49 protein-coding genes and 1 pseudogene are annotated in these 45,377 nt (G+C 60.7%); 23 read left to right on the top strand and 27 right to left on the bottom strand.

The window, feature by feature from the left end:
* Window positions 1–274: pseudogene (locus ACFC20_RS10275) on the top strand (23S rRNA pseudouridine(2604) synthase RluF); the annotation flags it as partial.
* 14 nt (window positions 275–288) lie between these two features.
* Here ACFC20_RS10275 and ACFC20_RS10280 read toward each other — a convergent pair.
* From ACFC20_RS10280 to ACFC20_RS10315, 8 genes are all read right to left on the bottom strand, one after another.
* Window positions 289–633, bottom strand: coding sequence for a YdbL family protein (locus ACFC20_RS10280; protein ID WP_375192929.1), 345 nt, complete (start codon window positions 631–633; stop codon window positions 289–291).
* A gap of 29 nt (window positions 634–662) precedes the next feature.
* Complete coding sequence (locus ACFC20_RS10285) at window positions 663–887, bottom strand: YnbE family lipoprotein (RefSeq protein ID WP_375192930.1); 225 nt, start codon at window positions 885–887, stop codon at window positions 663–665.
* Complete coding sequence (locus ACFC20_RS10290; protein WP_375192931.1) at window positions 884–2,407, bottom strand: YdbH domain-containing protein; 1,524 nt, start codon at window positions 2,405–2,407, stop codon at window positions 884–886. Before ACFC20_RS10290 ends, ACFC20_RS10285 begins: the two co-directional genes overlap by 4 nt.
* Window positions 2,408–2,431: 24 nt before the next feature.
* Window positions 2,432–4,000 (bottom strand): GNAT family N-acetyltransferase, encoded by a 1,569-nt coding sequence (locus ACFC20_RS10295; RefSeq protein ID WP_375192932.1) that lies wholly within the window; start codon window positions 3,998–4,000, stop codon window positions 2,432–2,434.
* Between the two features lie 72 nt (window positions 4,001–4,072).
* The gene (thpR, locus tag ACFC20_RS10300; protein WP_375192933.1) at window positions 4,073–4,615 is read right to left on the bottom strand and encodes an RNA 2',3'-cyclic phosphodiesterase; all 543 of its coding nucleotides are present in this window, start codon (window positions 4,613–4,615) and stop codon (window positions 4,073–4,075) included.
* Window positions 4,616–4,619: 4 nt separating this feature from the next.
* Window positions 4,620–5,390: an SDR family oxidoreductase gene (locus ACFC20_RS10305; RefSeq protein ID WP_375192934.1), complete on the bottom strand. Its 771-nt coding sequence runs from the start codon at window positions 5,388–5,390 to the stop codon at window positions 4,620–4,622.
* Window positions 5,391–5,407: 17 nt separating this feature from the next.
* A complete protein-coding gene (locus ACFC20_RS10310) occupies window positions 5,408–6,100 on the bottom strand; it encodes an SDR family oxidoreductase (protein WP_375192935.1) in 693 nt (230 codons plus the stop codon).
* 65 nt (window positions 6,101–6,165) lie between these two features.
* On the bottom strand, window positions 6,166–6,489 hold the full coding sequence (locus tag ACFC20_RS10315; protein WP_375192936.1) for a DUF2007 domain-containing protein: 324 nt from the start codon (window positions 6,487–6,489) through the stop codon (window positions 6,166–6,168).
* Between the two features lie 142 nt (window positions 6,490–6,631).
* On the opposite strand from ACFC20_RS10315, the gene ACFC20_RS10320 reads away from it, so the two are divergent.
* Window positions 6,632–7,684 carry an alpha/beta hydrolase gene (locus tag ACFC20_RS10320; protein WP_375192937.1) on the top strand — a complete coding sequence of 351 codons (1,053 nt, stop codon included), beginning with the start codon at window positions 6,632–6,634 and terminating at the stop codon, window positions 7,682–7,684.
* On the opposite strand, the gene arfB is transcribed toward ACFC20_RS10320, so the two are convergent.
* Entirely contained in the window at window positions 7,681–8,094 is a 414-nt protein-coding gene (gene arfB, locus ACFC20_RS10325; RefSeq protein ID WP_375192938.1) for an alternative ribosome rescue aminoacyl-tRNA hydrolase ArfB, read from the bottom strand. The genes ACFC20_RS10320 and arfB overlap by 4 nt on opposite strands.
* An 81-nt stretch (window positions 8,095–8,175) precedes the next feature.
* On the opposite strand from arfB, the gene ACFC20_RS10330 reads away from it, so the two are divergent.
* Complete coding sequence (locus ACFC20_RS10330) at window positions 8,176–8,844, top strand: SOS response-associated peptidase (RefSeq protein ID WP_375192939.1); 669 nt, start codon at window positions 8,176–8,178, stop codon at window positions 8,842–8,844.
* Window positions 8,845–8,959: 115 nt separating this feature from the next.
* Window positions 8,960–9,460 (top strand): C40 family peptidase, encoded by a 501-nt coding sequence (locus ACFC20_RS10335; protein ID WP_375192940.1) that lies wholly within the window; start codon window positions 8,960–8,962, stop codon window positions 9,458–9,460.
* Between the two features lie 73 nt (window positions 9,461–9,533).
* On the opposite strand, the gene ACFC20_RS10340 is transcribed toward ACFC20_RS10335, so the two are convergent.
* Window positions 9,534–10,139, bottom strand: a complete 606-nt coding sequence (locus ACFC20_RS10340) for a LysE/ArgO family amino acid transporter (protein WP_375192941.1) — start codon at window positions 10,137–10,139, stop codon at window positions 9,534–9,536.
* A gap of 88 nt (window positions 10,140–10,227) precedes the next feature.
* On the opposite strand from ACFC20_RS10340, the gene ACFC20_RS10345 reads away from it, so the two are divergent.
* The 3 genes from ACFC20_RS10345 to ACFC20_RS10355 are packed head-to-tail and all read left to right on the top strand — an operon-like array spanning window position 10,228 to window position 11,939.
* Window positions 10,228–11,109, top strand: coding sequence for a LysR family transcriptional regulator ArgP (locus ACFC20_RS10345; RefSeq protein WP_375192942.1), 882 nt, complete (start codon window positions 10,228–10,230; stop codon window positions 11,107–11,109).
* Window positions 11,069–11,485 carry a gamma-glutamylcyclotransferase gene (locus tag ACFC20_RS10350; RefSeq protein ID WP_375192943.1) on the top strand — a complete coding sequence of 139 codons (417 nt, stop codon included), beginning with the start codon at window positions 11,069–11,071 and terminating at the stop codon, window positions 11,483–11,485. Before ACFC20_RS10345 ends, ACFC20_RS10350 begins: the two co-directional genes overlap by 41 nt.
* A 34-nt stretch (window positions 11,486–11,519) precedes the next feature.
* Window positions 11,520–11,939 carry a DUF2721 domain-containing protein gene (locus tag ACFC20_RS10355; protein WP_375192944.1) on the top strand — a complete coding sequence of 140 codons (420 nt, stop codon included), beginning with the start codon at window positions 11,520–11,522 and terminating at the stop codon, window positions 11,937–11,939.
* On the opposite strand, the gene ACFC20_RS10360 is transcribed toward ACFC20_RS10355, so the two are convergent.
* Window positions 11,930–12,550 (bottom strand): lysostaphin resistance A-like protein, encoded by a 621-nt coding sequence (locus ACFC20_RS10360; RefSeq protein ID WP_375192945.1) that lies wholly within the window; start codon window positions 12,548–12,550, stop codon window positions 11,930–11,932. The genes ACFC20_RS10355 and ACFC20_RS10360 overlap by 10 nt on opposite strands.
* On the bottom strand, window positions 12,551–13,396 hold the full coding sequence (locus ACFC20_RS10365) for a crotonase/enoyl-CoA hydratase family protein (protein WP_375192975.1): 846 nt from the start codon (window positions 13,394–13,396) through the stop codon (window positions 12,551–12,553).
* A 219-nt stretch (window positions 13,397–13,615) separates the two neighbouring features.
* Here ACFC20_RS10365 and ACFC20_RS10370 point away from each other — a divergent pair, with 219 nt between their 5' ends.
* Complete coding sequence (locus tag ACFC20_RS10370; protein ID WP_375192946.1) at window positions 13,616–17,332, top strand: DUF1631 family protein; 3,717 nt, start codon at window positions 13,616–13,618, stop codon at window positions 17,330–17,332.
* An 81-nt stretch (window positions 17,333–17,413) separates the two neighbouring features.
* Complete coding sequence (locus tag ACFC20_RS10375; protein ID WP_375192947.1) at window positions 17,414–17,833, top strand: universal stress protein; 420 nt, start codon at window positions 17,414–17,416, stop codon at window positions 17,831–17,833.
* Between the two features lie 66 nt (window positions 17,834–17,899).
* Here ACFC20_RS10375 and ACFC20_RS10380 read toward each other — a convergent pair whose 3' ends face one another.
* Both ACFC20_RS10380 and ACFC20_RS10385 read right to left on the bottom strand, forming a co-directional pair.
* Window positions 17,900–18,343, bottom strand: coding sequence for a MaoC family dehydratase (locus ACFC20_RS10380; protein ID WP_375192948.1), 444 nt, complete (start codon window positions 18,341–18,343; stop codon window positions 17,900–17,902).
* 44 nt (window positions 18,344–18,387) lie between these two features.
* Entirely contained in the window at window positions 18,388–19,449 is a 1,062-nt protein-coding gene (locus tag ACFC20_RS10385) for a GGDEF domain-containing protein (protein WP_375192949.1), read from the bottom strand.
* 194 nt (window positions 19,450–19,643) lie between these two features.
* Between ACFC20_RS10385 and ACFC20_RS10390 the strand changes: the two genes are divergently transcribed.
* The gene (locus ACFC20_RS10390) at window positions 19,644–20,471 is read left to right on the top strand and encodes a zinc-dependent peptidase (RefSeq protein ID WP_375192950.1); all 828 of its coding nucleotides are present in this window, start codon (window positions 19,644–19,646) and stop codon (window positions 20,469–20,471) included.
* 63 nt (window positions 20,472–20,534) lie between these two features.
* On the top strand, window positions 20,535–20,711 hold the full coding sequence (locus tag ACFC20_RS10395; protein WP_091991395.1) for a DUF2897 family protein: 177 nt from the start codon (window positions 20,535–20,537) through the stop codon (window positions 20,709–20,711).
* Window positions 20,712–20,747: 36 nt separating this feature from the next.
* Here ACFC20_RS10395 and ACFC20_RS10400 read toward each other — a convergent pair whose 3' ends face one another.
* Window positions 20,748–21,281, bottom strand: a complete 534-nt coding sequence (locus tag ACFC20_RS10400; protein WP_375192951.1) for a copper chaperone PCu(A)C — start codon at window positions 21,279–21,281, stop codon at window positions 20,748–20,750.
* A 106-nt stretch (window positions 21,282–21,387) separates the two neighbouring features.
* Complete coding sequence (locus ACFC20_RS10405) at window positions 21,388–22,035, bottom strand: histidine phosphatase family protein (RefSeq protein ID WP_375192952.1); 648 nt, start codon at window positions 22,033–22,035, stop codon at window positions 21,388–21,390.
* A gap of 205 nt (window positions 22,036–22,240) precedes the next feature.
* Between ACFC20_RS10405 and ACFC20_RS10410 the strand changes: the two genes are divergently transcribed.
* From ACFC20_RS10410 to ACFC20_RS10450, 9 genes are all read left to right on the top strand, one after another.
* On the top strand, window positions 22,241–22,693 hold the full coding sequence (locus ACFC20_RS10410) for a YaiI/YqxD family protein (RefSeq protein WP_375192953.1): 453 nt from the start codon (window positions 22,241–22,243) through the stop codon (window positions 22,691–22,693).
* Window positions 22,694–22,766: 73 nt separating this feature from the next.
* A complete protein-coding gene (locus ACFC20_RS10415; protein WP_375192954.1) occupies window positions 22,767–23,729 on the top strand; it encodes a hypothetical protein in 963 nt (320 codons plus the stop codon).
* A 206-nt stretch (window positions 23,730–23,935) separates the two neighbouring features.
* Complete coding sequence (locus tag ACFC20_RS10420) at window positions 23,936–24,601, top strand: NirD/YgiW/YdeI family stress tolerance protein (RefSeq protein ID WP_375192955.1); 666 nt, start codon at window positions 23,936–23,938, stop codon at window positions 24,599–24,601.
* Between the two features lie 123 nt (window positions 24,602–24,724).
* Window positions 24,725–26,527 carry an ABC transporter ATP-binding protein gene (locus ACFC20_RS10425; RefSeq protein WP_375192956.1) on the top strand — a complete coding sequence of 601 codons (1,803 nt, stop codon included), beginning with the start codon at window positions 24,725–24,727 and terminating at the stop codon, window positions 26,525–26,527.
* 73 nt (window positions 26,528–26,600) lie between these two features.
* The gene (locus ACFC20_RS10430) at window positions 26,601–27,374 is read left to right on the top strand and encodes an ABC transporter ATP-binding protein (RefSeq protein ID WP_375192957.1); all 774 of its coding nucleotides are present in this window, start codon (window positions 26,601–26,603) and stop codon (window positions 27,372–27,374) included.
* Window positions 27,375–27,417: 43 nt separating this feature from the next.
* Window positions 27,418–28,299, top strand: a complete 882-nt coding sequence (locus ACFC20_RS10435) for an ABC transporter substrate-binding protein (protein ID WP_375192958.1) — start codon at window positions 27,418–27,420, stop codon at window positions 28,297–28,299.
* Window positions 28,289–30,319, top strand: a complete 2,031-nt coding sequence (gene fhuB / locus ACFC20_RS10440) for a Fe(3+)-hydroxamate ABC transporter permease FhuB (RefSeq protein WP_375192959.1) — start codon at window positions 28,289–28,291, stop codon at window positions 30,317–30,319. The genes ACFC20_RS10435 and fhuB overlap by 11 nt, the downstream gene beginning before the upstream one ends.
* Window positions 30,306–31,115, top strand: coding sequence for a (2Fe-2S)-binding protein (locus ACFC20_RS10445; protein ID WP_375192960.1), 810 nt, complete (start codon window positions 30,306–30,308; stop codon window positions 31,113–31,115). Before fhuB ends, ACFC20_RS10445 begins: the two co-directional genes overlap by 14 nt.
* Window positions 31,116–31,381: 266 nt before the next feature.
* Window positions 31,382–32,503 carry a PQQ-dependent sugar dehydrogenase gene (locus tag ACFC20_RS10450; RefSeq protein ID WP_375192961.1) on the top strand — a complete coding sequence of 374 codons (1,122 nt, stop codon included), beginning with the start codon at window positions 31,382–31,384 and terminating at the stop codon, window positions 32,501–32,503.
* Here ACFC20_RS10450 and ACFC20_RS10455 read toward each other — a convergent pair.
* Entirely contained in the window at window positions 32,497–32,910 is a 414-nt protein-coding gene (locus ACFC20_RS10455; RefSeq protein ID WP_375192962.1) for a GFA family protein, read from the bottom strand. The two genes, ACFC20_RS10450 and ACFC20_RS10455, sit on opposite strands and share 7 nt — an antisense overlap.
* 137 nt (window positions 32,911–33,047) lie before the next feature.
* Here ACFC20_RS10455 and dkgB point away from each other — a divergent pair, with 137 nt between their 5' ends.
* Window positions 33,048–33,857: a 2,5-didehydrogluconate reductase DkgB gene (dkgB, locus tag ACFC20_RS10460; protein WP_375192963.1), complete on the top strand. Its 810-nt coding sequence runs from the start codon at window positions 33,048–33,050 to the stop codon at window positions 33,855–33,857.
* Here the strand turns inward: dkgB and ACFC20_RS10465 are convergent.
* The 4 genes from ACFC20_RS10465 to ACFC20_RS10480 form a co-directional block, all read right to left on the bottom strand.
* Window positions 33,826–34,503: a hypothetical protein gene (locus tag ACFC20_RS10465; RefSeq protein WP_375192964.1), complete on the bottom strand. Its 678-nt coding sequence runs from the start codon at window positions 34,501–34,503 to the stop codon at window positions 33,826–33,828. The genes dkgB and ACFC20_RS10465 overlap by 32 nt on opposite strands.
* The gene (locus tag ACFC20_RS10470; RefSeq protein ID WP_375192965.1) at window positions 34,500–35,438 is read right to left on the bottom strand and encodes an aldo/keto reductase; all 939 of its coding nucleotides are present in this window, start codon (window positions 35,436–35,438) and stop codon (window positions 34,500–34,502) included. The genes ACFC20_RS10465 and ACFC20_RS10470 overlap by 4 nt, the downstream gene beginning before the upstream one ends.
* A 194-nt stretch (window positions 35,439–35,632) precedes the next feature.
* The gene (locus ACFC20_RS10475) at window positions 35,633–36,403 is read right to left on the bottom strand and encodes a glutathione S-transferase N-terminal domain-containing protein (RefSeq protein ID WP_375192966.1); all 771 of its coding nucleotides are present in this window, start codon (window positions 36,401–36,403) and stop codon (window positions 35,633–35,635) included.
* A gap of 38 nt (window positions 36,404–36,441) precedes the next feature.
* On the bottom strand, window positions 36,442–36,915 hold the full coding sequence (locus ACFC20_RS10480) for a hypothetical protein (RefSeq protein WP_375192967.1): 474 nt from the start codon (window positions 36,913–36,915) through the stop codon (window positions 36,442–36,444).
* A gap of 315 nt (window positions 36,916–37,230) precedes the next feature.
* Between ACFC20_RS10480 and dacB the strand changes: the two genes are divergently transcribed.
* Window positions 37,231–38,802: a D-alanyl-D-alanine carboxypeptidase/D-alanyl-D-alanine-endopeptidase gene (gene dacB, locus ACFC20_RS10485; protein ID WP_375192976.1), complete on the top strand. Its 1,572-nt coding sequence runs from the start codon at window positions 37,231–37,233 to the stop codon at window positions 38,800–38,802.
* A 46-nt stretch (window positions 38,803–38,848) separates the two neighbouring features.
* Here dacB and ACFC20_RS10490 read toward each other — a convergent pair whose 3' ends face one another.
* Window positions 38,849–40,243, bottom strand: coding sequence for a DUF4397 domain-containing protein (locus ACFC20_RS10490; RefSeq protein ID WP_375192968.1), 1,395 nt, complete (start codon window positions 40,241–40,243; stop codon window positions 38,849–38,851).
* 133 nt (window positions 40,244–40,376) lie between these two features.
* Window positions 40,377–40,637, bottom strand: a complete 261-nt coding sequence (locus ACFC20_RS10495) for a DUF2798 domain-containing protein (RefSeq protein WP_375192969.1) — start codon at window positions 40,635–40,637, stop codon at window positions 40,377–40,379.
* 138 nt (window positions 40,638–40,775) lie between these two features.
* On the opposite strand from ACFC20_RS10495, the gene ACFC20_RS10500 reads away from it, so the two are divergent.
* On the top strand, window positions 40,776–41,654 hold the full coding sequence (locus ACFC20_RS10500) for a DUF6279 family lipoprotein (protein WP_375192970.1): 879 nt from the start codon (window positions 40,776–40,778) through the stop codon (window positions 41,652–41,654).
* A gap of 52 nt (window positions 41,655–41,706) precedes the next feature.
* Here ACFC20_RS10500 and ACFC20_RS10505 read toward each other — a convergent pair whose 3' ends face one another.
* Genes ACFC20_RS10505 through ACFC20_RS10520 form a run of 4 tightly spaced genes read right to left on the bottom strand, consistent with a single transcriptional unit; the run spans window position 41,707 to window position 45,109 of the window.
* The gene (locus tag ACFC20_RS10505; RefSeq protein ID WP_375192971.1) at window positions 41,707–42,477 is read right to left on the bottom strand and encodes an SDR family oxidoreductase; all 771 of its coding nucleotides are present in this window, start codon (window positions 42,475–42,477) and stop codon (window positions 41,707–41,709) included.
* Window positions 42,478–42,494: 17 nt separating this feature from the next.
* Window positions 42,495–43,184: a histidine phosphatase family protein gene (locus ACFC20_RS10510; protein WP_375192972.1), complete on the bottom strand. Its 690-nt coding sequence runs from the start codon at window positions 43,182–43,184 to the stop codon at window positions 42,495–42,497.
* Window positions 43,184–44,248 (bottom strand): phosphotransferase family protein, encoded by a 1,065-nt coding sequence (locus tag ACFC20_RS10515; protein WP_375192973.1) that lies wholly within the window; start codon window positions 44,246–44,248, stop codon window positions 43,184–43,186. The genes ACFC20_RS10510 and ACFC20_RS10515 overlap by 1 nt, the downstream gene beginning before the upstream one ends.
* A gap of 42 nt (window positions 44,249–44,290) precedes the next feature.
* Window positions 44,291–45,109: an SDR family oxidoreductase gene (locus tag ACFC20_RS10520; protein WP_375192974.1), complete on the bottom strand. Its 819-nt coding sequence runs from the start codon at window positions 45,107–45,109 to the stop codon at window positions 44,291–44,293.
* Window positions 45,110–45,377 lie beyond the last annotated feature (268 nt).

Here is a 45,377-nt window from a genome sequence, read left to right on the forward strand (position 1 = left end):
GTGGCGGGACCTCACGGAACAGGAGCTGTCCGGGATGTTCGAGGCCATCCGGCATTCCTCATCGGAGGCACCACCAAATTCGGGCAAGGCGGTGAAAAAGAAGCCGGGCGGCAAGGCCCGCGCCAGCGGCAAGCCCGGCCTTTCAGTGAAGCCCGGCAAACCAGGCGGCCCAAGGCGACCGGCCGGCAAAGGCAAACCACCTGCGGGCGGCAAACCTGCCCCAGGCAAGCGACCCAAGGGTGGCAAACCCAGGCAGAAGAGCGTCAAGCGGTAGCCTGTCGCCGGGGGCTATTTTTTCACCCACTCGCCACCAATCTGGACGTACTGGCCGGCAGGCGTTTTCTCGATAGCCTTCTTGCCGGCCACCGTCTCCACCTGGGTTACCGGAATGTTGTGCTTCTCGGCAATGCGCTTGTACTCGTCGCGCCGGGCACTGTTGATGGCCTGCACCACCTCTCTTGCCTGACCTTCAGGCCGCACCACTTCGAGGTAACCTGTGGGCGTTTCCCCAACCAGACCCTGCTGCTTGACCGAGTCCAGTTTTTGCTTGGCTTCGTCCAGCCCCATGGCCAGTGCGGAAGCGGCAACACCCAGGGCCAGCACCATCGCGAACATCTGCATCAGTCGTTTCATCGTCAACCCCTCAAACTTTGTGCGTCGGTTCAGAACAGGCCCTGTTCGCTGAACAGTTCATCCACTTCCTTATCCACTTTCACGTAGATTTCGTGCTGGATCTTCACGTTCAGGTTCACCGTGATCGGCTCCTTGGGTGCCGCCATCTGGACCGTTGGCGTACAGGCAACCGTGGCAAGTGGCAGTATCACGCCTATCAACACGGCTTTGATCGATGACCCACCGAGCCACCTCGGCTGTTCAGATTTTTTCATGGTGCTGTCTCCTTACCGGATTCCTGCAGCATCTCCCGGACGCGTCGGGTAACGGCTTCATTAACCCGGCCACTGAGCTGCAGGCTGGTGAGCAGTGCCGGGATGTCCTCTTCAAGATTGACATTGAGCACCACAGGCTGCCCGCCCCTGAGTTCCGGGTTCCGGCCTTCAAGCCTGAGACCGAGGGTTAACTTACCCTGTTCATCGTAGTCTATCGTGCTGTTAAGCACGGAATAGTGAAAGTTTTGCAACGCCTGAACCACGAGATTCATGGCCTGATTGCTGCCGAGCATGGCCTGGAGCTTGTCGGCGGGCAGTTGCAGTTGGCCACCGGGGTCCATCGCTGACACTCGCCCGCCACTGACACGCACCTCACCGCCGCTGGTAATTTCCAGAGGAATCCGTCCCTGAAGCTTCCCGCTGCCGGAAAGACCTTCCGCGGGGTATACCTCCATCAGGCGGCCGAGGGAAACCTCCTGCAATTCGACAGGGACCTGCACGGAGCCATTGGCCAGCGCGTAGGTCCCTGGAGGAATCCGCAACCGGCCATCCAGAAACGCTGCCCTGGCGTGCTGGATATCCAGGGTTCCCTCGAGAGGACTTGACGTCGACGCCGTGTAATCCCCACTGAAACGCACGTCGCTGATCGGGATGCCGGGGTTTATGCCGGCTATCCTCACGTCCCGAAAATCAGCGCTCAACTTATCCTGCTCCAGAACTCCCCGCACCTCGCCGCTCAATCCGGAAACCGCCGTTCGATTGACGATTCCCGTCATCGACTCAAGTTCTGCCCGACCCGTGATCTCGAGGCCATCCTCGGGGCTCATCCAGGCATCGACCGACAGTTGGGCAGTACCGGATTCAACAGTGAGCAGAGCCGGCCAATCGGTGAAAGTGGCGGCCAGGGCCCGGACATCCTCCGGCCCTTCAAGAGACGTCTCTGCGGTAATGGATACTGCTCCGCCGGGGTGAAGTTGCACGTCGAGCTCCGCCGCCAGACCGGCCGCCGATGTGAGTGTGCCGTCAATCCGAAGCGCCGCCAGCCGACCGCTAACCGAGCCCTCGAAGTGCCACGCCTGAGATAGCAGGCGGGGATGGTCTATCCGCCCCGCGTCCATTCGAAGTTCGCCATTGATGGCAACCCGCTCTAACCAGGGGCCTGTTGCACGATAATCCAGTTGCACCTTCGTCTGGCTGAGGTCTGTTCTGAGGTTGCGGAGCGTCAGGGATTGCCCACTCTGGGCGAACGAGAGGCGGTCGGTCAGGATCAGCGAAGAGGGCGCAAAATCAAAGGATGCAGAATCGCCGCCTGCAGACACGGTCGGCCGGATGTTGGCGCGATTACCGGTGATTTCCCAAGTCCCGGACCGGATATCCGGCAAGGCCACCTCCAACGAGCTTTGCTCAATGGCAAAGGTCCAGCCCCGGACCGCCAGCGGTACGGCCACGGCTGCCAGACCGGCGGCCCAGAGGAATCCCCGGGCGAAACTTCGCGCTGATGCACATCCTTTCCGCGGCAAAACGACGCTCCTGTCGGTTCGGTTTCACTCGCCGCGCCAACTAACGCTGTACAGATCGTGACGGCGGTCCTGGAGGTTTTTCACGGTACCACTGTTGCGGGCCGTGATCAGCACTTCCGGTCGCAGATCGGCGAAGGCCACGGTTTCCACGTTGGGTTCGGTATCGGCGGCGATGCCGTCCCGGGCAAATGGAAAGTCGCAGGGGGTCAGGATGCAGCTCTGTCCGTACTGGATTTCCATGTTCGGCACGTTGGGAAGGTTGCCGACATTGCCCGACATCACCACGTAGACCTGATTCTCCACGGCCCGGGCCTGGCAACAATAGCGAACCCGCAGGTAGCTCTGCCGCTCGTCGGTACAGAAGGGCACGAAAACGATCTGTACGCCCTGGTCCACCAGGTGCCGGGTCAGCTCCGGGAACTCGGCGTCGTAACACACCAGCACGCCGATGGTACCGCAGTCCGTCTCGATGGCGCTCACCCGGTTGCCGCCCTGCACGTTCCACCAGAAGGCTTCGTTGGGCGTGGGGTGAATCTTGGGCTGGCTGAACACCTGGCCGTCGCGCAGGAATACGTACGCCATGTTTCGGATGGTGCCGTCCTCCTCCCGCACCGGGGTGGAGCCGCCCACGATGTTGATGTTGTAGCGCAGCGCCAGGTCCCTCATCAGCTCGCGGTAGCGTTCAGCATAGAGGGCCACGGCGGCAAAGGTTTCCGCTGGGCTGCCCTTGCGTGACTCGATGGACAGCAACTGCAGGGTGAACAGTTCCGGAAACACCACGAAATCACCCTTGTAGGTGGAGACCACATCCACGAAATAGCGGACGATCTCGCTGAATTCGCCAAACGAACCCACCGGGCGCTGCTGATACTGAACGGTGCCAATGCGCACGGTATCGCGCATGCGATGGCCATAGCGCTTGCGCGGTTCGGCGTGGCCATTGCGAGGCACCTTGGGATTACGCCAGATCAGGTGAATGCCATAGCCCATGGAGTCGTGATCGGCATCCAGATAGTGGGGGATGATGCCGTGCACCTCGAACCCCTGATGCAGTTGGAACGACAGCACCGGGTCCTTCTGCTGCTTGCTCCTGATTGCGTCCACGTATGCGTCAACGCTGCCGAACTTTTTCAATCGCTGCCGCAGGCTTGGCAGGCGGCCGGCAAACACCACGCCCTGCAGGTTCAGGGCCTGGCACAGCTGCTTGCGTTCGTTGTAGAGCCGCTCGCCGATGCGGTAGCCGCGGCAATCCGGATCTACACACACCTCCATGCCGTACAGCCAGTCCCCCTCCGGATCATGCCGGGAGGCGTAGCCGTTTCCGGTTATGGAGGTCCAGTCGTGGGCCTCCAGGGCGATGTCGCCTGCAATCCGGAAGGTTGCACAGTAGCCGACCACCGTCTCGCCGAGCATGGCGACAAACTGGCCTTCCGGGAACGTGTTGATCTGACCGGTAAGCGGGCCCCTGGTGTAGCCGTACATACCGGTGCCTTCGTAGACCCGGCGGCTGAGCTGGATAATGCCGGGGATATCCGCGAGGGTGGCATTACGAACGAACAGGCGTTGATCAGGATCGGAGAACGGCGGGCACATAGACACCTCGGAAAAGGCGTTGATTTGCCTCCATCTTTGGCGTGCCAGTGGCGTTTCGTCAAGCCAGACCGGTCAACCACCGGCCCCCAGCGGAAAGCGTTCCAGCACGCTGTAGACGGAACCGGATGGTCCCCGGCGGCTCTCGAACAGGCAGAATTCATCAACCGGGAAATGGCCAAAGGCGGCGTTACCGTACTGGTCCAGCAGCGCTTTCACGGAGCCGGCCTGGCGTTTGAAGCGAGCGAGGGTGATGTGAGGGCGGAAAGCCCTTCGCTCAGATGGCCGGGCCGGGGCCTGTATCCGCCCCATGAGCGTATCATGAAGCATGCCCAGGGGCTCCGTGGGTGCCACGGCCGCCCAGAGATTGCGGGGGCTTTGCGGTTGGCCGAAGCACCCCAACCCGGACACGGCCAGCCAGAATTGCGCCTGCTGAACCACTCGGGCCGACGCACAAACCGCCGGTACCTGGTCGTCGTCCACGGCCCCCAGGAACAACAAGGTAAGGTGCAACTGCCCCGCATTCTGCCATTTGGCGCCCGCAATCGGCGCCTGGACACTCAGCAGGCGCTCCTTAATGGCCGGCGGGATTTCCAGTCCGAAGAACAGGCGTGGCACGGAATTATTCCCGATAAATCATCTTTCGAACCATGCCACCATCAGCGACGAAATTCTGGCCGGTAATGAACGAAGCTGCCGGGGAGATCAGATACGCTACCAGACCGGCGATATCCTCGGGCTCCCCCACCCTGCCAGCCGGGTGCTGGGCATGATCATCGTCTTCGAGCGGAGCCACCGGTTCCGTGCCACCCTGCCAGGCACGAGTATCGATCCAGCCAGGGCTGACACAATTTACGCGGATGTCCGGCCCCAGACTCATGGCCAGAGCATGGGTCAAAGCCACTATGCCGCCTTTTGAGGCGGCATAGGCCTCGGTATTGGGCTCGGACTGCAGCGCCCGGGTGGAGGCCATGTTGACGATGGCGCCACCGCTTTCACGAAGCGCCGGAACGGCATGCTTGGTAACCAGGAAAGGGCCGGTCAGATTCACATCCAGCCGCCGCTGCCATTGCGCCAGGCTGAGCTGCTCGACCGGCCCGGTCTGCGGGTTGGCGATACCGGCGTTGTTGACCAGCGCATCCAGGCGGCCTGCCCAATCCAGTGTGGCCGCCACAATACGCTCGACATCCGGCTCGCAGGCAACATCCCCGTGAAAGAAACGAAGGCGGCGACGGTCGGTGGCTGCCAACTCCTCACCTGTGTCACGGTCGGTGTCGCAGAACGCCACCAGCCAGCCGGACTGCGACAGGTCCTGCACAATGCCCCGACCGATGCCTCTGGCACCACCGGTGACAAGAGCGACCCGGTTCGAGGACTTCGTGTTGTTTTCCATACTGCCGCTGTTCCCTGTTAATCGATTTTGGGCGTGGGTCGTACGAGGATTTCGTTCACATCCACGTGGGCCGGTTGCGCCACCGCGTACATCACCGCGTTGGCAATGTCCTCCGGCTTCAGGGCGTGCTCGGGCCTCTCGTCGAAAAACGGTGTATCAACCATGCCCGGTTCAATCAGGGTCACGCGGATGCCGGAGCCACGGAGCTCTTCCCGCACACCGTAGCCAATGGCCGATACGGCCCATTTCGTAGCGCTGTACATGGAGCCGGGGATGGTCACGCGCCCGGCGGCAGAGCCGGTCAGCAACAGATGGCCCCTGCTCTCCCGCAGTGCCGGAAGGCAGTGCTGTAACGTAAGCCCAACACCGTAGATATTGGTGAGAATCATGTCCTTCCAGACCTCGGGATCGGCCCCGCTGAATCCGCCCGGTTCGCCACCCCGGCCGGCATTGGCAAACACCGCATCGATGCGGCCAAACCTTTGTAGCGCCTGGTCCACCATGTTCTTCTGGTCATCGCTGCTCTGTACATCGCACCGAACGGTTAATACCTTTTCCTCACCGCCCAGCGACTGTTTCAGGCCCTTGAGTTTGTCCTCCGAGCGGGCCGCCAGCACCAGGCGGTAGCCCTGCTTTGCCGCGGCCTTGGCGGTTTCTGCACCAATTCCTGAGGAAGCGCCGGTGATCAGCATTACCGGTTGGTCTGCCATACGATTGATCTACTGTTGCTTGAGCATGTGCACAGGCCTACGCCGGCCCGCGCCGGATCGATCAGTCAGTAAACCTGTAAGAGGATCAGCGCAATCAGGGCCAGGGCCAGCAAAAACCACCGCGCGTAGTGGTCGGGGCGGTCGTCCTCGCCATTGGCAACGCGGCTGGCACCATTGCCCGCGCTGGCTTCATACTCCGACACCAATTGGCGCGCCTGATAAAGGTCTTCATCCTCCACATGCACGTTGGTGAATCCGGAGGCGCCGATTTCCCCCATGGCGCCCTGGAGGTAGTGGCCGCCAACATGGGCCTCTATGCCATTGGCCTTCAGCAGGCCGGCCACAATGTGGGCCTCGGTGAGGTCTCTGGCCCGATAGGCAATTTGCAAGGCGCGACTCCTTCTGTAACCGTTCCGGGCAGAACCGGGACAAATCTGCGACTATTACCCAAAGGATAGTTTGCTCCCTCCCGGGGAGCCACCAACAAACGGATCGCCCATGCTCTGAATACTGCTAGCAGTCATTGCCCTAGTGGTTGCGGCCACCCTGACCCTGTTTCGTCTTGAGGATCTCTCGCACCTGGACCGCCAGCCACACCAGGTGCGGGAGGGCACGCCAAGCCCGGCCAACCGTGAGGTCCTCGGGCGCATACGGGAAATGGGCGAGGCCTCCCGGGGCCTGCGTGGCAAGGCGCGGCTGATGGCGCTACGAAAGCATATGGATGGACTGAGTGAGGGCCTGGAACTGGCCTCGGAGTTCCGGTTTTGCGAGGAACCCCGAGGTGAGTGGGTACTTGCCCCCGGCTGCGACACACGGCGGCGCATCCTGTACATCCACGGGGGCGCCTGGGCTGCCGGCAGCCCACGCAGCCATCGGGCCATCACCGACAGACTCTCCACAATGACCCGGGCTGCAGTATTTGCCGTGGATTACCGCCTGATGCCCGAGCACCGGTTCATGGACGGTGTACGGGATTGCCGTGATGCCCACACATGGCTGGTGAAACACGGCCCGGAGGGCACCGAGCCCGCCGATTTTCTGGTAGTGGCGGGGGATTCGGCCGGGGGCAGTCACACCCTCGGGCTCATTGCCTGGGCGAGGGACAACGGCCTGCGCCAGGCCGATGCCGCCATAGCCCTGTCACCGTCTACCGACCTGACGCTGACAGCGCCCAGCAATCGCGACAACATCGGCACCGACCCGTTGCTCGGGCCGGTATTCGGTGGCCTGTCGAAAATACCCTTGCCGGTGATCTGGTGGGCGACCCTGGCGGCCTTCCGGGTTTCTCCCACCAGCCCGGTTGCCTCGCCGCTGCGGGGCAACCTGGAAAACCTGCCGCCAACGCTGATTCAGGCGAGCGATACCGAAATGCTGCTCGATAACGCCCGGCGCTATGCGGCGCGAGCCAGGGCGGCCGCCTCCCCGGTGGCCCTGCACACCTGGCCGGGCATGGTGCACGTGTGGCAGATTTTCGTGCCCCTGTTGCCCGAAGCCGAAGAGGCTTTCGACGATATCCGGGATTTCCTCTCCGATGTCGAGTCCGGGCGTTTTGGGGCAGCCCCCCGGGAATCGTCCACCGGCTAGAGCGACACTTTGCCCCGGAGAGCCTTCGTCTTGCCCCTCTGGGTTTTCTTGTCTACCCGCTTGCGCTGGGAGGATCGGGTAGGTTTGGTGGGCCGACGGGCCTTGCGCGGCTTCACTGCTTCCTGGATCAGCTCCTTCAGCCGCTGCAGGGCATCCTCCTTATTCAGTTCCAGGGTGCGGAAGGACTGCGCCTTGATAATCAACACACCTTCCTTGCTGATGCGCTGATCGTTGAGCGCCATCAGCCGCTCCTTGTAGAAGGGCGGGAGGGTGGAATGGAGAATGTCGAAGCGCAGGTGCACGGCGGACGCCACCTTGTTCACGTTCTGGCCACCGGCGCCCTGGGCCCGGATCTGAGTGATCTCGATTTCCCAGTCGGCAAGTTCAACAGCGTTGGATAGTTTCAGCATCTGCTAAGGTTAACAAAATACCGGCCGGCGTACTGCCGGCCGCTTGTGCCCTACCCAAACACGAGGGAACCCAGACCCACCATGTGCGGACGATTCACCTTCTACACACCGCCGGACACCCTGATCCTGAAATTCTTTCCGGAAGACATGGAGGTGGACGGAACCTTTGAGCCCAGCTACAACATTCCCCCGGGTACCGGCATCCCGATGATCCGCATGAGCATGAACGGCAACCTGATCATGGCCCATTCGCACTGGGGCTTTCTTCCTTCCTGGGCCGGAGACAAGGCCCCGGCACCGATCAATGCCCGTGCCGAAACCGCCGCTACCTCCAAGTACTTCCGGGACGCCTTCGCCCACCACCGCTGCCTTATTCCGGCCAATGGCTGGTACGAATGGCAGCAGAACAAGCAGGGCAAGATTCCGCATTACATCACGCCAGCAAATCCCGAACAGGATCCCGCGATTTTCCTGGCCGGCCTCTGGACTCCCCACGAGGGGGACGAAACCACGACCTGTGCCATCATCACCGAGCCCGCCAGTGAGCACCTGAAGCACATTCACGACCGGCAGCCAGTGGTGCTCGATCCAGCGTGCCTCAGGGACTGGCTGAATCCTGACATTACCGACCGGAGCCATGTGCGATCGGTAACCCACCGCCTTGATCCTGAGCGACTGCACGCCATTCCCGTTTCCCCGGAAGTGAATAACCCGAGGCACGACTCGCCAGCGCTGATCAAAGAAGTGTGAGTGCGGGCCAGCCAACGCGATGTGGCCAGTTCAACAAATCCTCACCATCCGTAACCTGACATTTCCGGAGCCGGAAGGTACATTGGAAGAGAGTGCTCCAGGTCGGAAGGAAACTATGCGCAATTTCCTGCAGAGCGTGGCGTTGCTGGCCGCGATAACCCTTGTCCTTGGCGGGTGTGCAAGCACCGGAGGTATGTGGCCGGAACCATCGCCACAGGCGCAGCCAATGCCCGCTGAAGCCCAAAGCTCCAGCAAGGCGCAAAAGCTCTGGCAAGTGTTCGAGCGTTACCGTGGCACGCCTTATGAGTACGGCGGCTCATCGGCCGAAGGGTTTGATTGTTCCGGTTTTATTGTCACCGCCTTTGAGGAGGGACTGGGGCAGCAATTGCCGCGTACCACCTCACAAATGCTGGCGCTGGGTGATGTGGTTCATCCCGGCCAGATCCAGCCGGGGGATGTGGTGTTCTTCCAGATCGGCGGAAAGGAGCAGCACGCCGGCATTTATATGGGTGGCGATCGCTTTGTCCATGCCTCGACCTCTGCCGGTGTAATCCAGTCATCGATCAGCGGCTATTACTGGCAGGGGCGCCTGACCCAGGCGCGACGGTTCGACTGAGACAGGAGCCCGAGCGTGATCCCGACGATTTCAGTGGCGACGATATCCAGGCATTCACCAGACCACTGGAATTCTAGAGACCACTGACCGTGAGATGCAGGGCGATGGCTGCCATCATCACGCCAATCACGCCATCAATAATTCGCCAGGCCAGTGGCCGGGCGAGGATAGGCGCCAGCGCGGAGCCACCCCAGGCCAGCAGGCCAAACCAGAGAATGGAGGCACTGCTGGCACCGGCAACGAAGGTGGTCGCGTCCTCCTGCTGGGCGCCTACGGCGGGAATCAGCAACAGCGTATCCAGATAAACCTGTGGGTTGAGCAGGGTAACCGCCAGCGTAGTGAACACCACCGCCTTGAGACTGCGTTTGGTAACCTCTCCCGCCTCCAGCGCAGCCCGGCCACGACCGGCCCGCACGAAGGACTGAATGGCGAGCCAGCCAAGGAAGGCCACCCCAAGCCAGCGCAGGATCTCCAGAGCTTCAGGCATTGCCATCAGTGCCGCGCTGATGCCAAACATGCCCAGGGTAAACAGTGTGACATCCGCCACCATGCATAACCCGGCCGACCACCAGTGGTGCTCCCGGCGAATGGCCTGGCTCAGCAGGTAGGCATTCTGCGCCCCGATCGCCACGATAATTCCACCGCAAACGATCAATCCGGTCAGGTAACTCTCAAGCACGTCGGTGTCTCCTTAATCAATGGCGCAAGGTTACCGTTTTCGACCTATACTTGAAATTCATACTCATAATGCTGCATCAGTTTTACTTATGGTTGACTACAAACTGCTGGAAGCTCTCGCAACGGTGATTGAGACTGGCGGGTTCGAGCGGGCTGGCCTGGCCCTGGGTCTGAGCCAATCGGCGGTATCCCAGCGCATTCGAACCCTGGAAATCCGGCTCGGGCAGCCGGTGCTGGTGCGCAGCCCGGTGCTCAGAGCTACACCAGCGGGGCAACGGCTGCTCAACCATGTCCAGCAGGTGCAGTTGCTGGAGCGGGACCTGGCAAAATCCATCCCCGCCCTTTCCGAGCCGGCCGCACGCCTGCGCATCGCCCTGAATGCCGATAGTCTGGCCACCTGGTGGGCAGCCGCGGTTGGGGAGGTTTCAACCCGGGAAGGCCTGCTGCTCGACCTGGTGGTGGAAGACCAGGACATCGGACTGCGCCGCATGCGCGAAGGGGACGTAGCCGCCTGTTTATGCAGTAGCCCGCAACCGGTAGCCGGCGCGCGATGTGTGCACATTGGCACCATGACCTACAGCCCCCTGGCCACACCAGACTATGTGCGGCGGTATTTCGGCAAGGGCCTGACCGAAGTGAGCCTGCAAACGGCACCGGCCATCGTGTTCGGGCCCAACGATCAGCTGCAGCACCGGTTTCTTGCCCAGTGCGGATACCACGGCACCTTTCCCCACCACCTTTGCCCTTCCTCGGAAGGTTTTGTAAAACTGGCACTGGCGGGCATGGGCTATGGCATGATTCCGGAACTGCAGGCACACGCGGAAATCCAGGCCGGCAGGCTGGTGAGCGTGGCACCGGAACACACGCTGGAGGTGTCCTTGTACTGGCATTTCTGGCGCCACGGCGGGGGCGTGATGGAGCGGCTGACCAATGCGCTGCGCTCCGCCGCACTCCTTCATTCCACTGGCTGAACCGAGGAGAACGACAATCAGACGGACACAGCGAGTCGCGGTATACGGCACCCTGAAACGGGGACGCTCCAACAGCCGGGTTCTGCAAGGCAGCCGTTTTATCGGTACGGACACCCTGCCAGACCTGGCCCTTTACCACCTGGGAGCCTATCCGGGGGCGGTTGAAGAGCGATCCTTTAGCGTGCACGTGGAGGTTTACGCCGTAACCGAACCAACGCTCGAGGCCCTGGACGAACTGGAGGATTTCTTCCCGGAGCGTCCCGGAACCAGCCTCTACATTCGACGAACCATGGATACCCGCCACGGGCCGGCCTGGGTGTATATTTACAATCGACCGGTCAAGACGATCCAGCGACTCAACTCAGGCCGCTGGTGAGCCAGCCCACACCATTGCAGAAAAAGGACGCCCCTTGGACCTGACAACCCCTGCCCTGCTCTTTCCGGCCATTTCGCTGCTGTTACTGGCCTACACCAACCGGTTCCTGGTTCTGGCGCAGCTGATCCGCCAGCTCAAGCAGATGGACACCGAAGAGGACCACGCGCTGATTGCCCGGCAAATCAGCATGCTGCGCAAGCGGATTGTGCTGACCAAACGCATGCAGGCCTTCGGCGTGCTCAGTTTCTTCCTGTGCACCGTGTCCATGTTTCTGCTGTTTCTGGGCGCGGAGCTGCCGGGGGTGGTGGCGTTCGGCGCCAGCCTGGTGCTGCTGTCGTTCTCGCTGCTCTACTCTCTGTACGAAATACAGATCTCAACCAACGCCATCAACGTGGAACTGTCCAATTTCGAGGCCCGCAAGAGCGCGGATCGGGAAGACATGGATTACTCCTGAAGCGGGCTGTTGTCCTGGTCAACCGGCCGTACGCCAAACCAGCGGGGAAACCTGAGCAGGCAGAACAGGGCAATCATGTCGTAAATGGCGTGCCAGACCATGACCAGCAGCAGGCTTTCCGAAAGCAGGTAAGCCGTGCCGAGTATCAACCCCAGACCGGTGGCAACCAGGAAATAGGTAAACGACACATAGTGAACCAGCCCGAATAACACCGACGCCGCCAGCAGTGCCGTCAATGGACCGGTATGGGCCATCAGCCAGCCCTGCAACGCGCCCCGGAACAGCAGTTCCTCACCCACGCCGGCCAATACCGACAGAAACACCAGCACCGCCGGAGGATAGCTTGAGGCGAAGTTGTAGAGCCCCTGCATCTGCCGCTCCAGATTTTCCGGGAACAGATGCGGAATGCGGGTGAGCAGAAGCAGCAGACCGTAGGTGGCAGCGGCACCAATGATGCCATAGATGAGACCGGACCAGACGCCGGCACCAACCAGATGCACCGGTATCCCGAACAACAGAATGGCCAATAGCCCGAGTATGCCGATGCCCCCCTGGAACAGGAGGGCAGCAGAAGAGGAAATACCGGTTTTACGCCGTTTGCCCGATGCCATCTACTGATCGAACAGCGGCTTTACCGGAAACAGAGCGTCGTATTTCGGTGCCTGCTTCTGCGCCTTGGCCTGGAACGATTTCATCATATCCGTGGGCCGGAACATGCCGGCCTGCCAGGTGGCCATGTACTTCAGGCTGTCTTCCACGCTGTGGTCACGACTGTAGTTGAGCATTTCCTTGCAGCCGGTCACCGCCAGGGGCGAGTTGGCGGCAATCTGGCCAGCAATGTCCATGACCGCCGCCAACATGGCTTGCTGGTCGGCGTAAACGGCATTCACAAAGCCCAGCCGGTGGGCCTCGTTGGCAGAGAACTTGCGCCCGGTGTAGGCCAGTTCGCGAACCACGCCTTCAGGCATTAACTTGGGCAGGCGCTGCAAGGTGCCCACATCGGCGGTCATGCCCAGTTCGGTTTCCTTGATGGTGAAGTAGGCGTCTTCGGTGCAGTAACGGCTATCGGCTGCACACACCAGATCCAGGGCGCCGCCAATACAGCCACCATGGATGGCGGCCAGCACCGGCAGACGGATCTTTTCCAGCGAGGTCAGGGTGTCCTGCAGTTGCAGCACCACCCGACGCAGGTTCTCGGCCATGCGCCCCGGGTCGCCGTTCATCGGCACCGCCTTGGGATCGCTGAACACGCCAAGGTCCATGCCGGCGGAAAAATGCTTGCCTGTGGAAGAGATCACGATCACCCGGGCGTCGGTGTTGGCCTCGATGACCTGCATGCAGCGAGGCAATTCCAGCCAGAACGCCTTGTTCATGGTATTCAGGGCTTCTGGCCGGCTGAACCGTACATGGGCGACGTGGTCGTTGACCTCGATCGAAAAGCTTTCGTAGTTGGACAAGTCAGACAAGACGATACTCCTGGTAGATGATGACATCGACGCCTGAGCGCTCGAGACCATTTATGCTACCTTCGTCGAAAGGCATTGAAAACGCCGATGCGCCATCTTTGGTTGGTTCGCGCGTGTGGTTTCGCTTTTCGTTTACCCGGGATCAAATTACACTGGCAGCAACAATAAACTGAATGCTGATTCAACTTTCACTGCTCAGGAAGGCGGTTGATGAACCGGCCCAATGCCAGACAAGTCAGGCTGAACAAGGATGCCATCGCCGTTACCCCCGGCCTGATACCCTGCGGCTGCGTGATACACAGCCTGCGCCTCGATTCTGGAGTTCTCCGCCTGCAAATCGGGCACTTCACGTCCCCTGCACTGCTTGACCAACTGTTATCCTCCGCCGCGTCTACCCTTGATCTGCATACCTTCCTGGGCTCCGACGCGGGCAAGCAGCGAATTCAGTTCAAAGGCTCAGTGCAGCAAGGGCCTGCGGGCAATCTGTCACTGGAGATTCGCAACCCCACGGAGGAAGTCGCGCAACAGGCGCGAAGGCTGATGATCGAGGAAGGTCAGTCGCGATTGACGTCCCCGAAACCAGACCCCGCGCTTCAGCGTCTGTACCAGCAGCACTGCCGACGATTGCTGGAGGCGCTCCTGCCAGATTTCATGGACGGCACCTTCGAGGGTATTGAAGCGGAGCTTGCGCAAGCCGCTGAAATGCGTGAGATCACCCGGCTAAAGGATATGCGGTTCATTTTCCAGAGTCGCCAGCAACGGATGCTGGAGGATTTTCAGGCCCAGTTCCAGGCCAACCAGCCGTTCCAGCGGGATACGGCCGACACCAGGGCCGGGGCCAGGGAACTGCATCTCCTGCAACAGCATGAATTCGAAGACTGGCTCGATCTGCAGGCCATTGCAACGCGGATCTCCAAGGCCAACGACGGCCTCACCTTCGAACTCAACCAGTTTCTCAACCAGATCTTCCGGCAGGACGTCACTGACGACACCAATCCGCTGACCCCTCGGGCGCTGTGTATTTGCCTGCAATACATGGTGGATCATCTGGGCATTCCGCGGGAGCACCGGCTCACCATTTATCGAGCCTGGGAGCAAGCACTCAGCCGGGTATGGCCCGCCGCGTTACGATCACTGATCAACGACTGCCGCCGGGCGGGTCTGGAGGCACTGCAGATCACGGAGCTGCCGGCCAACTGGTCCTTGAAAAAAAATCCTGCGGATACCGCCGATTGTGGGGATGGGAGCGCGCCGGCTGAGCCGGTCAGCGAACCGCCTGAAGATCATTACCAATCCGCAGCATCCGCGCGCTCCCTGTGGCAGTTGATGGCCCTGGAAGCCGACCCCGGGGCCGATCCGGCCGACTGGAACCAGCCCAATCCCCGGCTCTCGGAGAACCTCCGAACCCTGCGACAGGATTTGCTCGGTAGACTGCGAGATGACGACCGTGACATGGCGAGCTTACTCGAAGAACTGGCAGGATCAGACGCCGACCTCGCCGATTCGCTGAACCGTACGGCCATCGACAAGGCCAATCTTGTTGACCGGCTGTTCGCACCGCTCAACAGCCGCGAGGAGCTCTCGGACTCCTTGCGTCACCAGTTGCAACAGCTGCGGCTCCCGGTGTTCGAGACGCTCATAAGGACACCGGAGTTCCTGGGCAGCGAGGACCATCCGGCCAGAGACATCATCAACAACCTGATGCACATCTGCCTCGCGGAGCGGGCGTCGAGCAAGAAGCTTGAGGCAACGGTTGCCGACATTGTGGAAGAACTGACCGAGGTGGATGCCTCCGACCCACACTTGCTGGAACGGATAGGTCAACGCCTTCGCGAGCTGGTGGAGCGCCAGGAGCAGTCCTTTTTGCGAAACTCGGAACGGCTCGCCAAAACTCTCGAAGGCAAGGAACATCTGCGCCAGACGCGCCAAGCGGTGCAACAGCGCCTCAACACGATGCTGGCAGACAGCCGGGTAGCAACAATCCTGCTTCGCCTGCTGCAGGCGGGCTGGGAGCAACTGCTGGTTCTCACTGCCCTCAGGGAAGGCCTGGAGAGCCAGCACTGCGACGAACTGTTTCGCACCGTCGAACAGCTTCAGGGCTGGCTGTCGCCCGCCGGCTACGCCGGGGATCTGGCCTTCGAGCGGGAACTGGAAAGCAGCACCATGCTGCAGTTTATCGAGCGGGAGCTTGGCAGCGCCGGCGATATCTCTGGTAGCCGATCTGTCGTCGAGCAACTGAGAGCGATACTGCAAGCCCCGGAAGAGGTAGAAACCACCTGGCTGGACCACTACGGCGAACCTGAGGAAGCCTTCCCGGGCCTGCCCCGGGAACTCGAGGACAGCCGATGGGCGGCACGCGCCAAGGCACTTTCCGTGGGCGACTGGGTGGAAGTGTGCCTCGACAGCGGCGAAATGCGCAGAATGCGCCTTGTATGGGGCGGAGAGGATGCCCTGAAGTTCGTGTTTCTGTCGCCAAAAGGGATGAGCGAGGCGAGTTATGGCTTCCCGGAGTTCGTCCGTAAACTGGCTTCTGGCGAGGTGTGGCTGGTGGAGGAAGGCGATATCCCGTTTCTCGACCAGAGCCTGTTTGCCGTTGTCGAGGACGTGTACCGGAAACTGAACTTCCAGGCCACCCACGACGCCCTGACCGGCTGCATGCACCGACACGACTTTGAAAAGCAGATTGCCAGCCTCTCCGAAGGCGCGCTTATGGTGCTCGACATTGACGAGTTCAGTGTTATCAATGCCTCCTACGGTGCCGAAGCTGGCGACGCCATGCTGCAACAGGTGGCCGATACGCTGACACAACGGTGTCAGGCCAGGTTTCCCGGCTCGCACATCGGCCGGATCAGCGGCAATGAATTTGCCGCCCTTATCGCCGACATCAGCACCGAGGACTGCCTGGATCTCGCCGAGTCGATCCGGCGCAACTTCGAACAACAGGTGTTCCAATATGGCCCGGCCGAATACGGAGCCACTGTAAGCATCAGCATTCGGCCAATCAACGGCGCCAGCCAATCACCGGGGGATTTGCTGAACCAGGCGAGCCTGTCTCTGAAAGCGGCGAAGAAACTCGGTGGCAACCGGATAGAGCTGGCCCGCGACAGCGAGGACACCTCCCGGTCTGGCACGCCCCGGTGGGTCACCGAAATCGACCGGACCATCCGCGACGGCAGCCTGTATCTGCGTGCCCAGCCGATAGTCTCTCTGGCCCCGGGTGCCGGCGACGGCAAGATGTACGAACTTCTGCTTGGCCTGCAGGACAACTCCGGCCGGGAAATTTCGCCCCAGGGTTACATTGAGGCCGCAGAGCAGTTCCATCGCAGCACCCGGGTGGACCTGTGGGTCGTTTCCGAGGTGATGGCGTGGATGCGCAACAACCCCGAGGCTCTGGAGGGGATTGCGACACTGAACGTAAACCTCTCCGGCTCCTCGCTCAGTGACGACAGTTTCATGCTCGGCCTGGAGAGCAACCTGAGGGCGAACCGCGAGCTTGCCCACAAGCTGTGTTTCGAGGTGACCGAAACCTCGGCCGTTGCAAACCTGCACTTTGCCTCTGATTTCATGCGCGAGATGAAGCGTCTTGACTGCCGGTTTGCCCTGGACGACTTTGGCACCGGCCTGTCTTCCTACGCCTACCTGCAGAAGCTACCGGTAGACTTCGTGAAAGTTGATGGTATTTTCGTGCGCGATATGGCCACAAACCTGACCAACTACGCCATGGTTCGTTCCATCAACGAACTCTGCCATTTCCTCGACCTGAAGACCATCGCCGAATACGTGGAGGACATGGAAATCATGGAGACACTACGGGAAATCCAGGTGGACTACGCCCAGGGTTTCGCCATTGCCAAGCCACGCAGACTGGACAGCCTCGGCAAAGCCTCCCCCGCTAACGAAAAGCCACAGACTCGACGCCACTTTTGACAGATCCGGTACCCGACTGCCAATCTTGAAACAGGACCGCATACATAGATGTTTCCGTTCCTTCGGAAAAGGAGAACTCTCATGTACAGCAAAATCCTCGTGCCAGTTGACCTGGCCCACACCGATAAAATCGTGAAAGCGTTGAATACAGCCATCGACATGGCCAAGCACTACAACGCCACGCTCTGTTACGTCTCCGTTACCAATACCACCCCGGGGGCGGCTGCCCACAACCCGAAAGAACTCGCCGAGAAACTGAACGAATTTGCCGAGGAGCAGGGAAAGTCTCACGGTATCAGCACCGACAGCATGGTGATGGAATCGCCGGATACGGCGGTGGAGCTGGACGACAAGCTGTTGCAGGCGATCAGGGAAACCGGTGTTGATCTGGTGGTGATGGCGTCACACCCACCGGGCATTGGTGATCGACTCCATATCCTGCACTCCAATGGCGCCAATATCGTGAAACACAGCGATGTATCGGTGTTTGTGGTTCGCTGAAGAAGGGGAAAAGAGGGGGAAAACCAGTGGCGTGTTGCCCGAGGCACGCAGGCGGGGCTTCGGCGCTCAGGCCAGCCCTGCCATGATCTCCCGCTCCTTGTCGCCGGGTAGAATGCCCGTGAGCCACGCCTCGATCACAATCTCGCCCTGCTGATTGGACAGGGTCGCCTCTGCGCGCGCCCGGTTGCCTGGCTCCACCTCGGTAATGGTGAACTCACAGGTTATGGTATCGCCAAAGTACACCGGCCGGCGGAACCTGAAATTCATGCCGGAAGCCAGCCAACCGATCTGCCCACCGACTTCCGTTATCATTCCGCCCACAAGAAGGCCGTGGCAGATTTTTCCGTTCAGGTTCTTTGCCATGGCGAAATCATCGCTGTAATGGACCGGATTCTGATCGCGACTGATCTGACCAAAGGCAAGGGTTTCCTGCTCGGTAAACGTTCTGGTTAGCCGGAATGAGTCGCCGGCACTCAGACCAGCAAGGGTTCTTTCTCGAATCTCAGTCATCGATTGCACTCTCTCCAGACGATCGGCAACGCTTGGTTCGTCGCTCAGGCAGTTTCCAGTTCCACCCGGTTTCGGCCGCCGGTTTTCCCCTTGTACAGCGCCATATCGGCCCTGCTGACCGCCGTACTCAGGTCATCGCCGGCTCGCAGCTCGCTGACGCCGATGCTGATCGTAACGCTCAGCTCTTCGCCCATGATCGGGTTCCAGTCCCGGGACAGAAAGGCGTTGCGGATCCGCTCCGCGCTTGCCTGGGCCTTCGCGGCATCGGTATCGGGAAGAATGGCGAGAAACTCCTCACCACCCCAGCGTCCGATCAGATCCTGGGTTCGCAATTCGCCCCGGATGAGATCTGCCACGGCCGACAGTACCCGATCGCCCACTTCGTGGCCGTGACGATCATTGATGGTTTTGAAGTGATCCACATCCAGCAGCAGGAAACTCACCGGGTGCCCGCTACGTTGGAAGCGCGCCAGCTCTTTTTCCGCCAGATACGCCATGTGACGCCGGTTGAACAGGCCGGTCAGCGAATCGGTTGTTGCCATCTGCCGCAATTTCCGCTGGGCCAGGACCACCATTCGCAGGTAATAGGAAGCCAGGTAACTGAACATCGCAAACACGACGCTCAGGTTGAACAGCTGCACCAGATGAAGGGCACTCTGGGGAATTGGCTGCAGAGGCTGGATTGACCACATCAGGACGTCAAGAGCGACGTAATAGGCCCAGAGAGACAGAAGCGCAACAATGGCCCAGCGCCGAGGCGCGGATACACAGATGGCCGGAATGAACATCAGCAGGTAATAGTGGAAGCCACTGTCCCAGCCAATCAGGATGATGCCCAGGGCCGCATGAATGAGAACCTCGGACCAGATCAGGACAACGGCTGTCCGATTGTATCGGTACTTCAGCGCGTAGTAGGCACCGGCATACATGCCCACGCTTACCACGTTGACCCAGGCGAGAATGGGCGAGCCCAGAGCGTGGAACAAAAAGAAAAAGGCAATATCCACACAGGCGGCGATCTGCGCACACCGCATGGCCAGTCGCCAGAACTGCGGTCGGCGGTCCCGCGCCGGCTCGTACATCGCTCGGTTATCGGAGCTGTCCATCAACGTCATAATTCCTTGTGAATTGCCAAAGACTACGCCGAAATCTTTCCCTTTGCCTCCGTGAAATGCAAACAACTGAAAATTCTCAGGTACAGATGCTGTCCTGGCAGGGCACCCCACAAAATACCACCCCAGATTTGCCGGTTTTTTCGGTAGTATGGGATCTGGCTCGGTGACTCCATGGCAGGCTCGGTATGGCGGCAACAACCTTTGGACTTTTCGCGGTGCTCCTGATCGCCGGCTGCGTTTTCCATCTGTTCTTTTACCGCACCTGGCGACGAAATCGCGAACTGAATGAACCCTTCCCGGCCTCCTGGCGCCAACTGCTGGAAGACCGCGTTCCCCTTTACCGGGCACTGGACACCTCCCGGAAACGGGCACTGGAACGCAGGGTGCAGCTGTTTCTAGCCGAGAAAAGCTTCTACGGCTGCGATGGCTTCGAAGTGGACGAGGGCGTCAGGGTCACCATTGCCGGCCATGCCTGTCTGCTGATCCTGGCACGCCCCTATTCCGATTACGATGAGGTTCGCAGCATCCTGGTGTACCCCGATGCCTATCACGCCACCGGTACGGAGAGCGACGGTTATGTGGTGAGCGAGACCAGCGAGATACGGGCGGGCGAGGCGTCAACCCACGGACAGGTTGTACTGGCCTGGACGGAATGCGAAGAGGCCGCCAGCAACCCGGACAGCCCCCACAACGTCATCCTCCACGAGTTTGCTCATCAACTGGACTATCTGGATGGCAGTGCCGATGGGGCTCCGCCGCTGAGCGGAGAACAGGCCCGTCGCTGGCAAAGCACCATGACCGACGCCTACGAGCACCTGCTGAACACCCTTGAACACCACGACCAGCCATGGCTCGATCCCTACGGTGCTACCGAGCCCGCGGAATTCTTCGCCGTGCTCACGGAAGCCTTTTTCCAGACACCGGCCTCCCTCAAGGCTTCGCAGCCTGCGGTTTTCGGGGCCCTGAAAGATTACTACCGACTGGACCCGACCTCCCTCCGCCAGCAAACCTGACGGTTGTCGGCGGGCCCTGGCAGGTCCATCATGGGAGGTAAAGACCCGTTTGAGAGGTGAATCATGCCCCTGATTGGATGGATTATCCTGCTGGTAGCGCTTGCCCTGATCGTTGGCAGCCTGATGCTGCTGCGCGACAGTGCCCACAGCATGAAGATCTCGGATGAAAAAATGAAAAAGATCCAGGCCCGGAAAGCCGAGATCGAAGCGGAGGAAAGCGCCGAAGACAAGGAATGGTAGCCCGGCAGTAACGCCTGCGTTGCCAGGCTCCGCAACTCAATGACCGCTGTGGTTCATGCCCTGGCCGGAATGCTTTATACCCTCACCGCCGTGCATACCACCATCGTTTGTCGGCATTGCGGGTCCGTCCAGAGACTCCACCTTTAGCTCAACGGTCATGTTGCCGGCACCCTCGAACTCCAATGTCAGTGGAATGCTCTCCCCCTCCCGTAGAGGGCTGGTCAATTTCTCCAGCATCAAGTGGTAGCTGTGGGGTTTGAGCGTCACGGTTTCCCCAGCGGGGATCTCCAACCCTGCCGGTAACCGCTCCATGCGCATGACACCGTCCTGGGTGCGGGATTCGTGAATCGACACCTGCCCCGCCCTGGGTGACCGGGCACCCACCAGCGTAACCGTGGTGTCAGCAGTATTTGAAATGGCCATGTAGCCCACTCCCATGTCGATTCCCGGAGGTGTGGGGCGGCTCCAGGGATGCTCAATGCTCAGAGCGCCCTGGCGATAATCGTGGGCAACAGCCGGGAGAGCAAGCAACAGCAACAGCAACAGCGGCAGACTCAGGCGAAACGTCATACAGAAGTATCCTTGCAGGGAAAGACTCTGCGAAAGCATACAGCCCCCACTCGCGCCTGCCCAGCCCGCCGCGCTGTAACACCCGATTTTCACCTGAACCGCAACGCTAGCGCCCGGGAGAAACCCGGGCCAGAATGGTCGGCTCCTCCGACAACGGCAGGCTGATGATCACGCCTTCATTGGAGGACGGAAAAATCCCGGTCAGCGCCGTTATATTCACCTGATGCGACACCAGAATAACCGGCGCCCCTTCCTCCAACTGATTCACCAGAGTAATCGTCTGCCGCGTCTGAGTGGGCCCATCACCACGATTGCGGAAAAATGAATTCAGCGATGGCCACTCGGTCACCTCTCCCATGGCCATCTCCCGTGCAGTATCCATACAACGGCACCACTGGCTGCTGAACACCCGGGCTTCGGTAACGCCATGCTCTGCCAGAAACGGCTTCCAGGCCCGTGCCTGTTCGCGCCCGGTGTCGTTGAGATTCCTCTGGGTGCTGCAATCATAGAGCTCAAAATCGGCCGGGTCCCCGGTACCGGGAGCCAGTGCATGACGAAGCATCAGGACCGCCCGGCCGTCTCTCAGGGCCTCCCAGGCTTGTTGATTGTTCTCAGAACCTGGCGCCGTTGCCGACAGCAAGGTTGCGAAGACAACACTCAGGATCTTCCAGATTTTCATCATCAGGACCTTGTCTATAGTCAGAGCGAATACCTTGATTCCCGCGGAAACACCGCCCGTGTCTGGCGGAGGCATTGTGGGCGTCCTTCCAAAAATGTTGGAGGCCATGGATGGCCGGAAACAAGCCACATGGACGTGCTCGGAGCGGTTTTTGGAAGGACGCCCACAATGTCTCCCCCCGCCAGAGCTGAATCCATCAATGAATACGCGGAACCAAACTACCAGGCTCACCACAACAAACGGTAAACTCCCTTAAAGCAAAGCAACTGAAGGAACCACCATGCCAATCTGGGTCGACGCCGACGCCTGCCCCGTTCCCATCCGGGAGATCCTCTGCCGCGCCGCTACCCGCTGGCAAATAACCACCACCTTCATCGCCAACCACGCCATCAATCTGCCGCCAAGTCCCTACATCAAGCGCCGCCAGGTGCCCCACGGTTTTGATGTTGCCGATAACGAAATCATGGACCAGATGCAGGCGGGCGACCTGGTGATTACCCAGGACATACCCCTGGCCGCCGAGGCCATCGAAAAAGGCGCCGACGTCTTCAACCCCAGGGGTCAGGCCTTCACCAAAGAGAACATCCGCCAGCGCCTGGCCATGCGCAACTTCATGGAAGAAATGCGCAACGCCGGCCAGGTTACCGGCGGCCCGGCACCGTTCAGCCAGACCGACCGGAAGGAATTCGCCGACAAGCTCGACCGCTGGTTGCAGCGAAATCACCGGAGCTGAAACCGCCTCTGGCATTCGCGGCCGCAGTGGTTCAGGGTAGGAACGTCAACCGAAGCCCAAACGGAGGATGACCATGAGCCACCCGCAGGCAGACCTGGCCCGGCTGGAACGGTACGGGCCCGAAACCCGCGAATACACCCTTGCGATCATCACCGACGAAGACCATGCCTCGCAGGTGGAACTGGAGGACGGGCAGATTGCCTGGCAGTCCACCCTGCGCTACGACCGCCTTTATCGGGAGCAGGACCCCACCACCGGCAAGGCTCGCTATCGGATGGAGGAAATACCGCCCGAGGAGGGCGGCGAACATCAACTCATAAGCCTGATTGCGGAGGGAGGCCGGGGGGCCGAGTTCTCGGAGCTGGTGCTTTTCGGGGAACGCCTGATCACCTTCGATGACCGGACGGGACTCGTCTGCGAAATCCGGAACCAGAGCCAGCTGGTGCCAAGGCACATCCTGATGACCGGCAGTGGCGATGAAGCCTTCAAGGGCTTCAAGAGCGAATGGGCCACCCTGAAGGGCGACGAAATGGTGGTGGGCAGCCACGGCAAAAATGCCAGGGAGGAGTGGATCAAGATTCTGGATCGCAACTACGGCCTGCGTAGCCGCGACTGGCATCGGAACTACCAGCGCATGCGGGAGGCACTGGGCGTAGGCGAGCAGGGTTATGTGACCCACGAGGCCGCCGAATGGCATCCCTACCGCAACTGCTGGCTGTTCTTCCCCCGCAAGATATCCGGGACTCCCTTCGATGAAGCCGTGGACGAGCGCGAGCGAGGCGGCAATACCCTGATTATGGCCAGCGCCGATTTTACCGACATCAAAACGGTGGAAGTGGGCCCCCGAACTCCTGAGCGCGGCGTATCGTCCTTCAAACTCATCCCCGGACGCCCGGACGAATGCATCGGGCTGAAGAGCGTTGAAATCGGCGACCACACCGAAACCTACCTGTTCTGTTTTGACCTTCAAGGCAATGTGTTGCAGGAGGATACATTAATAGGCCGGTACAAATGCGAAGGTGTGGAAATACTCTGAACATGCCGGCATGGACGGCCCGCCGCCCCGTCACGGAGTCGGCGGCGGCCTTTCCCCAATATTAAGGAACATTCAGAATCCTTTATTTTTGTGAACCTGACAGGCAATTCGATGACTGAGGCGGTGAATGTGGCATTAAAAACAAATGGCCATATTCAGACATTTCAAGATCCGAGTCTTATAAAAGACAAGAAGGAGATCTGAGTATGAAACGTTCAATGCTTTCACTTTCGATTGCCTCAACCCTGATCGCGACTCCGTTGGCTGCTCTGGCGGCCGACAAAGGCGCGGAGAACGAGAGCCCCTACCTTGCGGCGGATGGCTCCTGGATCACGTTGAGCGGCAAAGTGACCAGCACCACCGCCGACACCTTCATGCTGGACTATGGCAGAGGCCTGGTTACGGTCGAGATGGACGATTGGGACTGGTTTGAAGAGAACGGCGAAGTCCTTCCGGGCGACAACGTCACGGTGTACGGCGAAGTCGACGACGACACCTTCGAGGGTGCGAAAGTCGAGGCCAGCAGTGTGTACGTAGAAAGCCTGGGGACCTACTTCTATGCCAACGCCGCTGACGAGGAATCGTTCAACGACCTGGACGTGGCACCTACGATCGATATTGGCCAGATGATCGTGACCGGCACGGTAACCAGTGTCTCGGGCTCCGAGTTCACCATCGACTCGGGCGCTCAGGAAATGACCGTCGACACCGCTCTGATGCCTTATGATCCCATGGATGATGAAGGCTTCCAGCAGCTCGAAGTCGGCGACCTGGTGTCCGTAACCGGTGATATTGAGGACGACACCTTCGAGGAATCCGAACTCCTCGCAGACACGGTCGTCACTCTGGAAGACGATAGCGTCGATTCCTGATAACCACAGAGGTCGAAGCCCCGCACCCCGCGGGGCTTTTTTTGATAATGATTCTCTTTTAATTAATCGCCCAAGCGGGTACGCTTTGCGCTTTTCCAGCCACAATTCCGGAAACAGCGCTCCATGTCCACGTCCCATTCCAAAGCGACCAGCAGTTTCGCCGCCCTGGCACGCCTGCTCCGATATGCCCGTGGTTACCGCCGGCAGATCATTGCGGCCACCACCTGTTCCATCATCAACAAACTGTTTGATATTGCACCGGAAATTCTCATCGGTGTGGCCATTGATGTGGTGGTCAACCAGGAAGAGAGTTTCGTGGCCGGTCTCGGCTTTGAAACCGCCCAGGAACAGATCACTGTACTGGCGGTGCTCACGTTCTTCATCTGGGCCGGTGAATCCCTGTTCGAGTACCTGTTCCAGATCCTCTGGCGTAACCTCGCCCAGCGTCTTCAGTCCGATCTGCGCCAGGATGCCTACGAGCATGCCCAGCGACTGGATATGAGCTTCTTCGAGGCGCGCAGCTCCGGCCAGCTGGTGGCGACCATGAACGACGATGTTAACCAGCTGGAGCGTTTCCTGGATGGCGGTGCCAACGCCATGATCCAGGTGCTGGTTACCGTGATTGCCGTGGGTGCGGTGTTCTTCGTACTGTCTCCCCTGATTGCCCTGCTGGCGTTTACGCCCATTCCCCTCATCATCTGGGGCGCGTTTTACTTCCAGCGCAAGGCCGGGCCGCTGTACGCCGATGTGCGCGAGAAAGTCGGGGACCTGTCCAGCCGGCTGGCCAACAACCTGGGCGGCATTGCTACCATCAAGAGCTTTACCGCCGAGCAGCGAGAAGCAGCCCGGCTCAAGCAGAGCAGCGAGGCCTACGTGGAGGCCAACCGGCGCGCCATTCGCATCAGCTCTGCGTTCATTCCGGTCATCCGGATGGCCATCCTGGCCGGCTTTCTGGCCACTTTTACCGTGGGCGGCATGATGGCCCTCGAAGGTACTCTGAATGTGGGCGCCTACGGCGTGCTGGTATTCCTCACCCAGCGGCTGCTGTGGCCATTGACCGGCCTTGCCGAGGTGATCGACCTGTTCGAACGCGCCATGGCCAGCACTCGCCGGATTCTCGACCTGCTGGCCGAGCCGGTGCATGTGAGGGATGAAGGCGGCAAGCCGCTGCAAACGCCGGTGAAAGGCGACGTGACCTTCGACAACGTGAGCTTTCACTATCCCGCCAGCGGCGCCGGCATCCGGGATATAAGCCTCAATGTACCGGCGGGCAACACCCTCGCTCTGGTGGGCGCCACCGGTTCCGGTAAGTCCACGCTGGTCAAGCTGCTGCTGCGATTCTACGACCCCAGTAACGGCGAGATACGCATCGACGGCCAGCCCGTGCACGAGCTCAGCCTTAACTCGCTGCGCGGGGCCATCGGGCTGGTTAGCCAGGATGTGTACCTGTTTGAAGGCAGCATTCGCGAGAACCTGGCCTACGGCAATCCCCATGCTACCGAGGCGCAGATCATCGAGGCGGCGCGAACTGCCGAAGCCTGGTCGTTCATCGAGTCCCTGCCCGAGGAACTGGACACGCCGGTCGGGGAACGGGGTGTGCGCCTCTCCGGCGGCCAGCGTCAGCGGCTTTCCCTGGCCAGAGCGCTTCTGAAAGATCCGCCCATTCTGGTTCTCGATGAAGCCACCAGCGCCGTTGATAACGAAACCGAGGCTGCCATCCAGCGCTCACTCAAGCGCATCGGCCACAACCGCACGGTAATCATGATTGCCCACCGGCTGTCCACCATTGTGGAGGCCGACGCCATTGCCGTGATTGAAAACGGCAAGGTACAGGAACTCGGCACCCACCGGGAGTTACTGGAGCAAGGCGGCGCCTACGCCAAACAGTGGCAGGTGCAGACCGGTCAGCTTCAGGCGCTGGCTTAAACACTATAAATATTGATAGTGATTCGCATTTAGACTATCCTGCAGGCCCTCTGTAGTACTTCCGGGAGCCTGCATGTCTGTCTTTCTCGACGTTTCGAACCTCGATGTCCACATTGGCGGCACGGCCATTCTGCGCCAACTCAACCTGGGCTTTCTTGAGGGCGAAGTAACCGCGCTGCTGGGCCACAACGGTTCGGGCAAATCCACGCTCCTGAAAGTGCTGGCGCGCCAGCTCTCACCCAGTGCCGGCACCGTACAGTTGCTGGGCCGCCCCTACACCGCCACCGGTGCCCGGGAGTTTGCCCGTCATGTGGGTTACCTGCCCCAGCACCCGCCCGCCACCGACGGACTGACCGTTCGCGAACTGGTGGCCCTTGGCCGGTATCCCTGGCGCGGCCCGCTGGGGCGCTACACCGATGAGGATCATGGGCTGATTGATCAGGCCATCGAAGACACCGGCCTGCGAGCATTCCGGCACCGCTCGGTGGATACCCTCTCTGGCGGCGAACGCCAACGCGCCTGGATAGCCATGCTGCTGGCCCAGCAGACCCGCTGCCTGCTGCTGGACGAGCCGATCTCCGCACTGGATGTGAAGCACCAGGTGGAAACCCTTCGCCTGGTGCACAGGCTTGCCGAGGTCAGGGAGCTGACAGTGATTGTGGTACTTCACGACGTGGACCTGGCCGCGCGATTCTGTGACCGCCTGGTCGCCCTTAAATCCGGCCAACTGGTGGCCGATGGCACGCCCGGGGAAATCATGGATTCGGGCGTGCTCGAATCCATTTACGGTGTGCCCATGGGTGTCATGGAGCGTGCTCCGGGGCAGTGGGTTTCCTATGTGCACTAGGTATAAGCGGATTTTCTGGCTCTGCACTGCGCTGCTGTTCAGCATGTTACCTCTGTTGGCGAGCGCAGCCAGCTGGCAACACGAACAGGGTACCCTCACCCTGGAGCAGCCTCCCAAGCGGATTATTGCCCTCAACTGGGCAGCCACCGAGGCCCTGCTACTACTCGGTGTAACGCCCGTGGGCGTGGCCGATCGCGATGGCTACGAGGTATGGGTGGGCAAACCCGAGCTGCCGGAGGGAGTGGCCAACGTGGGCACCCGGGTAGCTCCCAGCCTCGAAGCCATTGCGCAACTTGAACCGGACCTGATCGTAACCAGCTCGGAAATGGCGCCGGCCGCCAACCTGCTGGAGCGGATTGCCCCGACCTACGTGGTGAGCGTTTACAAACCCGGCTCCCGCCCGTTTGCCAAGGCCCGGGACATGCTGACCACGCTCGCCGACATGCTGGACCGGGAAGAGCAGGCCCGGGCTGTACTGGCAGACATCGAACAGACCCTGGCCACCCAGCGCGCCCGGCTTGAGCAGGCCGGCCTGACCGAGCGGCCAGTGGCGCTGGTGAATTTCCTGGATGCCCGCCATGTTCGGATCTACACGTCCAACGGACTGTACCAGAGCACCCTTAACGCCCTGGGCCTGGAAAATGCCTGGCCTAACGAAGGCAACTACTGGGGCTTTTCAGTGATTGGCCTGGAGGCACTTGCGCCTTATGAACAAAGCCGCATCGTCGCCATCTCCCCGACTCCGCCGGGCCTGTCGGCCACGCTGGCCGAAAGCCCGTTCTGGACCTACCTCCCTGCAGTGGAGCGGGAACAGGTCTATCAGCTTGACGCGGTGTGGCCCTTTGGTGGCGTGTATCCGGTAAAACGGCTGGCCGTTATGCTCGCCGACAGCCTGTTGCAGGGAGGTTCTGGCAATGTACGCTGACTCCACGGCAACCCCCGCCCGGGCACCGGCTCTGCCAGCCAGGCTGCCGGTCGCCGCCGCCCTCATCTGGCTCGGGGCTCTTCTGGCCAGCGCCGCCCCATGGTTCGGGGATCTGGACCCGGCCGCTCTCATGGCTGCGTTCTGGACTTTCGACGCCAACTACTACCCCTCGGTACTGGCCCACTACAGCTGGGCCCCGCGAGTAGCCATTGCCATTCTGATCGGCTTCGGTCTTGGCCTGGCCGGTGCGGTAACGCAGCAGATTCTCGGCAATCCTCTTGCCTCGCCCACAACACTGGGGGTAGAAGCGGGGGGCCAGTTCGGGGTTACCCTGGCCACCCTGTTCTTTCCCGGACTGCTCGCCTTCAGTCCAGACCTTGTAGCGGTGGCTGGCGGACTCCTGGCTATCGGTCTGGTGATCGCCCTCACCTGGCGGCTTGGATTCTCGCCGGTGTCGGTGATTCTGGCGGGGCTGGTCATCACCTTTTTCCTGGGCGCCGTGAACATGGCATTCCTGCTGCTCAAGGGCGAATGGCTGGGCAACCTGTTCATCTGGGGGGCCGGTTCCCTGGTGCAGAACAACTGGCAACCGTTCATGGACCTCTGGCCCAGGGTGCTGGTATTGGGGGCCCTGATGATCGCCCTGATGCGCCCGCTTCAGATCCTGCAGCTGGGCCAGAGTTCGGCCAGCTCGCTGGGCGCCCGGGTTGGCATGATCCGTTTGCTGGCCCTGTTGCTGGTGGTGCTGATGAGCGCCACCGTGGTCAGCCGGGTCGGCGTTGTGGCCTTCGTAGGCCTGGCAGCGCCGGTTCTGGCCAGATTGCTGGGCGCCCGTACACTGGTGGCCCGACTGGCCTGGAGCAGTGTCCTGGGCGCAGGCCTGCTGTTGCTGGCCGATACCCTGGCCCATTGGGCCTCCACCTGGGGCAATGGCTCGCTGGTGCCCACCGGTACCGCCACTGCTCTTATTGGCGGGCCGATCATTCTTCTGGCCCTGCAGAACGTCAAGAACACTCACCACATGCCCGGTCAGGGAGACGGACCGGCTGGCTTTCTGCCCGCCCGCCGTTCGACCCTGGTCATCGGCGGGGTGCTTGCCTCGTGTCTCCTGCTGACCATGGCCATTTCCATGGCCTGGTCGCCGGGCCTGGAAGGCTGGAACTGGACCGCCCCGTCGCAATGGGGGGAGGCCTGGGTCTGGCGCGGCCCACGTCTGCTGGCCGCAGTACTGGCCGGTGTCGCCCTGGGTCTGGCCGGCACCCTGATCCAGCGTATGACCGGCAACCCCATGGCGAGCCCGGAAATGCTCGGCATCAGCGGTGGCGCCGCCGTGGTGATGGTCATTACGGTGCTTATCGGGGCCGATATTGGTCGTGCCGGCCAGATTGGCGCGGCCACCGCTGGCGCCGCCGGGGCACTGGCGCTGCTGTTGCTGCTGGCCCGCAAGCACCGTTTTGCCGGCAACCAGCTGTTGCTCGGCGGACTGGCGCTGTACGTGTTCATGGATGCCGGCCTGCGCCTCGTCATGGCGTCAGGCGGCACAGTAGCCTCCCGACTGCTTAACTGGATGTATGGCTCCACCTGGCTGATCTCGGAATCCGAGGCCCTGGGGCTGATGGCCCTGATCCTTCTGATCGCCACCCTGCTCGTTCTGATCATCCGGCCACTGACGTTGCTGCCCCTGGGAGAAACATCGGCCTCCGCACTCGGGCTGCCGGTTCCCAGGGCCCGACTTGCGCTGTTACTGCTGGCGGCGCTGCTGACCGGCGCGGCCACCGTGGTGATCGGTCCACTCAGCTTTGTGGGACTGATAGCGCCCCACCTGGCCCGTGTTCTCGGCCAGCAGACCGTGGGCCGCCAACTGCTGGTGGCGGCGCTGGCCGGAGGGTTGCTTCTCGGTGTCGCCGACTACGTGGCCCGAACCGTCATCTACCCGAACCAGTTGCCAGCGGGCCTGCTGGCGGCTCTGGTTGGCGGGCTCTATTTTCTCTGGGGGCTGAGCCGTCATGGCCGTGCCTGAACCGATCTCAGTGGACGGCCGCTGGTCGGAGCGCTACGAGGTGCTTCTGGCAGAATCAGGGCTGGACGCCCGGACCATTCTCGATGGTGCCCTTCAGCCGGCCCCGGGCGAACGCCGGGGCCTGTTTTCTCTGGCCCAGTGCCTGCAACAACCAGACATCCTCACCCGCCAGGTCATCCACGACTACCCGGAGAACAACGGTCGCCAGGCCCTGCGGGCCCACGCCTCGGTATTACAGCAGGATCTCGCCCTGAGCGTGATCGCGCCCCTTACCCTGAGATTGTTCCGGAACGGGGCCGCACCACTGCCAAACCCCGACCGAATTTTCCTGGCGCCGATCGATAGCGCCCACGAGAGTTCGACCGGGCGCTGGTTTCAGGTGCCGGGGGAGCCACTGGTCGATGAAGCAACCTTCATAAACTCTGTTGACAGGATGACCGCGGATTGGTATCCGGTCTTTCGACAAGACCTCGGCGTAAGTCCCGGCGCTTACTGGAGCAGTGTCGGGCTGGGGCTGGGGGCGCCTTTCTCAGCGGTGTGGAACCTGGCAGATCCGGAATCCCTGTGCGCACTGGCCCAGGCCTGGCTGACCATATTCCGGAACGATGCCAACCGTTTTATTGACTGGATCCCGGCCGTATTCGGCGATCAGCAAACAGCCATTCCCCAGCGTAAAGGCTGCTGCCTGAAGTACCTGCTACCGGGCGGGGGTTATTGCGGCACCTGCGGTATTTACCGCAAACAGCGACTTGGCGAACTCAGCCGCCAATCGTCGACGCAAGTACAGCACCGATAACCAGAACCCCGATCAACGCGCCGGCACTGGCAGCAAGTTTCAGTCCCTCGATAAGCTCCTGCTCTGGCACCATGCTGTTTTCTCCCTGACGTGGACAATGCCCATACACTAATAGAACTGATTCTCATTTGCAATGTAGAGTCAATGATCCAGGCTGACATCGCCCACCTATATACTCGGTGCAACTGACGAGCGGCAGAGCCGCCATCAGCTGCTATCCTCAGGTATCATTCCGGTGTCCGGTGACCCCAGAAACGGAGGTTCCCATGCGCGTTATCCCCAATCTACTGTTTACCAGCCTACTGGTTCTCGCCACCATGGCAGCCAGGGCAGACATGCAATTTTCGTCTGAAAAGGCCGATTTCAGGCTGGAGACTGTGGCCGACAACCTGGCGCACCCCTGGAGCCTCGCTTTTCTGCCGAACGGCGACAAGCTGGTGACTGAACGTGAGGGCCGATTGAGGCTTATTCGCAACGGTTCGCTGCTGGAAGCTCCGATTGAGGGCTTGCCGGAACTGGTGGTTGCCGGCCAGGGCGGGTTACTGGACGTGCTGCTCCATCCGCAATTCGAGCGCAACAGCACCCTGTTTCTCAGCTATGCCCACCGCACCCGGGAGGGCATGACCACCCGGGTTGCCCGGGCCAACCTTAACGGCAACCGGCTGAAGGATGTCGAGGTTATCTTCGAGGCTCTGCCGCGCTCCGGAACAAGCCGGCACTTCGCCGGGCGCATGGAATTCGACCGCGACGGCAACCTCTACGTGTCCGTGGGCGACCGGGGGGACATGGACCGCGCCCAGGACCTGAACGACGACGCCGGTGGTGTGCATCGCATCACCACCACCGGCGCGCCGGCCCCGGGCAATCCGTTTCTCGATAAGGCGGGTGCGCAGGATACCCTGTTCACCTACGGCAACCGCAATATCCAGGGCATGACCATCCACCCGGACACCGGCGCGATATGGACCCACGAGCACGGCCCCAGAGGTGGCGACGAGATCAACATCCTCAAGGCGGGCACCAACTACGGCTGGCCGGAAATTACCTACGGCATCGACTATTCCGGCCTGCCGATCACCGATGACACCGCCAGGCCCGGTATGGCCCAACCACTGCACTACTGGGACCCGTCGATTGCTCCCTCCGGCATGGCGTTCTACACCGGCGACCTGTTTCCAATGTGGCGCGGGGATCTGTTTGTCGGCGCTCTCAAGATGCGAAAGCTGGTGCGGTTGAGCATCCGGGACGGCCAGGTGGTCGAGGAAGAGGACATGCTGACCGACCTTGGCGAGCGGATACGGGATGTGCGCATGGGCCCGGAAGGCGCCCTGTGGCTGCTGACGGATTCTCCCCGGGGCAAGGTGTACCGGATGCTGCCGGCTCAGTGAGGGTCGTTGGTTCGCTCGGTTTTTTCGAACTGCGGCAGGTTGTCGGTGATCTCGAACCAGTCGGCTTTCGAACCGACATAGACGTGCTGTGCGGGGCCCCGTTCGAGTGGCTCATTAATGCAGCCGACCCGCAGCCGCAGAATGCCGGGAATGGCGTCGACCCGGCTGTACAGCTGGCTGCCACAGCGGCTGCAGAAACCGCGATATTTTCCGGGCCGCGATTCGAACTCCGATAGCCGATCTTCACCGGAAACAAAGCGGAACCGTACCTTCTGCACCGGGGCACTGGCAGAAAAGGCACTGCCATGGGCGCGCCGGCACTGACTGCAATGGCAGAGCGCCACCGGGCCCAGCGGACCGTCGTATTCGAAACGGATATCGCCACAGAGGCATTCGCCGGTATACATGGAAGCCCTCTCGTACTCGCGGTTGTGAAAGTCCGGCGCCGATGATACCGGCCGGGCACTTGAAGAACCAGAGCAGTGGCACCACTTTACACTCAGTCCACATGGCCGACTCGCCATTCTTTGCAAAGGAGGACACCATGTCATTCAGCGACCTTCCCAAAATAGGAATGGGCACGTTCCGCCTCAAGGGGAACGACGCCCGTGACGCGGTAAAAAGCGCCCTGTCTCTGGGTTATCGTCACATAGACACTGCCCAGATGTATGAAAACGAAGCGGAAGTGGGTGATGGCATCACCTCCAGCGGCATTCCCCGACGCGAGATTTTCCTCACCACCAAGATCTGGTTCGACCAGCTGCACGCCAGCGATCTGATAAACAGCCTGCACGACAGCCTGGCCAGACTGAAGACCGACCACGTGGATCTGGCACTTATCCACTGGCCCTCGCCGGGCGACGAAGTGCCCATGGCCGAATACCTCAATGCTCTTCGAGACGCCCGAAGGGAAGGCCTGACCGACCACATCGGCGTATCCAACTTCACCTGCGCCCAGATGGATCAGGCCCGGGAGATTCTGGGCGACACGCCTATCTTCACCAACCAGGTGGAAGTGCATCCGTTCCTGGCCAATCGCAAGGTGGTAGAGCATGCCCGCAAACTGGGCATCCAGGTGACCGGTTACATGCCGCTGGCCGTTGGCAAGGTGATGGAAGACGAAACCCTCCAGCGGATTGCCCGGGAGCGCAACGCCACACCGGCTCAGATTGCCATTGCCTGGGTGGTTTCCCGGGGTGTGGTGCCCATCCCCTCGTCAACCCGATCAGAGCACCAGAAAGCCAACCTGGATGCCCTGAAAATAAAACTGAGCGACGAGGAAATCGCGGCGATTGACGCCCTTGACCGCAATGACAGGATCGCTAACCCTGATTTTGCGCCGGCCTGGGACTGAGCCATAGACCCGCTGCCAGCAGCATCAGGGTTGCCGCTGGCAGCGCCAGTAGCCAGGGCATGGCGAGCGCCCAGAACATGGCGCCACTGGCCAGCGCCCAGACCAGGGGAATGATCAGGTACAGCCAGCGCCAGGCGCTGGCAAGCAGCGGGACTGCCAACGCACCCGCCGCGGCCGTTACCCAGGGCCCTACGCCGAAAACCGCGACCGACTGCCAGCTTCCTGACTCGCCAACCACCGGCCAGGGCAAAGCCAGTACCGCCAGGAACCAAAGTATGAACAATTGGGGCCGCGACACCGGTCGGGAAGGTAGCGCACTTCGCAAAACAGCTAACAGCAGAAAAGCGCCCTGCCCCACAAACGTCCACCCGAACCAGGTGGCTGGCCAGTTAATGGGGCCAAAATAGCCCACCAGAAAACTGAAGCCGCTGCTCATCCAGGCCAGCCCAATCAGGAAAAGACCCAGCTTCCGGCGACGTAAGTGATTGCTGACCACCAGAAACGGAATCAGCAGCGAGGCCGCCAGGCCCAGGAGCTGCCATGGCCAGAGATCGTCGTTGATACGGACAAACAGCCGCAGGAAAACCTGCGGCCCGAACATCACGAAATCCTGCAGGGAGTAACTGAGCCAGTCTGCGCCGCTCACAGCGACCTCACGTAATCCGCCATGCGCTGGCGCTGCCGGCTGTCGGGCAAAATACCGTAGAGAGCGCCCATATTCTCGCGCATGTGCTCCACCTGGCTGGTGGCGGGAATGGCGCAGGTGACCGCCGGATGCGCAATGGTGAACTTGAGGAAAAACTCCGCCCAGTTACGCGCACCAACTTCCTCTGCCCAATCCGGCAACGGCTCCGACTGAAACCGGCGAAACAGCGACCCGCCCTGGAAGGGCCGGTTCACAATCACCCCGATACCTCGCTCGGCGGCCAACGGCAGCAACCGCTCTTCGGCCTCACGGTCCAGCACGTTGTAGGTCAACTGCACGAAATCGAGCGGCTCACGCTCCATGATCTGCTCAAATTCCCGATGCCGCCGACCGTGGGAGGTAGTAATGCCGATGTAGCGTACCTCGCCCTCCGCCTTCATCTGCTTCAGGGTTTCCAGATGCCCTTGCCAGCCCAGAAGATTATGCACCTGCAACAGATCGAACCGATCGCCCCCCCAGCGCCGCTCCGACCGGGCGGCCTCCTCGCGGGTTTCCGATTCATCGCCGGTCCAGATCTTGGTGGCCGAAAACACGCGGTCATGGGCATCGAGGGCATCCAGCGCCTTACCCAGCACATCCGGAGAGCTGCCATACATGGGCGAGCTGTCCACCATGGTACCACCCAGCTCGAAAAAGGTTTTCAGAACCTCGGTACGCTGCGCAATCAACTGCTGATCACCGCCAACGTTGAAGGTGATCCAGGTGCCCATGCCAATGGCAGGAATGGTTTCGGAGGTGCCCGGAATCTGGCGGATGATGGGAGAGGGAGATGAAAGATTGGTAGTGTCGCTTGCCAACAGTCGAGGTGACGCCAATGTCAGACCCAGCAGCCCGGAACCAACAAGAAACCGTCTTCGAGAAAACCGACTTGCCATAGTTTCTCCCCCTTGTCAGAAGGTTCAGTGCGACTGGCATAAGGCCCGATTCGCGTGGACGGTGAATCCCTTTTCCAGACCGTGGAGGGCCATGGATGGCCCGACCGAGCCTACATGGACGTATTTACGGCGTGTCTGGAAAAGGGATTCACCGGCCGCGCGACTACTGCGGGGATGACAGTCTTACAAGGCACTCAGTTCCCGTACTCAGAATCCAGATACCTGAGAATCCGGGACGACTCAAACAGGCCCTGCCCGGTATTGGGATCCTCCAGATACGGCACCTGCACCCGCTGATGCTTCTGGAAGAACGCATCCCGTTTGCCGCCAGGAATCGGCTTATAAGGCCCCGGCTTGATGCGCTGTTTGGCCGGCCCGATCTCCGTCCAGTGCTCCTTGCCCAGATTGTGCAGGGTGCAGGGAATCTCCAGCTCACACAGCCGCTCCCGGACCAGACGGGAGAACGGACTGCCCTCGAAACTCCAAAGATGCAAGGGTTGCTCTGGCCGCTTGCCCGGACTCACCCGCAGGCCCCTCATGGCACTGGCCACCGACGCAAAGGACCCCAGAACCGGCTGCCAGACCCGGCGACGGTAGTAGGTCGGCACAGACCGCCCGGCGTATTGCCGGAACAAATACTCAATGATCTCCTCCGATTCATACATCACGGTGCCGGTATTCTGATCCGCCAACAACGGGAACTGCTGGCGACCACCCAGGGCCTCGGCCTGGGCCCGGAACACCGTGCCGCCTTTCGGGCAGGGTCGGATCTCCACATCCAGATTCAGGGCGGTAAGTGCCTCACGAACCCGGCGGCAGTACGGGCAACCCTCCATGTCGTAGAGCACGATCGGCTTGTCCGGCTGAGGCACCGGCCTGACCACCAGGCACCCACGCCACGCGGTGAGCGACGACGTGGCGACCGAGCCGAGAACCTGTACATTGTGAGAAAGCATGTTGGACATTGAACGACCTTCTGTTGGGGATTGGAATTGCGTCGAGTTCACGCAATCTGTCGGTTTTCCATGGGTTCGCGGGTGCCCATGATATGGTCAAACCAGGGCCGGGTGACACACCAGTTGGCATTCGGGTTCGGCCCCATGTGGTGATCGTAGTGCCAGGGCAGATGTTGCCTGGCCCACTCCGGATCCAGATGGGAGCGCTTGTGTACGCGGTAATAATTCCACGCGCTGTAATAGAGCGTGCCCACGAAAAATGGCGCTACGGGTAACAATGGCGTGACCGCCGCGGCACCGGCTACCAGCGCAGCGACTTCCTTGGTCTGCGCATTCCAGGCGATAGGGGCATCCCGGTAATCCTCATCCAGGAACCCGTTACGGCGCACGTTGCGATGGTGATCATGCCAGTGGAACGACCAGAAGCTCTCGCGGTTCCGTCCCCTATTGTGCAACACATGCTTGTGAAACACCCATTCCACCGCATTGGCGGTGAACAGGCCCAATGGTATTCCGATCATGGTGTCGTTCCTTTTTTGTTGTTGCGATTGCCGGTGACCCACTTGTAAGGAAACGCCGATTTGCTGTCAGAATCCATGACTCAAATGCCGGCAAATCGGGCAAAAATCCGCCCGCCAAAGTCATTGACATCCGAAACGTTACACTTTGTCCACCTAACCCCATGATTCCTAAGGGTGCTTACAGTGCGTCACAAAAATCCAATACAAACAACGACACTACTGCCATTTTTTAACGTCATGTAGAGGTTTTCTGCATAGTACAAACCGCCAGGATAGGCTATTGTTCAGGCATAACGATTTCATCGGATGGCCGCTATGATAATTCCGGGGTTGCGACACTCTGGCAGTGCAGGAAAACCAGCCAGCGAACGGGGACGCTTTGCGATTGCCCTGAGCGCCGCCGTCGCCATGCTGGTGCTGCCGTCGGCAGCGGCGGCCGACGAAGCCGAATCCGGCTACTCCGGCAAGAGCCTTTGGAGCAACCAGGTGCGGTCGTACGCTCTTGAGTCCCTACAGAGTGACGAAGCCATGAGCGTGGCGGCCATTCCCCTCAACGGTCCGGGCATCGAGCAGTACATCAATGCCGACGCGCTGATGAGCCCCGGCTCCATCATGAAACTCATCACCACCTATGCGGCCCTGGAAATCCTGGGCCCGAATCACCACTGGGACACCGATTTCCTGACCGACGGCGTGATGGTGGGCGACACACTTGAGGGCAACCTTTACGTGCGCTTCGGGGGCGATCCCAAGCTCACGATAGAACGGCTGTGGAGCACGCTCAGCGAATTGCGCAGCATGGGCATTACCCGTATCGAGGGCGACCTGGTACTGGACGGCAGCTACTTCGAAATTGATGGTGGCTTCCCGGAATTCGAGGACAACGGCGACAATCCCCACGCCCCCTTCCTGGTGGAGCCGTCAGCCTATCTGACCAACCTGAACCTCCTGCACTTCCAGGTTCGGGCCGACGAGCGTGGCACCCAGGCCTGGAGCACGCCAGCCCTGAACGACGTTGTGATCGACAACCGGGTAATTGCTACTGCGGAAGGCCCCTGCCCCGCTCGAAGGAGCTTCGAGTGGCAGCCAATCTTCCACGATGACAATCGGGTGACGGTGAGGGTGACCGGTGAACTGCCTCGCGGATGCCGATCGACCACATACCTGTCGCTGCTGCCCCAGGATCGATACAGCGCCTCGCTGATCCGCTCCGTGCTGGCCGATGTCGGCGTTACCCTCTCGGGCTCCCACGTGAACGCGGAGACACCGGAGGAGGCGCGACTGGTCATGAAAACCACGTCACCGGATCTGGTCACCATGGTGCGGGACATCAACAAATGGAGCAGCAACGTCATGGCCCGCCAACTCCTGCTCACCATAGGGGCGGAGAACCGGCAGGAAGACGAAGACGACGACCGGGTGGCCGGTATCCGGGTGATCTACGACTGGCTTGAAAAGAAAGGCATCGACACCGCAGGCATGGTTATCGACAACGGCGCCGGCCTCACCCGCCACGGCCGGATCACCGCGCGCCAGGGCGCCCGGATCCTCCAGCACGCCTGGAACAGCCCGTACTCAGCGGATCTGATGGCCTCAATGCCCATCATTGCCACCGACGGAACCATGGCCCGCCGCCTTCGCAACACCGGCATGGACGGCGAAGGACGCATCAAAACCGGCTACCTGGAGAATGTGCGCTCCATTGCCGGCTTTACCCGCGACGCCAACCACACCACCTGGGCGGTGGTAGGCATGGTCAACAACGACCCGGCCTGGAACGGCCAGGCCGTGCTGGACCGGGTTCTTTACTCCCTGCACTTCCGACCACCGACAGGCACTGCGATCTCGCGGGCCCCCGGCGGAGAGTCCAGTACATCCATTCAATAAAAAAGCCCCGGCACTTGCCGGGGCTTTCTGACTTGGCGCCACGGTATCAGAGCGTCGGCGTTCCACCGAAAAGAATCAAACCCGGTGCGTCGAGCGGACTGGTCGCCCCGGTTTTGCCGTCGCGTGCAATAACGGTGTAGACACCGCCTGCCGCGAGCGCGACACCATTCTGCTGAATCAGCGGGGTGCCACTGCCGGCGCTGGTCACCACAACGTTGTATGTGCCAGCTGCAACTGGAAGGTAATCGGTAGCTGATTCGAAAGCCACGTTCGTCAGGACTGGATCGGAATTGCCGATCAAGGTTTGTGACCCGGGCAGCACGTAGACATCAACGTTGCCCGCTTGAGTCGATCCATGAATGATGCGTACCGAAGCCTGGGTGGCGATACTGCGAACCGACTCAGCCTCGACCAGAGCAGAGACGCCCCCGGACAACTGGTCAACAGCAATGACCGTATAGCCCTGGCCGTTAGTAAGTTCCAGGTCAGCGTCAATCGCGACCGCCGAAGCGTTGGTTGAGTCAACTACCTGCACGTTACGTTGACCTGCAACAACTGAAGCCAGATCATTCAGACCAGTCCCGGGAGCAACGTCGCCGTATGTCAGGTCATCAAACGCAGTAGCCTGTCCGTCTACCAGAACATCTACATCCGGTGCACTGATAGATGCGTGAACTACTCGAACACCCGCACCCTGATCGGCATCGTAGAGTTCGGTGACGGTTTCGTCGTTGACCACAATCAGACTGATTGGGCTGGCATCACTGTTGGCCCCGGTATTATCTACCGCGCCAACCAAAAGATCGGCGCCGGCGGGCAACGGCACTGTGCCACTGTCAAACACAACTGTGTCAGTTCCTGCGGGAGTCACACGAATCTGGTAGTCACCTGCCGGCACTTCCAGCGGTCCCGCACTTTCTTTAAACGAGAAAGACACAGTCGGCTCGGCCGCGCTCAGATCAGCACCAGGTGCCGTTACGTAGACATCGACGGGGCCTGAGGCGGCAGTCTGTGCTTCCGGAGAGAGGTGTGCAACACGCAACCGAACCGAGGTCGCACTGTCACGCTCGCCGGTATCGGCCAGGATCAACGGCTCTATCGTGTCGTCGCCCACCTTGCCAACAGCAATCACATCGTAGCTGGTGCGGAATTTTAGCGACACGCCGTCAGCTTCAATGACCCGAGCCGTGCCCCCGTCAGGCAGTAATCCATCGACTGCGATGGACGCCACGCCGATTTTCGGCCGGAGGATATCCACTTCTTTGTAGTCGGCCCCCTCAGTGACGACTTCTCCGTTTACCAACACATTGACAGCAGGTGCGTCCGAGGAGGCATGGACGACGCGGACTTCGGTGGTAGGCGTGGAACCTGAACCGTCAAAACACCCAGCGAGCAGCACGCTGCCCGCGATAACCATTGGTAGAGCCAATCTTGTCTTCATTGTTTCCGATCCCCAATTGCAGCGGTTGAATCCAGGGTTTGGTTGGTTCGAACCTGCACAATTTCTTTCCATGAATCGTGCGCATCTGCAATTACGAGACGGCGAAACAATCGGATTTACAGTTTTTGACAATTCAGTTCACAGGTGTACGCTCTTTTTCAAAATGGCGAAGTGTCAGCGTTGTGAGCTTGCCAGCAAGCGGCGCAATGAAAGTGACCAGCGGAAACGCCACGGCCCAGGCCACAAGGAACGCGGCAATCCAGCGGGCGAGGAAGCCATCCTCCAGACCGGTGTTGATGAAGGTGATCACACCGGACATCAGGAGGGACATGATGCCGGACATGTAGAAACCGAAGACCAACGGGCGTATACGGGAAAAATTGATTCGGCTCATGGCGTCTCCTGGTCTTGAGGCAAGCTGCAGGCTGGATCTGGCGTTCGGTCTGTCACGTATATTGGCGTTGACAGGCCCTCAATGATAATGAGCTTGCGATCTTTTAGCGATACGCCTTTTTACCGAGCCAGGTGCGATATGGATTTCCACAATCATCAGCGAAGCCTTCACACCAGAATCTGTCTGCTGTTTAGTTTCGTGGCCGTTCTGACCACCGGGTGCAGTTCCACCAAGCTCGCCTATCGCTACGCGGACTGGGGCATTGTCTGGTGGGTGGAGGACTATATCTCCCTGACCGATCAGCAAAGGCAACGGTTGAACGCAGATCTGGAAAACCTCCGACAATGGCATTGCAGTGCCGAATTGCCACGTTACCAAGATTGGCTCGGCGAGCTGCAAACCGACGTAGCCGAGGGCGTTCCCAGCCGTTCTGCCGTTGTCCGCCATCAGGAGCGCCTGTTCGGGTTCGTCGCGCCCACGCTTGAACGCACCACGCCGGTTGCGGCCAACCTGCTGGAAAGCCTGAGCGATGAACAGGTTCGTGAACTGGCCAGAAATATGGAACGCGGCCAGCGGGAACGGGAGGAGGAATACCTTGCTGACACCCGCTCAGCCACGGCCGAGGCCAGGGCCGATCGAACCACCGAGCGGGTTGAACGCTGGCTGGGCACGCTGAATGCCGAGCAGCGGCAAATTGTCGAGGATTGGTCCGAGAACCGGGGCGCCCAGACCGAGATATGGCTTGAGGGACGGAGGAACTGGCAACAGGCGCTGCTGACTCTGCTCGAGGAACGGAATCAGCCGGATTTCCGCGAACGCCTGCGGCAGCTTATCGTGAATTCCGAACAGGCCAGAGGCCAGGCTTACCAGGCAATGATGGCGGAAAGCCGGGCGGCCATGGCCGGTTTGATCCACGACCTGATTCGTGCCGGCGACACCACCACGCTGGCCCACCTGCAGGACCGGGCCACGGAGTTGAAGAACGACTTCGCCGTACTGGAGTGCGAGCCGGCCTGATACGGAATGGGCCCGGCGCCGGCGGAAACCCACCGGGCCGGACCGGACCTGGTCAAACCGTCAGGTAGCCGCCGTCGGCGTTGATGCAGGCGCCGGTGGTATAACTGGAGGCATCGGATACCAGATACAGAACGGTTCCGGCCATTTCGCTCGGATCCGCCACCCGCTTCATGGGAATGTGGGCCATTGCCTGCTTTTTGATGGCGTCGTTGGTGGTCAGGGCACTGGCGAATTTGGTGTCAGTGAGGCCCGGCAACAGCGCATTTACCCGGATTTTCTGTTGGCCCAGTTCCATGGCGAAGGACTTGGTCATGGAAATCACCGCGGCCTTGGTGACCGAGTAAATGCCCTGGTAATGGCCAGGGTTCACGCCGTTCACCGACGCCACGTTGACGATCGAGCCACCACCGGCTTTCTTCATCATCTGGGCGCCCCGGGCGCACATGAAGAAGTAGCCACGGATGTTCACATCCACGGTCTTGTTGAACGCGCCCAGGTCGGTGTCTTCCACTGGCCCGAAGTAGGGGTTGGCGGCGGCGTTATTCACCAGGATGTCCAGCTTGCCGTGGGTCTGTTCAATGTGGGCCCAGATGCTGTCGATCTGATCCATTTCGCCGATGTGGCAGGCATAGGCTTCGGCGCTGCCTCCAGCATCACGGATGCTGCTGGCCACGGCTTCACAGCCGTCGATCTTGCGGCTGCTGACAATCACGTGGGCGCCGTATTCGGCCAGGGTGCGGGCGATGCTCTCGCCGATGCCACGGCTGGCACCGGTAATCAGGGCAACCTTGCCGGTCAGATCAAACAGGTTCTTGCTGCTCATTCGTTCACCTCAATTCACTATCGGAATGTCACCAGGGCGGGGTCTTCCGCTTCCAGGTGGCTGTAATTGTTGAAAACGGCCAGGTTGCGCCGGGAGCCCGAGTAAAGCACCCGAGACACGCTGGTGTTGGCAATGACTTCATTCAGGGCCAGGGCCTTGCTGTCGGTGAGCCCGAGGAGGGACTGGGCGATCACCGAAATCGGCCCACCGGACGTGGCCACCAGTACATCGCCGCCGTCGGCGTACTCGATCATCTCGCCAAAGGCGGCCAGCACCCGGGCTTTGAACTCGGGCCAGCTTTCGTCATAGTCGTGGTCGTACTCGCCGGAAGCCCAGCGCTGGACGGCATGCACAAAGGCCTCCTGAAAAGCCCTGGCCGGCTTCGGAAATGCCTGAAGGTCCCGCGCCATCACTGCGCGATCACTCCACTCGGGCCGATACCTTTCCACTACGGCTGTGTGGTCGAACTCGTTGAAGCCCGGCGCCACCTGCATATCCGGCAGGGCACTGCCGTAGCCGGTGGCAATGGCCTCCACGGTTTCCCGGTGCCGCTCCAGATCACCACCGAACACCGCCGCTGGCTGCACCTTGCCGGCTAGCCAGCGGCCCAGCACCCGACCCTGCTCCCAGCCCCTGGGCGAAAGCTGATCGTAGTTCTCCTTGCCAAAACTGGCCTGGCCATGGCGCACGAGGTAGATCGTGGCCATTACAGGCTGCTCTCTGCGATCAGGCGCTGGCAGCGCTTTTCCAGGTAATTGGCGGCGTGGCCAAAGGCTGCGAAGCGCTTGTCTTTGGTCTGGCCATGGTAATAGCGGTAGTAGATCTGCTGGATAATCACCGCCAGCCGGAACAGACCGTAGATCTCGTAGAAATCGAAATTATCAGCCCGGAAGCCGGACTGCTCCATGTAGTACTCCACCACCTCCTTGCGGGTGAGCATGCCCGGACGGTGCGTGGGCTGCCTGCGCAGCATCTGAAACGGGCCCTCGTCGTCCGCCTCGATCCAGTAGGCCAGGCTGTTGCCCAGATCCATCAGCGGGTCGCCGATGGTGGCCATTTCCCAGTCCAGTACGCCCACCACCTCGAACGGGTTGTCCGGGTTGAGCACCACGTTGTCGAAGCGGAAATCGTTGTGGATCACCACCTGTGCGATGTCAGTCGGCATCTTGTCGTTGAGCCACGCCATCACCTGCTCGAAGTCGCCGACGTCATCGGTGCGGGCCTTGCGGAAGCGATCACTCCAGCCGCCGATCTGGCGCTGCACGTAACCCTCGCCCTTGCCCAGCTTGTCCAGGCCGGCCGCCCTCGCATCCACCCGGTGCAGGTCCACCAGCTTGTCGATCACGTTCAGGCACAGCTTGCGGGTGTCGGCCTCGCTCAGCTCAAACCCTTTGGGGAAATCCTGGCGCAGGATAATGCCCTTCAGCCGCTCCATCACATAGAAATCACAGCCGAGCACGTCGTGATCGTCACAGATGGCGATGATATCGGGCACGTAGGGATAGACCGGCTTCAGGGCCTGCATCACCCGTGCCTCGCGCAGCATGTCGTGGGCCGACTTGGCAATCTTGCCAAAAGGCGGCCGGCGCAGGACAAAAGAACGGTCGCCGTAATCCACCTGATAGGTCAGGTTGGAAGCACCGCCGGGATACTGGCGGATCTCCGGCTCCCCCTGCAAATCCGGAATGGCCTGCTTCATGAAGCGGTCTACCGCGCTGGTGTCCAGTTCCTCGCCCTCGCGGATGTCCACGGCCTGGTCGATCTGGGTCATTCAGGACTCTCCTCTTGAATCGTCGATCTCAGACAGCCGCCCTCAGGCCTTGCTGCCGCCCATCTTGCTCATCCAGCGCTTGCTCTCCTGGTGCATCAGCCAGTCGAACGCCCAGGGAGCGTGGCGCTTGAGCATCCACATGCGGCGCTCCTTGGCGTGCGGCAATACCCAGAAGCTCTTGTCCTTCACCGACCGGAACACATCTTCGGCCACGTCTTCTGCGGTTACCGACGACCGCTTCATGAGCTTGTTTACGTTCTGCTGGATGCCGGGAATGTCCGAGCGCATGCTGCTGGTCAGGTTGGTCTGGAAAAACGCCGGGCACACGCAGCTCACGTGAATACCGGCATCCCGCAGCTCCTGGCTCAGGGTCTCGGACAGGGCAATCACCCCGGCCTTGGTGACATTGTAGCTATCCATCAACGGCGCCAGCATCAGCCCGGCCATGGACGCCACGTTCACAAACGCCCCGGAGCCCTGCTGCTTGAACTGCGGCGTAAACGCCTTACAGCCGCGCACCACACCCAGCACGTTGATATCGAGAATCCACTCCCAGTCGGCCATGGTGGTGTCTTCAATGGAACCGGCGGAAGCCACACCTGCGTTGTTCACCACCACGTCGACACCGCCCCATTTCTTGACCAGGTCATCGCGGACTTTCTCGAAGTCAGTCAGGCGCCGCACGTCGCACTCCATGTAGTAGCCCTCGCCGCCGGCGGCGTTGATTTCCCGCTCAACCGCGACGCCCTGCTCCGGATTGATGTCGCCGATGCAGACCCTGGCGCCTTCTTTGGCATACCGCAGTGCAATCGCCCGACCAAGACCACTGGCCCCGCCGGTTATGAATACTCGCTGTGTCATGTGTGGTTCTCTCCGTTCAAGTTCGCGCTCTGTTTTTGTCACGTTCGGGGGAAGAGCTGCTACCGGTTAGCGCTCTCCAAAACACGCTGTGAATACATCCATGTACGCTCTGCTCCGCCATCCATGGCTCCGCAAGGTTTTGGAGAGCGCTAACCGGCATCAGCTCCCAAGCCTTGGTGTAATCTGTTCTGGATCCAATCCGATTGTTCGGATGAGCGGGCGGGGCTGGGCGTATGAAAATGTGCGGAGCCAAGGGAGGCGGAGCCCA

Origin of the sequence: Marinobacter sp., assembly GCF_041984545.1 — a bacterium.
Classification (GTDB): domain Bacteria; phylum Pseudomonadota; class Gammaproteobacteria; order Pseudomonadales; family Oleiphilaceae; genus Marinobacter.

Bases quoted from the DNA above. Each gene is read 5' to 3' on its own strand.
- ACFC20_RS10280 (WP_375192929.1), bottom strand. From the start codon at position 633: ATGAAACGACTGATGCAGATGTTCGCGATGGTGCTGGCCCTGGGTGTT.
- ACFC20_RS10285 (WP_375192930.1), bottom strand. From the start codon at position 887: ATGAAAAAATCTGAACAGCCGAGGTGGCTCGGTGGGTCATCGATCAAA.
- ACFC20_RS10295 (WP_375192932.1), bottom strand. From the start codon at position 4,000: ATGTGCCCGCCGTTCTCCGATCCTGATCAACGCCTGTTCGTTCGTAAT.
- ACFC20_RS10305 (WP_375192934.1), bottom strand. From the start codon at position 5,390: ATGGAAAACAACACGAAGTCCTCGAACCGGGTCGCTCTTGTCACCGGT.
- ACFC20_RS10310 (WP_375192935.1), bottom strand. From the start codon at position 6,100: ATGGCAGACCAACCGGTAATGCTGATCACCGGCGCTTCCTCAGGAATT.
- arfB (WP_375192938.1), bottom strand. From the start codon at position 8,094: ATGCTGAAACTATCCAACGCTGTTGAACTTGCCGACTGGGAAATCGAG.
- ACFC20_RS10330 (WP_375192939.1), top strand. From the start codon at position 8,176: ATGTGCGGACGATTCACCTTCTACACACCGCCGGACACCCTGATCCTG.
- ACFC20_RS10335 (WP_375192940.1), top strand. From the start codon at position 8,960: ATGCGCAATTTCCTGCAGAGCGTGGCGTTGCTGGCCGCGATAACCCTT.
- ACFC20_RS10345 (WP_375192942.1), top strand. From the start codon at position 10,228: ATGGTTGACTACAAACTGCTGGAAGCTCTCGCAACGGTGATTGAGACT.
- ACFC20_RS10350 (WP_375192943.1), top strand. From the start codon at position 11,069: ATGCGCTGCGCTCCGCCGCACTCCTTCATTCCACTGGCTGAACCGAGG.
- ACFC20_RS10360 (WP_375192945.1), bottom strand. From the start codon at position 12,550: ATGGCATCGGGCAAACGGCGTAAAACCGGTATTTCCTCTTCTGCTGCC.
- ACFC20_RS10370 (WP_375192946.1), top strand. From the start codon at position 13,616: ATGAACCGGCCCAATGCCAGACAAGTCAGGCTGAACAAGGATGCCATC.
- ACFC20_RS10375 (WP_375192947.1), top strand. From the start codon at position 17,414: ATGTACAGCAAAATCCTCGTGCCAGTTGACCTGGCCCACACCGATAAA.
- ACFC20_RS10380 (WP_375192948.1), bottom strand. From the start codon at position 18,343: ATGACTGAGATTCGAGAAAGAACCCTTGCTGGTCTGAGTGCCGGCGAC.
- ACFC20_RS10385 (WP_375192949.1), bottom strand. From the start codon at position 19,449: ATGGACAGCTCCGATAACCGAGCGATGTACGAGCCGGCGCGGGACCGC.
- ACFC20_RS10390 (WP_375192950.1), top strand. From the start codon at position 19,644: ATGGCGGCAACAACCTTTGGACTTTTCGCGGTGCTCCTGATCGCCGGC.
- ACFC20_RS10395 (WP_091991395.1), top strand. From the start codon at position 20,535: ATGCCCCTGATTGGATGGATTATCCTGCTGGTAGCGCTTGCCCTGATC.
- ACFC20_RS10400 (WP_375192951.1), bottom strand. From the start codon at position 21,281: ATGACGTTTCGCCTGAGTCTGCCGCTGTTGCTGTTGCTGTTGCTTGCT.
- ACFC20_RS10405 (WP_375192952.1), bottom strand. From the start codon at position 22,035: ATGCCTCCGCCAGACACGGGCGGTGTTTCCGCGGGAATCAAGGTATTC.
- ACFC20_RS10410 (WP_375192953.1), top strand. From the start codon at position 22,241: ATGCCAATCTGGGTCGACGCCGACGCCTGCCCCGTTCCCATCCGGGAG.
- ACFC20_RS10415 (WP_375192954.1), top strand. From the start codon at position 22,767: ATGAGCCACCCGCAGGCAGACCTGGCCCGGCTGGAACGGTACGGGCCC.
- ACFC20_RS10420 (WP_375192955.1), top strand. From the start codon at position 23,936: ATGAAACGTTCAATGCTTTCACTTTCGATTGCCTCAACCCTGATCGCG.
- ACFC20_RS10425 (WP_375192956.1), top strand. From the start codon at position 24,725: ATGTCCACGTCCCATTCCAAAGCGACCAGCAGTTTCGCCGCCCTGGCA.
- ACFC20_RS10430 (WP_375192957.1), top strand. From the start codon at position 26,601: ATGTCTGTCTTTCTCGACGTTTCGAACCTCGATGTCCACATTGGCGGC.
- ACFC20_RS10435 (WP_375192958.1), top strand. From the start codon at position 27,418: ATGTTACCTCTGTTGGCGAGCGCAGCCAGCTGGCAACACGAACAGGGT.
- fhuB (WP_375192959.1), top strand. From the start codon at position 28,289: ATGTACGCTGACTCCACGGCAACCCCCGCCCGGGCACCGGCTCTGCCA.
- ACFC20_RS10445 (WP_375192960.1), top strand. From the start codon at position 30,306: ATGGCCGTGCCTGAACCGATCTCAGTGGACGGCCGCTGGTCGGAGCGC.
- ACFC20_RS10450 (WP_375192961.1), top strand. From the start codon at position 31,382: ATGCGCGTTATCCCCAATCTACTGTTTACCAGCCTACTGGTTCTCGCC.
- ACFC20_RS10455 (WP_375192962.1), bottom strand. From the start codon at position 32,910: ATGTATACCGGCGAATGCCTCTGTGGCGATATCCGTTTCGAATACGAC.
- dkgB (WP_375192963.1), top strand. From the start codon at position 33,048: ATGTCATTCAGCGACCTTCCCAAAATAGGAATGGGCACGTTCCGCCTC.
- ACFC20_RS10470 (WP_375192965.1), bottom strand. From the start codon at position 35,438: ATGGCAAGTCGGTTTTCTCGAAGACGGTTTCTTGTTGGTTCCGGGCTG.
- ACFC20_RS10475 (WP_375192966.1), bottom strand. From the start codon at position 36,403: ATGTCCAACATGCTTTCTCACAATGTACAGGTTCTCGGCTCGGTCGCC.
- ACFC20_RS10480 (WP_375192967.1), bottom strand. From the start codon at position 36,915: ATGATCGGAATACCATTGGGCCTGTTCACCGCCAATGCGGTGGAATGG.
- dacB (WP_375192976.1), top strand. From the start codon at position 37,231: ATGATAATTCCGGGGTTGCGACACTCTGGCAGTGCAGGAAAACCAGCC.
- ACFC20_RS10490 (WP_375192968.1), bottom strand. From the start codon at position 40,243: ATGAAGACAAGATTGGCTCTACCAATGGTTATCGCGGGCAGCGTGCTG.
- ACFC20_RS10495 (WP_375192969.1), bottom strand. From the start codon at position 40,637: ATGAGCCGAATCAATTTTTCCCGTATACGCCCGTTGGTCTTCGGTTTC.
- ACFC20_RS10500 (WP_375192970.1), top strand. From the start codon at position 40,776: ATGGATTTCCACAATCATCAGCGAAGCCTTCACACCAGAATCTGTCTG.
- ACFC20_RS10505 (WP_375192971.1), bottom strand. From the start codon at position 42,477: ATGAGCAGCAAGAACCTGTTTGATCTGACCGGCAAGGTTGCCCTGATT.
- ACFC20_RS10510 (WP_375192972.1), bottom strand. From the start codon at position 43,184: ATGGCCACGATCTACCTCGTGCGCCATGGCCAGGCCAGTTTTGGCAAG.
- ACFC20_RS10515 (WP_375192973.1), bottom strand. From the start codon at position 44,248: ATGACCCAGATCGACCAGGCCGTGGACATCCGCGAGGGCGAGGAACTG.
- ACFC20_RS10520 (WP_375192974.1), bottom strand. From the start codon at position 45,109: ATGACACAGCGAGTATTCATAACCGGCGGGGCCAGTGGTCTTGGTCGG.